Origin of the sequence: Paracoccus sp. SSJ, assembly GCF_030234105.1 — a bacterium.
GTDB lineage: Bacteria > Pseudomonadota > Alphaproteobacteria > Rhodobacterales > Rhodobacteraceae > Paracoccus > Paracoccus denitrificans.
On sequence record NZ_JASSPE010000020.1, the window covers coordinates 1 to 53,361 of the forward strand.

General features: G+C 64.9%; 68 protein-coding genes (1 of these 68 only partly in view). 28 read left to right on the plus strand and 40 right to left on the minus strand.

Annotation, left to right across the window (positions count from 1 at the left end):
• The first annotated feature begins 183 nt into the window (after window positions 1-183).
• From QPR87_RS18660 to QPR87_RS18745, 18 genes are all read left to right on the plus strand, one after another.
• A complete protein-coding gene (locus QPR87_RS18660; protein ID WP_285050766.1) occupies window positions 184-1,134 on the plus strand; it encodes a LysR family transcriptional regulator in 951 nt (316 codons plus the stop codon).
• Between the two features lie 182 nt (window positions 1,135-1,316).
• Entirely contained in the window at window positions 1,317-3,302 is a 1,986-nt protein-coding gene (locus QPR87_RS18665; protein ID WP_285050768.1) for a conjugal transfer protein TraG, read from the plus strand.
• A gap of 10 nt (window positions 3,303-3,312) precedes the next feature.
• A complete protein-coding gene (locus QPR87_RS18670) occupies window positions 3,313-3,774 on the plus strand; it encodes a ribbon-helix-helix domain-containing protein (RefSeq protein WP_285050769.1) in 462 nt (153 codons plus the stop codon).
• Window positions 3,775-3,969: 195 nt separating this feature from the next.
• Window positions 3,970-4,905, plus strand: coding sequence for a P-type conjugative transfer ATPase TrbB (gene trbB / locus QPR87_RS18675; protein ID WP_502921624.1), 936 nt, complete (start codon window positions 3,970-3,972; stop codon window positions 4,903-4,905).
• Window positions 4,902-5,234: a TrbC/VirB2 family type IV secretion system protein gene (locus tag QPR87_RS18680; protein ID WP_285050771.1), complete on the plus strand. Its 333-nt coding sequence runs from the start codon at window positions 4,902-4,904 to the stop codon at window positions 5,232-5,234. The genes trbB and QPR87_RS18680 overlap by 4 nt, the downstream gene beginning before the upstream one ends.
• A complete protein-coding gene (locus tag QPR87_RS18685) occupies window positions 5,234-5,515 on the plus strand; it encodes a VirB3 family type IV secretion system protein (RefSeq protein ID WP_285050772.1) in 282 nt (93 codons plus the stop codon). The genes QPR87_RS18680 and QPR87_RS18685 overlap by 1 nt, the downstream gene beginning before the upstream one ends.
• Before the next feature lie 10 nt (window positions 5,516-5,525).
• A complete protein-coding gene (trbE, locus tag QPR87_RS18690) occupies window positions 5,526-8,018 on the plus strand; it encodes a conjugal transfer protein TrbE (protein ID WP_285050773.1) in 2,493 nt (830 codons plus the stop codon).
• Window positions 8,015-8,776: a P-type conjugative transfer protein TrbJ gene (gene trbJ, locus QPR87_RS18695; RefSeq protein WP_285050775.1), complete on the plus strand. Its 762-nt coding sequence runs from the start codon at window positions 8,015-8,017 to the stop codon at window positions 8,774-8,776. The genes trbE and trbJ overlap by 4 nt, the downstream gene beginning before the upstream one ends.
• Window positions 8,777-8,790: 14 nt before the next feature.
• On the plus strand, window positions 8,791-9,078 hold the full coding sequence (gene trbK-alt / locus QPR87_RS18700) for a putative entry exclusion protein TrbK-alt (protein ID WP_285050776.1): 288 nt from the start codon (window positions 8,791-8,793) through the stop codon (window positions 9,076-9,078).
• Window positions 9,079-9,080: 2 nt separating this feature from the next.
• On the plus strand, window positions 9,081-10,442 hold the full coding sequence (trbL, locus tag QPR87_RS18705) for a P-type conjugative transfer protein TrbL (RefSeq protein WP_285050777.1): 1,362 nt from the start codon (window positions 9,081-9,083) through the stop codon (window positions 10,440-10,442).
• Window positions 10,439-11,128, plus strand: a complete 690-nt coding sequence (gene trbF / locus QPR87_RS18710) for a conjugal transfer protein TrbF (RefSeq protein ID WP_285050778.1) — start codon at window positions 10,439-10,441, stop codon at window positions 11,126-11,128. Before trbL ends, trbF begins: the two co-directional genes overlap by 4 nt.
• Window positions 11,125-12,117 carry a P-type conjugative transfer protein TrbG gene (gene trbG, locus QPR87_RS18715; protein ID WP_285050779.1) on the plus strand — a complete coding sequence of 331 codons (993 nt, stop codon included), beginning with the start codon at window positions 11,125-11,127 and terminating at the stop codon, window positions 12,115-12,117. The genes trbF and trbG overlap by 4 nt, the downstream gene beginning before the upstream one ends.
• Window positions 12,114-13,244, plus strand: a complete 1,131-nt coding sequence (locus QPR87_RS18720) for a TraB/TrbI/VirB10 family type IV secretion system protein (RefSeq protein ID WP_285050780.1) — start codon at window positions 12,114-12,116, stop codon at window positions 13,242-13,244. Before trbG ends, QPR87_RS18720 begins: the two co-directional genes overlap by 4 nt.
• A 2-nt stretch (window positions 13,245-13,246) precedes the next feature.
• Window positions 13,247-13,468, plus strand: coding sequence for a DUF2274 domain-containing protein (locus QPR87_RS18725; RefSeq protein ID WP_285050781.1), 222 nt, complete (start codon window positions 13,247-13,249; stop codon window positions 13,466-13,468).
• 134 nt (window positions 13,469-13,602) lie between these two features.
• Window positions 13,603-13,923 carry a hypothetical protein gene (locus QPR87_RS18730; RefSeq protein ID WP_285050782.1) on the plus strand — a complete coding sequence of 107 codons (321 nt, stop codon included), beginning with the start codon at window positions 13,603-13,605 and terminating at the stop codon, window positions 13,921-13,923.
• Window positions 13,920-14,273 carry a toxin-antitoxin system TumE family protein gene (locus QPR87_RS18735; protein WP_285050783.1) on the plus strand — a complete coding sequence of 118 codons (354 nt, stop codon included), beginning with the start codon at window positions 13,920-13,922 and terminating at the stop codon, window positions 14,271-14,273. Before QPR87_RS18730 ends, QPR87_RS18735 begins: the two co-directional genes overlap by 4 nt.
• A complete protein-coding gene (locus QPR87_RS18740) occupies window positions 14,270-14,659 on the plus strand; it encodes an HVO_A0114 family putative DNA-binding protein (RefSeq protein ID WP_285050784.1) in 390 nt (129 codons plus the stop codon). Before QPR87_RS18735 ends, QPR87_RS18740 begins: the two co-directional genes overlap by 4 nt.
• A complete protein-coding gene (locus QPR87_RS18745; RefSeq protein WP_285050785.1) occupies window positions 14,656-16,329 on the plus strand; it encodes a recombinase family protein in 1,674 nt (557 codons plus the stop codon). Before QPR87_RS18740 ends, QPR87_RS18745 begins: the two co-directional genes overlap by 4 nt.
• A gap of 211 nt (window positions 16,330-16,540) precedes the next feature.
• Here the strand turns inward: QPR87_RS18745 and QPR87_RS18750 are convergent, their stop codons facing one another.
• From QPR87_RS18750 to QPR87_RS18780, 7 genes are all read right to left on the minus strand, one after another.
• A complete protein-coding gene (locus QPR87_RS18750; protein WP_285050786.1) occupies window positions 16,541-16,801 on the minus strand; it encodes a hypothetical protein in 261 nt (86 codons plus the stop codon).
• 20 nt (window positions 16,802-16,821) lie between these two features.
• On the minus strand, window positions 16,822-17,061 hold the full coding sequence (locus QPR87_RS18755) for a hypothetical protein (protein WP_285050787.1): 240 nt from the start codon (window positions 17,059-17,061) through the stop codon (window positions 16,822-16,824).
• A gap of 185 nt (window positions 17,062-17,246) precedes the next feature.
• A complete protein-coding gene (locus tag QPR87_RS18760; RefSeq protein WP_028716869.1) occupies window positions 17,247-17,738 on the minus strand; it encodes a YciE/YciF ferroxidase family protein in 492 nt (163 codons plus the stop codon).
• A 191-nt stretch (window positions 17,739-17,929) separates the two neighbouring features.
• Window positions 17,930-18,091 carry a hypothetical protein gene (locus QPR87_RS18765; protein WP_285050788.1) on the minus strand — a complete coding sequence of 54 codons (162 nt, stop codon included), beginning with the start codon at window positions 18,089-18,091 and terminating at the stop codon, window positions 17,930-17,932.
• Window positions 18,092-18,224: 133 nt separating this feature from the next.
• Window positions 18,225-18,350, minus strand: a complete 126-nt coding sequence (locus QPR87_RS18770) for a hypothetical protein (protein ID WP_285050789.1) — start codon at window positions 18,348-18,350, stop codon at window positions 18,225-18,227.
• A complete protein-coding gene (locus QPR87_RS18775) occupies window positions 18,350-18,550 on the minus strand; it encodes a hypothetical protein (protein ID WP_116221898.1) in 201 nt (66 codons plus the stop codon). The genes QPR87_RS18770 and QPR87_RS18775 overlap by 1 nt, the downstream gene beginning before the upstream one ends.
• 3 nt (window positions 18,551-18,553) lie before the next feature.
• On the minus strand, window positions 18,554-19,378 hold the full coding sequence (locus QPR87_RS18780) for an N-acetylmuramidase domain-containing protein (protein WP_285050791.1): 825 nt from the start codon (window positions 19,376-19,378) through the stop codon (window positions 18,554-18,556).
• Between the two features lie 84 nt (window positions 19,379-19,462).
• Here QPR87_RS18780 and QPR87_RS18785 point away from each other — a divergent pair, with 84 nt between their 5' ends.
• Window positions 19,463-19,669 (plus strand): hypothetical protein, encoded by a 207-nt coding sequence (locus tag QPR87_RS18785; protein WP_285050792.1) that lies wholly within the window; start codon window positions 19,463-19,465, stop codon window positions 19,667-19,669.
• Here the strand turns inward: QPR87_RS18785 and QPR87_RS18790 are convergent.
• The 29 genes from QPR87_RS18790 to QPR87_RS18930 form a co-directional block, all read right to left on the minus strand.
• A complete protein-coding gene (locus QPR87_RS18790) occupies window positions 19,650-19,904 on the minus strand; it encodes a phage holin family protein (RefSeq protein WP_285050793.1) in 255 nt (84 codons plus the stop codon). The genes QPR87_RS18785 and QPR87_RS18790 overlap by 20 nt on opposite strands.
• A gap of 144 nt (window positions 19,905-20,048) precedes the next feature.
• On the minus strand, window positions 20,049-20,363 hold the full coding sequence (locus QPR87_RS18795) for a hypothetical protein (protein ID WP_285050794.1): 315 nt from the start codon (window positions 20,361-20,363) through the stop codon (window positions 20,049-20,051).
• 12 nt (window positions 20,364-20,375) lie between these two features.
• Window positions 20,376-21,116 (minus strand): hypothetical protein, encoded by a 741-nt coding sequence (locus tag QPR87_RS18800; RefSeq protein ID WP_285048143.1) that lies wholly within the window; start codon window positions 21,114-21,116, stop codon window positions 20,376-20,378.
• 9 nt (window positions 21,117-21,125) lie between these two features.
• Window positions 21,126-22,967, minus strand: a complete 1,842-nt coding sequence (locus tag QPR87_RS18805) for a hypothetical protein (protein ID WP_285050795.1) — start codon at window positions 22,965-22,967, stop codon at window positions 21,126-21,128.
• A 16-nt stretch (window positions 22,968-22,983) separates the two neighbouring features.
• Window positions 22,984-25,209 (minus strand): phage tail protein, encoded by a 2,226-nt coding sequence (locus QPR87_RS18810; protein ID WP_350310465.1) that lies wholly within the window; start codon window positions 25,207-25,209, stop codon window positions 22,984-22,986.
• The gene (locus QPR87_RS18815; RefSeq protein ID WP_285050797.1) at window positions 25,160-25,528 is read right to left on the minus strand and encodes a DUF6950 family protein; all 369 of its coding nucleotides are present in this window, start codon (window positions 25,526-25,528) and stop codon (window positions 25,160-25,162) included. The genes QPR87_RS18810 and QPR87_RS18815 overlap by 50 nt, the downstream gene beginning before the upstream one ends.
• 14 nt (window positions 25,529-25,542) lie before the next feature.
• Window positions 25,543-26,139 (minus strand): NRDE family protein, encoded by a 597-nt coding sequence (locus tag QPR87_RS18820; protein WP_285050798.1) that lies wholly within the window; start codon window positions 26,137-26,139, stop codon window positions 25,543-25,545.
• Window positions 26,130-26,912 (minus strand): hypothetical protein, encoded by a 783-nt coding sequence (locus tag QPR87_RS18825; RefSeq protein WP_285050799.1) that lies wholly within the window; start codon window positions 26,910-26,912, stop codon window positions 26,130-26,132. The genes QPR87_RS18820 and QPR87_RS18825 overlap by 10 nt, the downstream gene beginning before the upstream one ends.
• Window positions 26,913-26,915: 3 nt before the next feature.
• Window positions 26,916-29,282 (minus strand): phage tail length tape measure family protein, encoded by a 2,367-nt coding sequence (locus tag QPR87_RS18830; RefSeq protein WP_285050800.1) that lies wholly within the window; start codon window positions 29,280-29,282, stop codon window positions 26,916-26,918.
• Between the two features lie 3 nt (window positions 29,283-29,285).
• Window positions 29,286-29,480, minus strand: coding sequence for a hypothetical protein (locus QPR87_RS18835; RefSeq protein ID WP_285050801.1), 195 nt, complete (start codon window positions 29,478-29,480; stop codon window positions 29,286-29,288).
• Between the two features lie 122 nt (window positions 29,481-29,602).
• Window positions 29,603-29,971 (minus strand): hypothetical protein, encoded by a 369-nt coding sequence (locus QPR87_RS18840; protein WP_285050802.1) that lies wholly within the window; start codon window positions 29,969-29,971, stop codon window positions 29,603-29,605.
• A 9-nt stretch (window positions 29,972-29,980) separates the two neighbouring features.
• The gene (locus QPR87_RS18845) at window positions 29,981-30,406 is read right to left on the minus strand and encodes a phage tail tube protein (RefSeq protein ID WP_285050803.1); all 426 of its coding nucleotides are present in this window, start codon (window positions 30,404-30,406) and stop codon (window positions 29,981-29,983) included.
• A 59-nt stretch (window positions 30,407-30,465) separates the two neighbouring features.
• A complete protein-coding gene (locus tag QPR87_RS18850; protein WP_285050805.1) occupies window positions 30,466-30,897 on the minus strand; it encodes a hypothetical protein in 432 nt (143 codons plus the stop codon).
• A complete protein-coding gene (locus tag QPR87_RS18855; RefSeq protein WP_285050806.1) occupies window positions 30,894-31,223 on the minus strand; it encodes a head-tail joining protein in 330 nt (109 codons plus the stop codon). Before QPR87_RS18855 ends, QPR87_RS18850 begins: the two co-directional genes overlap by 4 nt.
• Window positions 31,223-31,558: a DUF2190 family protein gene (locus QPR87_RS18860; RefSeq protein WP_285050807.1), complete on the minus strand. Its 336-nt coding sequence runs from the start codon at window positions 31,556-31,558 to the stop codon at window positions 31,223-31,225. The genes QPR87_RS18855 and QPR87_RS18860 overlap by 1 nt, the downstream gene beginning before the upstream one ends.
• 75 nt (window positions 31,559-31,633) lie before the next feature.
• Entirely contained in the window at window positions 31,634-33,697 is a 2,064-nt protein-coding gene (locus tag QPR87_RS18865) for a head maturation protease, ClpP-related (RefSeq protein WP_285050808.1), read from the minus strand.
• Window positions 33,697-35,277: a phage portal protein gene (locus QPR87_RS18870; RefSeq protein WP_285050809.1), complete on the minus strand. Its 1,581-nt coding sequence runs from the start codon at window positions 35,275-35,277 to the stop codon at window positions 33,697-33,699. The genes QPR87_RS18865 and QPR87_RS18870 overlap by 1 nt, the downstream gene beginning before the upstream one ends.
• A complete protein-coding gene (locus tag QPR87_RS18875) occupies window positions 35,228-35,434 on the minus strand; it encodes a phage head-tail joining protein (protein WP_285050810.1) in 207 nt (68 codons plus the stop codon). Before QPR87_RS18875 ends, QPR87_RS18870 begins: the two co-directional genes overlap by 50 nt.
• Window positions 35,431-37,467, minus strand: a complete 2,037-nt coding sequence (locus QPR87_RS18880) for a phage terminase large subunit family protein (RefSeq protein WP_285050811.1) — start codon at window positions 37,465-37,467, stop codon at window positions 35,431-35,433. The genes QPR87_RS18875 and QPR87_RS18880 overlap by 4 nt, the downstream gene beginning before the upstream one ends.
• The gene (locus QPR87_RS18885) at window positions 37,467-38,087 is read right to left on the minus strand and encodes a hypothetical protein (protein WP_285050812.1); all 621 of its coding nucleotides are present in this window, start codon (window positions 38,085-38,087) and stop codon (window positions 37,467-37,469) included. Before QPR87_RS18885 ends, QPR87_RS18880 begins: the two co-directional genes overlap by 1 nt.
• A gap of 149 nt (window positions 38,088-38,236) precedes the next feature.
• A complete protein-coding gene (locus QPR87_RS18890; protein ID WP_285050813.1) occupies window positions 38,237-38,953 on the minus strand; it encodes a hypothetical protein in 717 nt (238 codons plus the stop codon).
• 98 nt (window positions 38,954-39,051) lie between these two features.
• The gene (locus tag QPR87_RS18895) at window positions 39,052-39,831 is read right to left on the minus strand and encodes a hypothetical protein (RefSeq protein WP_285050814.1); all 780 of its coding nucleotides are present in this window, start codon (window positions 39,829-39,831) and stop codon (window positions 39,052-39,054) included.
• Window positions 39,832-40,185: 354 nt separating this feature from the next.
• Window positions 40,186-42,024, minus strand: a complete 1,839-nt coding sequence (locus tag QPR87_RS18900; RefSeq protein ID WP_285050815.1) for a DNA primase family protein — start codon at window positions 42,022-42,024, stop codon at window positions 40,186-40,188.
• Complete coding sequence (locus QPR87_RS18905) at window positions 42,021-42,269, minus strand: hypothetical protein (protein WP_285050816.1); 249 nt, start codon at window positions 42,267-42,269, stop codon at window positions 42,021-42,023. Before QPR87_RS18905 ends, QPR87_RS18900 begins: the two co-directional genes overlap by 4 nt.
• On the minus strand, window positions 42,262-43,404 hold the full coding sequence (locus tag QPR87_RS18910; protein WP_285050817.1) for a DUF7146 domain-containing protein: 1,143 nt from the start codon (window positions 43,402-43,404) through the stop codon (window positions 42,262-42,264). Before QPR87_RS18910 ends, QPR87_RS18905 begins: the two co-directional genes overlap by 8 nt.
• Entirely contained in the window at window positions 43,401-43,598 is a 198-nt protein-coding gene (locus QPR87_RS18915) for a hypothetical protein (protein ID WP_285050818.1), read from the minus strand. Before QPR87_RS18915 ends, QPR87_RS18910 begins: the two co-directional genes overlap by 4 nt.
• 1 nt (window position 43,599) lies before the next feature.
• Window positions 43,600-44,226: a hypothetical protein gene (locus tag QPR87_RS18920; protein WP_285050819.1), complete on the minus strand. Its 627-nt coding sequence runs from the start codon at window positions 44,224-44,226 to the stop codon at window positions 43,600-43,602.
• On the minus strand, window positions 44,223-44,537 hold the full coding sequence (locus QPR87_RS18925) for a hypothetical protein (RefSeq protein ID WP_285050821.1): 315 nt from the start codon (window positions 44,535-44,537) through the stop codon (window positions 44,223-44,225). Before QPR87_RS18925 ends, QPR87_RS18920 begins: the two co-directional genes overlap by 4 nt.
• The gene (locus tag QPR87_RS18930) at window positions 44,530-44,862 is read right to left on the minus strand and encodes a hypothetical protein (RefSeq protein ID WP_285050822.1); all 333 of its coding nucleotides are present in this window, start codon (window positions 44,860-44,862) and stop codon (window positions 44,530-44,532) included. The genes QPR87_RS18925 and QPR87_RS18930 overlap by 8 nt, the downstream gene beginning before the upstream one ends.
• A 333-nt stretch (window positions 44,863-45,195) precedes the next feature.
• Between QPR87_RS18930 and QPR87_RS18935 the strand changes: the two genes are divergently transcribed.
• The gene (locus tag QPR87_RS18935; RefSeq protein ID WP_285050823.1) at window positions 45,196-45,408 is read left to right on the plus strand and encodes a hypothetical protein; all 213 of its coding nucleotides are present in this window, start codon (window positions 45,196-45,198) and stop codon (window positions 45,406-45,408) included.
• Here the strand turns inward: QPR87_RS18935 and QPR87_RS18940 are convergent.
• From QPR87_RS18940 to QPR87_RS18950, 3 genes are read right to left on the minus strand one after another with little or no spacing between them, the layout of a single operon-like run.
• Window positions 45,386-45,811, minus strand: a complete 426-nt coding sequence (locus QPR87_RS18940) for a hypothetical protein (RefSeq protein WP_285050824.1) — start codon at window positions 45,809-45,811, stop codon at window positions 45,386-45,388. The two genes, QPR87_RS18935 and QPR87_RS18940, sit on opposite strands and share 23 nt — an antisense overlap.
• Entirely contained in the window at window positions 45,811-46,089 is a 279-nt protein-coding gene (locus QPR87_RS18945) for a hypothetical protein (RefSeq protein WP_285050825.1), read from the minus strand. Before QPR87_RS18945 ends, QPR87_RS18940 begins: the two co-directional genes overlap by 1 nt.
• Before the next feature lie 31 nt (window positions 46,090-46,120).
• The gene (locus tag QPR87_RS18950; RefSeq protein WP_285050826.1) at window positions 46,121-46,387 is read right to left on the minus strand and encodes a helix-turn-helix domain-containing protein; all 267 of its coding nucleotides are present in this window, start codon (window positions 46,385-46,387) and stop codon (window positions 46,121-46,123) included.
• 111 nt (window positions 46,388-46,498) lie between these two features.
• On the opposite strand from QPR87_RS18950, the gene QPR87_RS18955 reads away from it, so the two are divergent.
• Both QPR87_RS18955 and QPR87_RS18960 read left to right on the plus strand, forming a co-directional pair.
• Complete coding sequence (locus QPR87_RS18955) at window positions 46,499-47,110, plus strand: XRE family transcriptional regulator (protein WP_285050827.1); 612 nt, start codon at window positions 46,499-46,501, stop codon at window positions 47,108-47,110.
• Between the two features lie 172 nt (window positions 47,111-47,282).
• Window positions 47,283-47,810 carry a hypothetical protein gene (locus tag QPR87_RS18960; RefSeq protein WP_285050828.1) on the plus strand — a complete coding sequence of 176 codons (528 nt, stop codon included), beginning with the start codon at window positions 47,283-47,285 and terminating at the stop codon, window positions 47,808-47,810.
• On the opposite strand, the gene QPR87_RS18965 is transcribed toward QPR87_RS18960, so the two are convergent.
• Complete coding sequence (locus QPR87_RS18965) at window positions 47,800-48,027, minus strand: hypothetical protein (RefSeq protein WP_285050829.1); 228 nt, start codon at window positions 48,025-48,027, stop codon at window positions 47,800-47,802. The two genes, QPR87_RS18960 and QPR87_RS18965, sit on opposite strands and share 11 nt — an antisense overlap.
• 316 nt (window positions 48,028-48,343) lie before the next feature.
• Between QPR87_RS18965 and QPR87_RS18970 the strand changes: the two genes are divergently transcribed.
• The 6 genes from QPR87_RS18970 to QPR87_RS18995 all read left to right on the plus strand — a co-directional run.
• Complete coding sequence (locus QPR87_RS18970) at window positions 48,344-48,601, plus strand: hypothetical protein (protein WP_285050830.1); 258 nt, start codon at window positions 48,344-48,346, stop codon at window positions 48,599-48,601.
• Window positions 48,601-48,747, plus strand: coding sequence for a hypothetical protein (locus tag QPR87_RS18975; RefSeq protein ID WP_285050831.1), 147 nt, complete (start codon window positions 48,601-48,603; stop codon window positions 48,745-48,747). Before QPR87_RS18970 ends, QPR87_RS18975 begins: the two co-directional genes overlap by 1 nt.
• Window positions 48,748-48,880: 133 nt before the next feature.
• Window positions 48,881-49,999 (plus strand): DNA polymerase III subunit beta, encoded by a 1,119-nt coding sequence (locus QPR87_RS18980; protein ID WP_285050832.1) that lies wholly within the window; start codon window positions 48,881-48,883, stop codon window positions 49,997-49,999.
• Between the two features lie 3 nt (window positions 50,000-50,002).
• Window positions 50,003-50,659 carry a hypothetical protein gene (locus QPR87_RS18985; RefSeq protein ID WP_285050833.1) on the plus strand — a complete coding sequence of 219 codons (657 nt, stop codon included), beginning with the start codon at window positions 50,003-50,005 and terminating at the stop codon, window positions 50,657-50,659.
• Entirely contained in the window at window positions 50,659-53,304 is a 2,646-nt protein-coding gene (locus QPR87_RS18990) for a DNA methyltransferase (protein ID WP_285050834.1), read from the plus strand. Before QPR87_RS18985 ends, QPR87_RS18990 begins: the two co-directional genes overlap by 1 nt.
• Window positions 53,301-53,361, plus strand: the 5' portion of a protein-coding gene (locus QPR87_RS18995) for a hypothetical protein (RefSeq protein WP_285050835.1). Its footprint extends 359 nt past the window's final position; the window shows 61 of its 420 coding nt (coding positions 1-61); it begins with the start codon at window positions 53,301-53,303; its stop codon lies beyond the right edge, outside the window. The genes QPR87_RS18990 and QPR87_RS18995 overlap by 4 nt, the downstream gene beginning before the upstream one ends.

A 53,361-nucleotide genomic window follows, 5' to 3' on the forward strand; every position in this document is an offset into this window, starting at 1 on the left:
GTCAGTATCGTCGGGACATTGGCGGTGACGCTGTTAAACGGCGATACAGCGTGGCCCGTGATTTGTTACGCCACGGCAATGGCAGTGCTGGTGTCGTTGGGGCTGGCGCTCCTTCGATCCCGTGATGGTGTCACCGAGAAGTCGCCAGTCGTCTAGCCGACGACTGGAAGCAGGCCCGCTCCGATGCGGCGCACTAATCATCGAAACCTTGTGAATGGCGGTATCCTGTCCGGCAGGATACCGCTCATTTCCCTTGTCCAATTTATTTCTGTCGCCGAATTTCTGAACTTCCGACATGCAGCCAAGGCGCTCGGCGTCAGCCAGTCAAGCGTGAGTGCGCGCGTGAAAGCGTTGGAAGAAAACCTTGGGGTTCTGCTATTCGAGCGTCATGCGCGCGGTGTTAGGCTGACAGACGCAGGCAGGCACTTCATGGAGCGGGTAACTGCTGGCGTCGATCAACTCGATCACGCGGTGAAGACCGCCAGCATGGCTGCGTCCGGGGAATGTGGACGCCTACGCATCGGCATCCATGCCCTGATCCCGCGCAGCTTCCTCGCAGAATTGCTTGCCAGATACCGGGAAGACTATCCCGGCATCGACATAGACATTACCGAAGGCACGGCCCGCGATGCCGTCATGCAGCTTCGCGCCGACCGGCTGGACATCGTGTTTGTTGCCGGGACACCCGAACCGCCTGACTGCCATTCCCGATGCATATGGGTTGAACCACTGGTCGCGGCGCTGCCGGAGTGCCATCAGCTTGCCGGCCAAACGACCTTGACGTGGGCCGATCTTGCAGGGGAGACGTTCCTTGCCCGGAACGGTGGCACCGGCCCACAGGTGTATGACCATATCGTGCTGCGCCTTGCCGGGCGTTGGCCCGCGTCCTCGATCCTGCGTTTCGACGTTGAACGGGGCACGTTGCTATCCATGGTCGGACAAGGCTTCGGCGTTACTATCGTCGGCGCAGCCACGTCGCTATTGCCCACGTCCGGCGTAATTTTCCTCCCATTCGCGGACGAGCCGGAGCCGGTTCCTTTCTCTGCCGTTTGGTCGCCGTTCAACCGCAGCGCGGCGCTCCGCAACTTGCTGACCCTCGCAAACGACATGGGGCGACGGGTCCGAGCAGACTGATTTCCCCCGCGATTCGGTCCGGCCAGTCGGCATAGATGCCAGCGCAGGCGGCGGCGCAGCCACGACCGTCCTATTTGCCGCCGTCAGTATCCGGCAGCCCTCCCGCATCCTCGTTCCTATTGCCTGCCCGGTTTTTGCCTACTCTCTGATCGGCTCCGTCCCTTTTGCAGACTGGAGCCTAGATGCGCGGAGGCCGAATCTTATGGGGCCAGATCGGGGTGGTTTTCACCATCATTCTGGTGATGACCTGGGCGGCGACGCAATGGACCGCGTTCCGCCTTGGCTTCCAGTCTCAGCTTGGAGCGCCATGGTTCGAGGTGGCGGGCCTGCCGGTCTATTATCCGCCGGCCTTCTTCTGGTGGTGGTTTTCCTTCGACGCCTATGCGCCCGCAATCTTCGTCGAGGGCGGCATCATCGCCGTGTCGGGCGGGTTCCTCGCCATCGCCGCCGCCATCCTCATGTCGATCATCCGGGCACGGGAAGCGCGCAACGTCGCCACCTACGGTTCGGCGCGATGGGCCGAGGACAGAGAAATCCGTGCCGCCGGTCTGCTCGGCCCCGATGGCGTCGTGCTTGGCAGGCATCCCCAGGACTATCTGCGCCATGATGGCCCCGAGCATGTCCTTTGCTTCGCCCCGACCCGCAGCGGCAAAGGCGTGGGGCTTGTGGTGCCGACCCTGTTGACTTGGCCCGGCTCGGCCATCGTTCACGACATCAAAGGGGAGAACTGGACCCTGACAGCGGGCTTCCGGGCGAAACATGGCCGCGTCCTCCTGTTCGATCCGACCAACGCCAGATCGTCCGCCTACAACCCGTTGCTCGAAGTCCGGCAAGGGGAATGGGAAGTGAGGGACGTTCAGAACATCGCCGATATTCTGGTCGATCCCGAAGGCTCGCTCGACAAGCGCAACCATTGGGAAAAGACCAGCCATAGCCTGCTTGTCGGCGCGATCCTGCATGTTCTCTATGCGGAGTCCGACAAGACGCTGGCGGGGGTTGCCAATTTCCTGTCCGATCCCCGCCGTCCCGTCGAGGCGACCTTGCGCGCCATGATGGACACGCCGCACCTTGGCGAAGCGGGCGTTCATCCCGTCATTGCGTCGTCGGCGCGGGAACTGCTCAACAAGTCAGAGAACGAACGGTCAGGCGTTCTTAGCACCGCCATGTCCTATTTGGGGCTATACCGCGACCCCGTGGTGGCGCGTGTCACGGCCCGCTGCGACTGGCGCATTGCCGATCTGGTCGGCAGCCGCCAGCCTGTCAGCCTCTATCTTGTCGTGCCGCCGTCCGACATCAACCGGACGAAGCCGCTTATCCGCCTGATCCTCAACCAGATCGGCAGGCGGTTGACCGAGGATTTGAACACGTCCGGCAGGCGCCATCGCCTGCTGTTGATGCTGGACGAATTTCCGGCGCTCGGCAGGCTGGATTTTTTTGAATCGGCCTTGGCGTTCATGGCCGGCTACGGGATGAAGTCGTTTCTGATCGCCCAATCGCTCAACCAGATTGAGCGCGCCTATGGGCCGAACAACGCGATCCTCGACAACTGCCATGTCCGCGTCGCCTTCGCCACGAACGACGAACGGACGGCCAAGAGGATCAGCGAAGCCCTCGGCACAGCGACCGAGATGCGCGATTCCACCAACTATGCCGGGCATAGACTGGCCCCGTGGCTCGGACATTTGATGGTGTCGCGGCAGGAGACAGCGCGGCCGCTGCTCACGCCGGGCGAGGTGATGCAGCTTCCGCCATCCGAGGAAATCGTCATGGTCGCCGGAACGCCGCCGATCCGCGCTGCCAAGGCGCGCTATTTCGAGGATGCGCGGTTCATGGAACGCATCCTGACCCCGCCCGATCCGGCGGCCGGTCCCGCCACGAAGCCTTCATCCGACGATTGGTCGAGCCGCGTGGTCGCGGCGGCAGGCCATCCCGTGACGGACGCCGCCGGCAGGGTCGAAGGCGACCCGGCCAATGCCGGCATCCGCCGCGAGCCGGAATTGCCCGAGCATGAGGAAATCGTCGCGCCGCCGCCGTCGCCCGCGCAGGAGTTCGACATTCTGGACGACGAACCGGACGTGGACGCTGCCAAGGCCCGCGCCATGCGCCAGCGCATGAGGATGGTCGCGCGGCAGGTCGCCATGAACCCCGATGATGGAATCGAGCTTTGAGGACACGCCCATGACCACGCGAACCCGCCTGAATCTCTATTTCGACCCCGCGCTCATGCCGCAGATCGAGACGCTGGCGCTGCGCCGGAAGGTGTCGAAATCCGCCATCGTGGAGGCGGCGGTCATGTCCTACCTGTCCGGCGATGCCGCCGACCAGCTCGAAGCAGCCATGTCGCGCCGCCTGGACAAGCTCGGCCGCCAGATTGACGCGCTGGACCTGGACCTTGCCGCCCTCGGCGAGACGGTTTCGCTGTTCATCCTGTTCTGGCTGACCTTCACGCCACCGCTTTCGGGGAGCGCGCAATCCGCCGCCCGTGCAAAGGGCGCGGAACGGTTCGAGGGCTTCATGCAGACCCTCGGCAAGCGCCTCGCCACCGGAGACAGGTTTCTCAAGGAGCTGTCGCGCGACATCGACTCACCCCGCGAAAGCCAGTCAACAGATGAGCCGGAGGCTAACGGCGATCCGGCTTGAGTATTCAAGTCCATCCTATTTGCCGCCGTTCGCCGCCGATGCCCGCCTACACTTAGATACTTGTTGAAGCGGCCGGATTTCGGCCTCTCTTAATCGACCCCGATCCGGGGATTGCCTGTCGCGTCCCTGCCGAAAGCCGGGGCCGACATGACTGCCAACCACCACAGACCAGAAGCGATCCAGCGCGGTGCGCGCATGTTGCGCACCGCGCTCGGGCCGGCAATCGCGCGTCTGCTCGAAGACCCGGCCGTGGTCGAGGTGATGCTGAATCCCGATGGCCGCCTTTGGGTGGACCGGCTTTCCGAAGGGCTGGCCGACACGGGCGAACGCCTGTCCGCCGCCGATGGCGAACGCATCGTGCGCCTGGTCGCCCATCATGTCGGCGCGGAGGTTCACGCCCGCAGCCCGCGCGTCTCGGCCGAGCTTCCCGAAACCGGCGAGCGGTTCGAGGGGCTGCTTCCGCCCGTGGTCGCCGCGCCAGCCTTCGCCATCCGCAAGCCCGCCGTCGCCGTGTTCACGCTCGACGACTATGTGGCGGCCGACATCATGACCGCCGATCAGGCGGATACGCTGCGCGCCGCTGTCCAGTCCCGCGCTAACATTCTGGTGGCGGGCGGCACGTCCACCGGCAAGACCACGCTGACCAATGCGCTGCTCGCCGAGGTGGCGAAGGGCGCGGATCGCGTCGTCATCATCGAGGACACGCGCGAGCTGCAATGCGCCGCGCCGAACCTTGTGGCGATGCGAACGAAGGATGGCGTCGCCAGCCTGTCGGACCTTGTGCGGTCCTCGCTGCGCCTGCGCCCCGACCGCATCCCCATCGGCGAGGTGCGCGGCCCCGAAGCCCTGGACCTGCTCAAAGCCTGGGGGACGGGACACCCCGGCGGCATCGGCACCATCCATGCCGGTTCCGGCATCGGCGCGCTGCGCCGCCTTGAACAGCTCATTCAAGAGGCTGTCGTCACCGTTCCCCGCGCCCTGATCGCGGAAACCATCGACCTTGTTGCCGTCCTCGCCGGGCGCGGTTCCGCGCGCCGGCTGGCCGAACTCGCCCGCGTCGAAGGGCTGGGGCCGGACGGCGATTACCGCATCACCCAAGCAATCCCCACCAGCACAGGAGAATCTTCATGATCCGCACGATTTCGCGCGGCTATCGCTTCCCCGCGACCGCCGCATCCACCCTTGTCATCAGCCTTATGCTCGCACCGGCCGCCCATGCGTCCGGTTCGTCGATGCCATGGGAAGCCCCCCTTCAAAGCATCCTCCAGTCCATCGAGGGGCCGGTCGCCAAGATCATCGCCGTCATCATCATTATCGCCACCGGCCTGACGCTGGCCTTTGGCGATACAGGCGGCGGTTTCCGCAAGCTGATCCAGATCGTGTTCGGCTTGTCGATTGCCTTCGCGGCGTCGAGCTTCTTTTTGTCCTTCTTCTCGTTCGGCGGCGGGGCGCTCGTTTGATGGCCGCCGCGTTCGAGCAACTGGAAGCCGTGCCGGGATTTTCCGTTCCGGTCCACCGGGCGTTGACCGAGCATATTTTGCTCGGCGGCGCACCGCGCTCCATCGCTATCATGAACGGGACGCTTGCCGGGGCCGTGGGCCTCGGCCTGCGCCTCTGGCTGGTTGGCCTCGCCCTATGGGCCATCGGGCATTTCGTGGCCGTGTGGGCGGCGAAGCGCGATCCCCAATTCGTCGAAGTCGGGCGCAGGCATCTGCGCATCCCGGCTTTTCTGGCGGTGTGAGGGCGCTGCCATGATGAATCTTGTAGAATACCGCCGCACCGCGTCCCGGCTCGCCGACTATCTGCCATGGGCGGCATTGGTCGGCTCGGGTGTCGTCTTGAACAAGGACGGCTCATTCCAGCGCACCGCGAAGTTTCGCGGTCCCGATCTGGATTCCGCCGTCGCCGCCGAGCTGGTCGCCGTAGCAGGCCGCATCAACAATGCCGTGCGCCGTCTCGGATCGGGGTGGAGCATCTTCGTCGAGGCGCAGCGCAGCGAAGCCGCTACCTATCCCGACAGCATGTTTCCCGATCCTGCGTCGGCGCTAGTCGATGCAGAGCGGAAAGCCGGTTTCGAGGAAGCCGGCGCGCATTTCGTCTCGGGTTATTTCCTCACCTTTCTCTGGCTACCCCCGGCCGAGGAAGCCGCGCGAGCGGAAAGCTGGCTCTACGAAGGCCGCGAGCAATCCGGGGTAAACCCGCACGAATTGCTGCGCGGCTTCGTGGACCGCACCGACCGCGTTCTGGCGCTGCTCGACGGCTTCATGCCGGAGTGCCGATGGCTCGATGACGCCGGCACACTCACCTATCTCCATTCGACGGTTTCCACGAACCGGCATCGCGTCCGAGTCCCGGAAGTGCCGATGTATCTGGACGCGCTGTTGGCCGACCAGCCGCTGACCGGCGGGCTGGAGCCTCGGCTTGGCAAGGCGCATCTGCGCGTCCTGACCATCGTGGGATTCCCGACTGCAACGACGCCCGGCCTGCTCGACGAGATGAACCGGCTGGCCTTCCCCTACAGGTGGAACACCCGCGCCATCCTGCTCGACAAAACCGACGCCACGCGGCTGCTCACCAGGATCAGGCGGCAATGGTTCGCCAAGCGCAAGAGCGTGGCGGCGATCTTGAAAGAGGTCATGACGAACGAGGCGTCCGCCCTGGTGGACACCGACGCCGCCAACAAGGCGCTCGACGCCGACATGGCCTTGCAGGAACTCGGGGCGGACGTGGCGGGCATGGCCTATGTCACCGCCACGGTGACGGTATGGGACGACGATCCCCGCCTTGCCGACGAGAAGTTGCGGCTGGTCGAGAAGATCGTTCAGGGCCGCGACTTCACCGTCATGGCCGAGAGCGTCAACGCGGTTGATGCGTGGCTCGGCAGCCTGCCGGGCCACGCCTACGCCAACGTGCGGCAGCCGCCCATCAGCACATTGAATCTCGCCCATATGGTGCCGTTGAGCGCCGTTTGGGCGGGGCCGGAACGGGACGAGCATGTCGGCGACGCTCCATTGCTATACGCCAGGACCGAAGGCTCCACCCCGTTCCGGCTAAGTCTCCATGTCGGCGATGTAGGCCACACCCTTGTCGTCGGCCCCACGGGCGCGGGCAAGAGCGTGCTGCTCGCCCTCATGGCGCTCCAGTTTCGCCGCTACGCCAGAAGCCAGGTGTTCGCGTTCGACTTCGGCGGCAGCATCCGCGCCGCTGCGCTCGCTATGTCCGGGGACTGGCACGACCTCGGCGGCGGCTTGACCGATGGGGCCGAATCTTCCGTCTCGCTCCAGCCGCTTGCCCGCATCCATGACACCTATGAACGCGCCTGGGCGGCGGACTGGATTGTGGCGATCCTCATGCGCGAAGGCATAACGATCACGCCGGAGGTGAAGGAGCATATCTGGACGGCGCTGACCTCGTTAGCGTCTGCGCCGGTCGAGGAACGCACCATCACCGGCCTCGCGGTCCTGCTGCAAAGCAATGACCTCAAACAAGCCCTTCGGCCGTATTGCGTCGGCGGGGCCTATGGGCGGCTGCTCGATGCCGAAGCGGAACACCTTGGCGCGGCGGACGTGCAAGCCTTCGAGATCGAGGGGCTTGTTGGAACCGGCGCGGCCCCGGCGGTTCTGGCCTATCTCTTTCATCGTATCGGCGACCGGCTCGACGGGCGGCCCACGCTGCTCATCATAGATGAAGGCTGGCTTGCGCTGGACGACGAGGCGTTCGCCAGCCAGCTCCGCGAATGGCTCAAGACGTTGAGAAAAAAGAACGCCTCGGTCGTCTTCGCCACGCAAAGCCTGTCCGACATCGACGGCAGCAACATCGCGCCGGCCATTATCGAGAGCTGCCCGACACGGCTCTTGCTGCCGAACGAGCGCGCCATCGAGCCGCAGATTACCGCGATCTATAGGCGGTTCGGATTGAATGACCGGCAGATCGAAATCCTCGCAAGGGCCACGCCCAAGCGGGATTATTACTGCCAAAGCCGCAGGGGCAATCGGCTGTTCGAGCTTGGCCTGTCGCAAGTCGGCCTCGCGCTCTGCGCCGCATCCGCCAAATCCGACCAGACACTCATTGCGCAGATCGTCGCCGAACACGGCCGCGACGGCTTCCTCGCCGCATGGCTGCGCGAGCGCGGCGTCGATTGGGCGGCCGACCTGATCCCGAACCTCACCAATCTCGCCGACCGGACGGAATCCGCCGTGCCGGCCCGGCTCGATAGCCACCCCACACAGGAGATTCTTCCATGACCTATCCCAAGATCGTCGGAGCCTCGGCCCTCGCGCTGGCGCTCGCCGTGCCGGTCGCGCTTTCGCCCATGCTGGCGACCCCGGCCTATGCGCAATGGGTCGTCTATGACCCGAGCAACTATGCGCAAAACCTGCTCACCGCCGCGCGGACGCTGGAACAGATCAACAACCAGATCACCAGCCTCCAGAACGAAGCGCAGATGCTTATCAACCAGGCTCGAAATCTGGCGAGCCTGCCATATAGCTCGCTCCAGCAGCTCCAGCAGAATGTGAGCCGCACACAGCAGCTTTTGGGACAGGCGCAGAACATCGCCTTCGAGGTCGGGCAGATCGACCAAGCGTTCCAGCGGCAATATGGCAACGTCTCGCTTTCGACGACCGATGCCCAACTTGTCGCCGACGCGCGCAGCCGATGGGGGAACACGGTCGGCGGCTTGCAGGACGCGATGCGCGTTCAGGCGGGTGCGGTCGGCAATATCGACAGCAACCGCGCCGAGATGGCCGCGCTGGTCGGTCAGAGCCAGGGCGCGACCGGGGCGCTGCAAGCGACGCAGGCGGGCAACCAGCTCCTTGCCCTCCAGTCGCAGCAGCTTTCCGACCTGATCGCGGTCATCTCGGCAAACGGCCGCGCCGACGCGCTGACCGAGGCGGAACGCGCCGCCGCCGCCGAACAGGGCCGCGAGCAGCGCCGCCGCTTCCTCACGCCGGGCAGCGGTTATCAGCCGGGCAACGCGCAGATGTTCAACAACGGCAACTGACCGGGAGGCTCGCCATGGACGGCAAGATGCTGGCCCGGCTCGGGGCCGTGGTGTTCGTCGCCATCGCCGTCACGGCGACCGCAATCGACATGGCGCGGAAGGATGAACCTTCCGCGCCGCCCCCTGCGCCGGCCTTCCAACCCCCGGCCGATCCGCTGCGCGAAACCCTGCGCCGCTGCCAGCAGCTCGGCGACGCGGCGGCAAGTGACGCCGACTGCCTCGCCGCGTGGGCGCAATCCCGTGACCGATTCCTCGGCCGCCCGTCCACGCCCGCCACGCCGCAAGCCAGCGAAGGGCGCTGACCATGGGAAACACCGGCGTCATCGACAATTTCCTCGGCGTGTTCACGTCCTACATCGACAGCGGATTCGGCCTGTTGTCGGGCGAAGTCGCCTTCGTAGCGACAACGCTGATCGTCATCGACGTGACGCTTGCCGCGCTGTTTTGGGCCTGGGGCGCGGATGAAGACATCATCGCCCGGCTGGTGAAAAAGACCCTGTTCGTCGGCGTCTTCGCCTACATCATCGGCAACTGGAACAACCTCGCCCGGATCGTGTTCGAGAGCTTCGCCGGCCTCGGCCTCATGGCGTCCGGCACCAGCTTTTCCGTCACCGATTTGATGCGACCCGGCCGCGTCGCACAGACCGGGCTCGACGCGGGGCGTCCGCTTCTGGAGTCGATCAGCGATTTGATGGGCTGGATCGCCTTCTTCGAGAACTTCATCCAGATCGCTTGCCTGCTGTTTGCGTGGGCGCTGGTGGTGCTGGCGTTTTTCATTCTGGCGATCCAGCTATTCGTCACCCTGATCGAGTTCAAATTGGTGACGCTCGCCGGCTTCGTTCTCATCCCCTTCGGGCTTTGGGGCAAAAGCGCCTTCATGGCCGAAAAGGTGCTTGGGAACGTGGTGTCGTCCGGCATCAAGGTTCTCGTTCTCGCCGTCATCATCGGCATCGGCAGCACCTTGTTTTCGCAGTTCACCGCCGGGTTCGGCGGGGCGACCCCGACCATCGACGACGCCATGGCAATCGTGCTGGCAGCCTTGTCGCTGCTCGGCCTCGGCATCTTCGGGCCGGGCATCGCCAATGGCATAGTAAGCGGCGGGCCGCAGCTCGGCGCAGGCGCGGCCGTGGGAACCGGCCTTGCGGTCGCGGGCGCAGCCGTCGCCGCAGGCGGCGGGGCCATGCTCGCCGCCAAGGGCGGAGCTGCTGCCCTGTCCGGCGGGGCCGCGGCCGTTCGCGGCGGTGCGGCTACCGCGGGCGCGGCGACCGCCGCCTATAGCGTCGGTGCGCTCGGCCAGTCCGGCGCGGCCGGCGTCGCTTCCGGCCTGGGCGGCGTTGCGCGCGCCGCAGGATCGGCAGCTATCTCGCCCCTTAAACGTGCTGCTGCGCGCGCTTCCGAGTCCGTCAAATCCAGCTTCTCCGCAGGGGCGAAGGCGGGATTCGGCGCTACGGGTGGCGGCTCCACCATGGGAACGGTCGGCGGCTCAAGCGCCGACACAGCCGCCGCAGCATCCGACACGGCCGGCAGCCCGCCGGCCTGGGCGCAGCGGATGCGGCGCTCGCAGGCCATGAACCACGGCACGACCATGGCCGCACACGCTGTCCGCTCCGGCGATGGCCACGGCGGCGGTTCTTCCATCAACCTTTCCGAAAGTGACCGCTCATGAGCATCTTCAAACGACCATCGACCCATTACGGCAAGACGCCGGAACCCGAGACGCCCTATCAGAAGGCCGCGCAGGTCTGGGACGAGCGCATTGGCTCGGCCCGTCTCCAGGCGCGCAACTGGCGCTATATGGCCTTCGGCTCGCTGATCCTGTCGGCCGGTTTCGCATCCGCCCTTGTCTGGCAATCAGCGCGCGGGACCGTGGTTCCCTGGATTGTTCAGGTGGACAATCTTGGTCAGGCGCAGACCGTGGCACCCGCTACGGCCGACTATCGGCCGACTGACCCACAAATCGCATGGCATCTCGGCCGCTTCATCGAGCAGGTCCGCGCGATCCCGGCAGACCCGATCATCGTTCGCCAGAACTGGCTTCGGGCCTATGAATGGACGACCGACCGGGGCGCGGCGGCGCTCAACGACTACGCCCGCGCCAATGACCCCTTCGCCAAGGTCGGCCGGAGCCAAGTCGCCGTCGAGGTTTCCAGCGTCATCAGGGCGTCCCCCGACAGCTTCCGCGTGGCCTGGACGGAAAGGCATTTCGAGAACGGCCAGCTTGCCACGACCGAGCGATGGACGGCCATCCTAACCATCGCCGTCCAGCCACCGCGCGACGCCGAGCGTCTGCGCGCCAATCCGCTCGGCATCTACGTCAATGCAATCAACTGGTCGAGGGAGATGGGCCAATGATTCGCGCCATCAGCAAATCGACCGTCTCCGCATTGCTCCTGTCGGCGACCATGCTGGCGGGCTGCGCCACCAACCGGACGCCGCAATTTAGCTATGACGCCAGCGTTCCGCCGCTGCCGACCGTGCAGGCCGCCGCGACCGACGACACGCCCCGGCCTCTGCATACGCCACCGGCCTGGACCGTGGCGCGTGGTGGCGAGGCAGCGGGAACGGCAACCGGCCGCGTCGAGAACGCCAATGCCGCCGCCCGCGTCGAGCCGCGCCGGGAAGGCTATTACAACGCCATCCAGATTTTCCCGTGGAGCGAAGGCGCGCTCTATCAGGTCTATGCTGCGGTCGGGCAGATCACCAGCATCGCCCTGGAACCAGGCGAGAGCCTAACCGGCGCGGGGCCGATTGCGGCGGGCGACACCGCCCGCTGGATCATCGGCGACACGGAATCCGGTTCAGGAGCAAATCGCCGCGTCCATATCCTCGTGAAGCCGACGCGCCCGGACATCGCCACAAACCTTGTCGTGACTACCGACCGGCGCACCTACATGATCGAGCTGCGCGCACGGGAATCGCTCTACATGCCCGCCGTCGCCTGGGCCTACCCCGCGACGCCCGGCCAGCGCCGAACCGTTCCGGCAGCCCCGATCATCCCGGCCGAGGCGGCGCGGAACTATCGCTACGGCCTGACCGGAGACAGCCCGCCGTGGCGGCCCATCTCCGTCTTCGACGATGGCCGCCGCGTCTATGTCGTCTTCCCGGCCGGGATCGTGCAGGGCGAGATGCCGCCGATCTTCGTTCTCGACGCGAACGGCGAACCGCAGATCGTCAATTCCCGCATCCACCAGAACGTCCTGATCGTGGACCGGCTGTTCGGCGCGGCCGAGCTGCGCCTTGGCAGCGGCAATCGCCAGCAGACGGTCAGGATCGTCCGCATCAACCCGACGCAGGCGGCAGACGCGCAGCACGCCAGCACGACCGGAGGCTCCCCCTCATGACAGACAACACCATCACCGACACCGCCGCGCCCATGCGGCTGCGCGCCGAACCGCCCCGTGTCACCCGCCTGTCCCGCAAGATGCTGGCAGGCGTCGGAGCCGTCGCGCTTCTCGGCATAGGCGGCGCGCTGATCTACGCGCTCCAGACACGCGATGGGGGACAGGGCAGCGAAGAACTCTATTCCACCGAGAACCGATCCACGGCGGACGGTCTTGCCGGTTTGCCGCGCGACTATACCGGGCCAGTGCTCGGTCCCGCTCTGCCGGGCGACCTCGGCCGCCCGATCCTCGACGCGCAGAACAGGGGACAGCCGGTCGCGCCGCCCGTCATGGCGACGCCCGCCGTCGATCCCGCAGAGGAACGCCGCCGCGCCGAGGAAGAAGCCGCGCGCTTGAGCAACGTGTTCTTTCAGTCAGGCCCGCGCACGGGAGCGCCGGCAGGAACGGCCATGCCCGGCCTTGCCGGCCTCGGCGGACAGCCTGCGACGCAGGACCGGCACGCGGCTTTCCTCAATGGACCCGTGAACCGCCAGACCGTCGCACCGGATCGCGTCACCCTGCCAGCTTCGCCCTTCATCCTTCAGGCTGGGGCCGTGATCCCGGCCGCGCTGATAACCGGCATCCGTTCCGACCTTCCGGGCCAGATCACGGCCCAAGTCACCGAGAACGTCTATGACAGCCCGACCGGCTCGCTGCTCCTGATCCCGCAGGGAACGCGCATCATCGGCCAATACGATGACGGCGTGACCTTCGGCCAGCGCCGCGTGTTGCTGGTGTGGAACCGCCTGATCCTGCCCGGCGGCCGTTCCATCGTCCTTGAGCGCCTGCCAGGCGCAGACGCCAGCGGCTATGCCGGCCTTGAGGATGGTGTCGATTATCACTGGTGGGATCTGATGAAGGCCGCAGGGCTGTCCACGCTGCTTGGCATGGGCACCGAACTTGCCACCAGCGACGAGGACCGGCTTATCCGCGCCATCCGCGACGGGGCGCAGGATACCGTCAATCAGGCGGGCCAGCGGATCGTCCAGCGCCAGTTGCAGGTTGCTCCCACACTGACCATCCGGCCCGGCTTCCCGGTCAGGATCATCGTCACCCGTGACCTTGTGTTCGAGCCGGCAGGAGGTTGACCATGACCAAGCTGAAACTCGGCCCGCTGCCCGACGACAAGCCCGTGAAGGTAACGGTGGAGCTACCCGCGCCGCTTCACCGCGATCTGAGCGCCTATGCCGAGGTGCTGGCCCGTGAAACCGGCCAGCCCGCCGCCGATCCCGTCAGGCTCATCGTGCCAATGCTGGAGAGGTTCATCGCCACAGATCGCGGTTTCGCCAAGGCACGACGCGCCGCAAGCTAAGTCCCATCCCGGCGGGGTGCCGCCAGCGCATCAACGCAAATGCGGCACGCTACAGCCCGCCGACTGCCCTCCATGGTTCGCTTAATTCCGGGGCCTTCATCGCCCCGGAATCCACCAGAACCAAGGAGGATTCCATGTGCGCAGAGCGCCGCCGCACCTGCAAAGGGCGGCCACGACAGCCGGTTCCCGAGACACTTCCCGACGATCTATTCGACTATGCCGACGAACCCACGCCGGACGGCCGGGAGCGTCGCAGGTCGCCGCTTCGCATCGTCGATGTGGAGTCGTTGCCGGTCTTCGACGACTGGCCCGAGAAGGTGCCGATCACCGAGGAAGAACTGCAAATCTTCGAGCGGTATTTCGGCGATGTTCTCGACCGGCTGTTCGGCCCAATCGACGATCCCGACAATCAGGGCTTGCAGTCGTTAACATCAGATGGTAACAGTAAGTCATGAGCGAGGATCGTGACCCGAGCCTCGACACGCTTCTGGACCTCGACGGCCAGGTGCTCGTTGTCGATCCCGAGGGCGGCCATTGGGTGAAGTTCGTCGTCACCCGCGTTCCGGCATCACCGGAGAAGCCGCACGGCCTCGATTACTCGCTCACGCTTCACGGGCCTTCGGGCGAACGACTGGTCGGCTTCGACAATGCCCATCCGGTCCGCCGGGGTAGGCGCGGCGAGCCGCTGGACCATCGGCACCGCCTCCAGACCGTGAAGCCTTACGCCTACGAGGATGCGGCCACGCTGCTGGCCGACTTCTGGCAGGCGGTGGACGCGGTGTTGAAGGAGCGAGGCGTAACATGACCACATTGAAAGTCGGGATTGCCGACTACGAAGAAATGAAGGCTCGCACCATGCGGATTGCCAAGGGCGAGGAAAAGCCCGCGCCCGACGATCCGAAGGTGTGGTTCACGTCCACGGAATCCTTTGCGCAAATCCTCTCCAGCGGGAACCGCGAGTTGCTGCGCGTCATCGACGAGCAGTCGCCCGGCTCGCTGGAAGAACTGTCGAAGATCACCGGGCGAACCAAGCCGAGCTTGTCCCGAACCCTCAAGACGATGGCGAACTATGGCCTTGTCCGCATGGACCCCGGCGAAGGCCAGAAGCTCGTGCCGAAGGTTCTTCATGATCGCGTGGCGCTGGAGTTGCCGCTGATCGAGCGCCGGGCCGCGAAAGGAAGCGCGCTATGAATATGCAAAGTCCCCATGTCGCGCTGCGCGCCGCGCTCTACCTGCGCGTCTCCACGACGCGGCAGGCCGAGCATGACGTGTCGATCCCCGACCAGCGCAAGCAGGGCGAGGCTTATTGCGCCTCGCGCGGCTACCAGCTTGTCGAAACTTTCGTGGAAGCTGGCGCTTCGGCCACCAATGACCGCCGCCCCGAGTTTCAACGGATGATCGAAGCCGGCACGTCCAAGCCCGCGCCCTTCGATGTTGTCGTGGTCCACTCATTCAGCCGGTTCTTCCGCGATCACTTCGAGCTGGAGTTCAACGTCAGGAAGCTCGCCAAGAACGGCGTGAAGCTGGTTTCGATCACGCAGGAAATGGGCGACGACCCCATGCACGTCATGATGCGGCAGATCATGGCTCTGTTCGACGAATACCAGTCGAAGGAGAACGGCAAGCACGTCATGCGGGCCTTGAAGGAGAACGCGCGGCAGGGCTTCTGGAACGGCTCGTTGCCGCCCATCGGCTACCGTGTCGTCGATGCCGAGCAGCGCGGCGCGAAGATGAAGAAGAAGCTGGAAATCGACCCGCTTCATGCCGACACCGTGCGGCTGATCTTCCGCCTTGCATCGGAAGGCGATGGCACGTCCGGCCCCATGGGCGTCAAGAACATCGTCAACCACCTGAACAAGCACCGCATGTTCACGCGCAACGGCGGACGTTGGGGTATCGGCCAGCTTCACCGTGTCCTGACCCGGCGCACCTATATCGGCGAGCATCGCTTCAATCGCCGCTCCAATAAGGGAGTGGTGAAGCCCGAGGAGGAAATCGTCACCGTCCCCGTGCCGCCGCTGATCGACCTTGAGATATTCGAGGCGGTCCAGAGGCGCTTGCAGGTCAACAATCCGAAGGTGACGCCGCCGCGCGTCGTCAGCGGCCCGAACCTGCTGACCGGCATTTGCCATTGTGGCAACTGCGGCGGGGCCATGACGCTGCGCACCGGCAAGAACGGCCGCTATCGCTATTATGCCTGCTCGATCCGGGCGCGGCAGGGCGAAACCGGCTGCAAGGGCCGGGCGATCCCCATGGACAAGCTCGACCGCATCGTGGTCAGCCATATCGAGGAAAGGCTACTCGACCCCGAGCGGATCGAAGACGTTCTCGCCTCGCTTCTGGATCGCCGTCAGGAGGGCGTCGAGCGGCGCAGCCAGCATATCGCAGAGTTGAACCACCGCGCGGCCGAGGCCGACAACCGCCTCAAGCGCCTCTACGACGCCATTGAAGCCGGTTCGCTCGACCCGGCCGAATCCTCCCTTGGCGAACGCATCGCGGGCCTCACGGCGCTCCGCGATCAGGCGCGGGCTGACGCCACGCGGATCGAAGCCATGCTCGCAAGCTCCACTCACCAGCGCCTCACAGGGACAGCCGTGCGGGAATTGGCGAGCGAAGCACGGATCCGGCTCCGTCTGGATAAGGGCGGCTATCGGCGGGAACACGTTCGGGCCTTTGCGCAGCGCGTCGAGGTCGCGGACGATGCCATCTATCTCAAAGGAAGCAAAAACGTCCTGTTGAGGACGCTGGTAGCTACGAAGGGAGGGAAAACGGCGGGAATCGGCGTTCCCGGTTTTATACCGAAGTGGCGGACGGTGAGGAACCGAACTAATCCTTATTTTTCAATCCGCAAGACGGGCTGATGATACAAAATCCAACCGCAAGAAATCAATGAGTTGCGCAGAGAAGTGTATCACCGCCCAGCACCACGCCCGACGTCAGGTGTGACAACCTGCCTCACTGTCAATAGAGACAACTTTCGCGCGGCGGTATCTCGCTATAGTTAACCGACCAGTTAGCCAGCTTATGTTAGCCAGTGAGAACCAGCCGGGCCTTCGGGTCCGGCTTTTAAAACTAGGGCGCCGCGGCTTGCCGCAGCCCGAGCGCGTTCCTGGCATCGTGCAGGGCCTCGGTCATGGTGCCGGCATCTCCATACTCTGGTGGATCGGTGAATATCCTCCAGCTCCAGTGACCACCCCATTCCCGCTGCACCCGGCCGACGACGACTCCGTTGCGCAGCATGTCGTAGGTGTTCTCGATCACATATCCGCCGATGGCGCGCACCGGCCGGAAGCTCCAGCGGCGTTTCCAGTCTCGGATAACCCGCAATTTCATGGCGTCACCGAGGCGGTCGCTCACGCCGCCATGTCGAGGATGTCGAACGCCAGATACAGATCATCCTCGATCAGATCGGCCTTGATCGTGACCACGGCGTCTCCGGCCTCGGCCGAGCGCAACCGCGCCGTCCAGATTTCGTCCCGGCCGCGCAGGTCCACCACGGCATGCCCGGCAAACCGGAATGCGAGATAGCGGCGCACATGCGCCTCCATGCTGTCCTCTGGCTCGACCGCCAGGACGTTGCTGATGATCATCATGACCGCCTCCTGATTCTCAACTTCCGAATGAGAACATAAAGAGAACAGTTGTGTCTAGATGCTCGGTGATCACGCTGCGGTAGGGACCCGTCCCGCCTCGTTCGGGCCGAGGCGAGACGGTGAACTGTTGCGCCGTATGCGTTAGCTTGCAGGCTTCAACAGCCTAAGTCATAAAAGAACAACGGTTATTTCTTGGAGGGTTGCTTGGCCTCATTCACGGCGGTTACCGCAAGCGCAGTCAGTTTTGCGTTCGCAGCTTTTTCCTCGTCCAGGATGGATGTAAGCAACGTGTGCGCTTCGTCATGGCCCAGAACCTTGGCCCATTCGCGCAACGTGCCATAACGCGCTATCTCGTAGTGTTCGACCGCTTGGGCCGCTCCGATCAGCGCCACATCCAAGGCATGGCCCGAAGCCTCTTCAATCAGGCCATCGGTCTCCTTCAGCAGACCGTCCATGGCGTCGCATTTTTCGCCTTTGGCTTCCTGCCCGATCGACTTGAAGACCGCCTCCAGGGTCTTAATGTGTCCTTTGGTTTCCTTGAGATGGCCGTCAATTGCCGTCTTTAGCTCGGCGTTGTTTGCGGATTTGGAGACCTTGGGCAGGGACTTGGACAGGGCGTTCTCTGCCCAGTAGATATCCTGCAAAGTATGCTCGAACGCGTCCTGCAACGTTTTCATCAGACAGTTCCTCCACAAAACTCACCGCTTGGCGCGGTACGGCTCGGTAACGTCGCAATGCATGGGAGGTTCCCGAAACGACGCACGGACAAGGCACGGTGATGATGGGCCGCCGACGTGGAGACCAGTGCGGTTTGAAGCGCCCTTACCACGAAAAAACCCCGCCCCGGCGAACCGAGGCGGGGCGCAGGTCAATTATTGTGGCGCTGATCAGAGCGCTCTTCAGCGTCGAGCCTCGCCACCATGGCATCAAACAAGCTCTTAGCTTCGTCGTCCGTCAGCTTCTCGAACTTCTGTCCCTCAGTCTGCCGGTATTCCGGGTCATGTAGTTCGGGAACGAATTTTTGCCCCATCTCTTCACCCTCCGCCTGACTGATGCGGGGAGGCTAGCATGGAGACAAATAGATGCCGAATCCTGACATGCACACCGGCAAATTTCTGCCGACCTTCTCCACGACGCACGAGTGTTGTGAGGCTATCGGCGATTTATGAAGCACAGAGCGGCACCCCCATCGCCTGCGCCGTGATCAGCACCGCAGCCGCGAAGGTGGCGCCGGCCGCGAGGCCAGCGACCAGGGATGCCGCCAGCGCGGCCTCATAGGGCGCGCGCACTACCTTACCCCCCATCTCGCGAAGATCGCACCCGACAGGCCGGCCGCGGCGACAGCGGCGGCGATCACCGCCTCGACGTTGATGGTCAGCATGTGCGAGGCGGCATCATAGCTGACGCCCCAGCCGCCCAGCAGGCCGGCCAGCATGGTGAGCAGCGGCGACAGGACATAGATCGCCATGCGGACGAAAACGGAATTCATGGCTCAGTTCTCCTTGAGAAGGGCGGGCCAGGTCTTGGGCCCGATGATGCCGTCCTGCTTGAGGCCGGCGGATTTCTGGAAAGCGATGGTGGCAGTGCGGGTGTTGGCGCCGAAGATCCCGTCCACCCCGCGCGGATCGAAGCCGAGCGCGGTCAGGCGCTGCTGGGCGTGGCGCACCGCGTCCCCACGGCTGCCAAGGCCGATCTTCGGACAGGCCGGCGCCAGCGTATCGGGGATGGCCTGCCAGCGCTTGAAGGCCGCCGCCAGCTTGGTGTGATAGCCGTGGGTGGCATAGCCCGGCCCGTTGTAGCCGCGGGCGAAGGCCGACCAGTCATGCCGGCGCAGTTCATCGTCCAGCCCCTCGGAGATGATGAAGCTGATCATCGCCTCCAGCTGCGCGGCCTCGCTGTGGCAGAAGGCCTCGACCATGTCGCCGGGCGTCGCAAAGCCTGCGGCCTTGTGGTTGCTGCCGAGGATCTGCCCCAGCCCCCAGCTGGCCGAGCGCAGCGCGGCATTGGCGTCGATCTTGATGGCCAGCGCCAGGCGCGGATAGCTGTCCTTGGGATAGGGCTTCGTGCCCCATTTCTGATAGGCCAGCCCCGAGGCCTCGGCCGCGGTGCGCTTCTGTCCCGGCCCCAGTTCGAGGTAGAAGCGATGCGGCTCGAAAAGCATCTTCGGCCGGCCCTGGCTATCGAAGCCGCCGCCCGAGGTCTCGACCTCGATCACGGCGCGAATCTCGTCCTCGCCGACGCCGATCAGGCGCCCGACCCGCGGCACGTCGATATCGGTGAGCCGCGTGGCGCGGCCCTTGAAGCCAGATGGATACATGGTCTCTCCAAAGGAAAAGCCCCGCGCGAGGCGGGGCGGTCAGATGGGGTTGCAGCCGGCGGCGGCGGGTCGCAAAACGCCGTCATGAAAGCGACACACGACGACAAGACCTTCACGCTGACCGGGGAAATCTGGTCGACCACCTATCCCCTGGACGAGCTGCCGAAATGGCTGCGCTGGTATCGCAGCCGGAAGGCGCGGTTCCCCAAGGCGGGGGATGCCTACGACCCGACGATTGCCGCGCTGGAGGCGCTGGCGGCCGAGCTGGGCGTCACGGTGCCTTCCGATTGACCCACCGCTCCAAGGCCGCGCAGATGCCGCGCGGCCCGAGGTAGGACAGCACCGCGATCAGCGCCACGGTCTGCGAATTGGTCAGATCCAGATACTCTCCGGCACCATCGCCGATCAGCGCCATGCCGATGGCCATCGGGATTTCCCAGATCATGAACAGGCCGAATGCAGGCCGGCGCCGAGATCGAACCTCGCCGGCATGCCACATGAGGCGGCCAGCGACGGCCGCGACCATGGCCGTCCCTGCCCCGCCGATAAACTTCTGCATGGCCTCGATAAGGCCGGGTTCAGGTGGCGCGTCCATCGTCTCTCCTGTCGGGCATTAAAAAACCCCGCGCGAGGCGGGGTGAATGGGCGATATCGGCAGAGCCGGTTCCCCTCAGATCACCAGGCCTCTTTCGAGCGCCTCGCGCCAAGTGCAAGAAAAATCCCGTGCCTGCATGGTCTGATCCGCATCTAGCTGGACAAAACGGGCAGGAATCCAGGTGATGGTGGTCAGCCACCCATCGCCCTTGATCCACAATTCAGGGGGCAGCGAGAACGCGAGTTCTCCGGCATAATCCCCAAAGTTCGCGTCCATCACGAAAGCCGGCGTGAACACGCCGCTTTTCCCCTCGATGACATGCAGCAGGTCTTTAACCTCTGGGGCGGAATGCGGCACCCGAACGGTGCCGCGAACTGGCGTGTAGTCCATCACCCTGCCCCCTCAGACCGTGACGCCCAGATCGGTGCAATAGCGCCGGATGTCGTCGACCATTGCAGCATTCTCGTCCGAGGTCAGGACCGCGCTGAACTTGGCCCAGAGCAGCACGTCGCACTCGCCGCCATTGGTGACATAGGCCGAGCCAAGGCGATAGCGCCGGCGGGCCGGAAATCTGGGCTTGGTGACACTGTTCAAGAAGGTCGCGCCGGTGGTGACATTGGTGATCCGGTTCTGCGCCGCAGCCTGGCACAGGTAGAGGCGGTAATTCTCGACACCCCCCGCGCTGACGCCGGCGATGGAAGGCTCGTCGTCATCAACCGTGGTGCCCCGCCCTGCCCCGTAATTGACCTGCCCGGCAGCGGAAATGTAAAGCCGCGTGCCGGCCGTCACGGTCGAGGTGTCCTGCTTGACCGGCGGCCCGGTATAGGTGCCGAAAAACGCCGGACGGTGGGCATCGTCGGCCAGAGTGTCGAACGTGCGGCAGACGATGAAGTGCGTCTCATCATCGACCTCCCAACTCGGGGTCTCGACAAAGTTTTCGAAGCCCTTGAACCGCCACGAGATGCCATCGGGCGCGCGGACGGGCGTGCCGTTGATCTCGCCGTCGGCCCGGTCAATGGCCCAGTTGCGGCCCGGATCGTCGGCATCGCCGAGGAAAAGGTAGTCGAGCCCGCGCATCACGGGCGGCAGGTATTTGCGGGCGCGGGAGCGTGCGGGCTGGGCCGTGCGGATGACAAGCGACATGGTATATCCTCAGAAGTTGCCGGTGGATGCGCAGGCGAGCGCCGCCGCCACTGCGCGGAAAAGCTCACGGCGGCTGGCGCCGGTGGAATGGATGGTGTCGCCGATGGTGCGGACGATATGCCCGGTGACCGGATCGGGGACCGCCGGTGACGGCGTCAGGTCATAACCCGCCTCGGGCGTGTGCATGGCCCAGGTCGGCGCCAGAAGCACCGGGCCGGTCGCCTCGGCCGCCGCCCGCAGCATGCCTCGGATCGCCGGGATATAGCCGTCGGTCCAGACGGCGTTGCGCGCCGCGTCCCATGCCGTGCCGGGCAGCGAGCGCACCACGGGCGCGGTGGGATAGGCCGCGTGCCAGCGGCGATACACGAGGCTGTCCATGTCATAGATCCGGTCCTCGATCTCGGCTGTCGGAATGTCGCGGATATCGTTGGTGCCATAGGCCTGCCAAAGCACGGTCGGGACCGTCAGGCTGTGGCGGGTGACATAGAAATCGAAGTCCAGGACATAGCCATTGCGGATATCGTCCGGATCATCCCCGCCCGTGGCGGCCCTCAACATGGTGTTGCGCAGCATCTTGTCGGCCGTGGACATGGCGTTGTAGAGCGCCTCGTCGCCCGGCGCGAGCGGGCTGACCCGCGTGGTCACGTCATAGGTCAGGTCCTGCAAACAATGGCCCGGCTTGCCCTCCCCCAGCTGCGCCGGGGCATCGCCACCCGGCTCCGACCAGAGCGTGCCGATGAAATCGGGCTCGTATCCCCATTCCTCCAGAAACGCAGCGGACAGCGCGGTGCCCGAGCGCCAGGTGCTGCTGGATCCGACGGACAGCATCACGGGGGCACCACCCACAGACGGCGCTTTCGGCGCGGCATGGACGGTCAGGGGCAACTCGACAAACGGCCCGCCCGTGTCGTCATGGCTCCGCAGCTGGAGCGCGGCCGATGCGCCGAGCGCCTCGGCATCGGCCTCGACCCGGGCATCGCCATAGCTGACGCCGCCAGCCACCCCGGCCAGCACCAGGCGCATCCCGCGCGCGTCCTCGCGGTTGGCGATCAGGCTCATGGCGTAGATCGGCAGCCGCTCGCCCTCCACGCCGTAGAGGTGCGTGCCGAAATAGGGCGTCAGGGCGGGCGGCGGTGCAGGCTCGTCATCATCGGCGCCAGACCACAGGACGAAATTGTCACTGCCCACCACCACGGGATAGTCGAGGCTGTCGATGCGCAGGAAGTCCAGCCCCGCCAGAGAGGCGCGATCCGGCGCCCAGCCAGCCAGAAAATCGCCGCGGGCATCTTTGATATGCGCGTCGAACGGGCTGCCTTCGACGGTGCCGAAGGTGAGTTTCTCCGCTTGTTCCTCCGCGTCGACGAACTGTTCCACATCGGCCGCCGCCGCCGTTCCGAGGTCGGCCACGTTCGCTTTGAGCGCAAGCTGCGCGTCAACCGCTACCTGATCGGGCCTGGCGTCCAGCGCAGCCGGCAGCCCGTCAACGGTATCGATAGGCTGGGTGCCGGTGTGATTGGCCCGCGCCCAAGCTGCCGTGGTGTTGGGAATAATGAACTGCACACCCCAGTAGGGGTAAGTCGGGAACAGCGGGTCCAGAGCCTGTGAGGACGGCCCCCGCAGATGGAGGTAGCTGCCCTCGGTTACGGCAATGCGCCCCAGCGCAGGGACCAGCGCCGACTGCCCGGCCTCTTCGGCGGCGGCACGGTTGGGATAGAACTTGCCGCCATCGGCAACCACGTCATTCCATAACGCCAGCAGCGCCGCATTGACGGCCCCCTCCAGCCAGTTCTCCGTCGAATATTGGTTCGGTGCCGACCCGGCGACGGGCAGGTTGAATTCAGGTGCCGGCATGGCAATTCCTCAATTGTCAGGGTGTTGTTGCTGTTGCGCTGGCCGAAAATTCGGACAGGTTGCCCCACTGGTCCCGCGCGCGGGTCCAGTAGAATCGGGTGGTTCCGGTGCTGAGCCCGGTTTCGGATACGGTGACCGTCACAGAGGCACCAGCATTCCGGCTGTCGAGTGCCGCCGCCGTCAGCGGGCTGTCGATGTCGTTGACATAGAACAGAAGCTCGTGGGCATTCAGGTCATTGGCCTGCTGCCCGGTGACATCGATCCGCGAGGCGCTGATGGCAGCCGCGCTCGGCTGCGGCGGCTGGTTCAGGCTGACGGAAGGACCGAGTGCGGCTATCGGGTCCGAAAGGATCCAATCCGACCGGCCATACATGCCGACCGTCCGCACCCTCACCTGATACAATGTCAGGGGAGCAGCGAGCGAGATCAGGCCGGAATAGACCCCGTTTTCATCTTCAGCACTTTGATCGAGGTATCCGCCCGCCCGCCAACTGGATGAGAGATAGAGGCGCCATTCCCACTCATAGCCAAGCGCAGACGGCGAGACTGATGCCGTCCATGCCGCCAGCACGCCAGCTGCAACGACACCGCCTGACACCTGCGTTGCAGCCGTGCCAGTGGTCAGCACCGGTTTCGGCGGCGGCAGCACCCGCGCGCCCGCAGCGGAAAACGCCCCGGGCAGCATGTCCTGCTCTTCGGCCTCGGCATCCCAGGCGGTGATTTCATCCGAGGTCTCGGTCAGCACCGCAGGCAGGCGGATGGTGATCGAATCGTCGTCATTGAGCCCGGCCGCCGGGGCAATGCTCTCGACCTCGTATTTGCCCTGCCAGGCGCTGTAGGGATAACCAAGGTCCACCTGGCAGACCGATCCCGAGACCAGATCGAAGCAATCGGGGAACAGCTCACCGCTGACCTGACGCTGCATGCGCGAGCGCCAGCCCATGATCTTGGCCACACGTTGCGCCTGACGGTGATCGGTCACGAAATCCAGATCGACCGTCAGACGCTTGCTGACTCCGCCATCCGCAGCCTGGGCGCCGGGAATGACATAGGCCGGCGTCTCGGCGCTTTCATACGCGCGATCCGGCGCCGGAAAGCGCGCGACCACCTCGGTGTGGAGATCGTCCGACGACTTCCAGCGCACCAGATTCAGCGGCTGGCCGTCGGTGACATCGGTGATGGTCTTGACGCTGGCGCGCTGCACCGCCGGCACGATGGCCAGCCTGCCGCCGATCCGGGTCAGCCGCGATGCGCCGGCATCCAGCAGCGGCCGCAACTGATCCTCGATCTCGGTGCCATCGGTGAAGGTCAGGATACCGTCGCAGCGATAGCGCGGGATGGTTCCCCCGCCCTTCACTCCCACCGCCTGCTGCGCGACATCCGCCGCCCAGGAGAACGTGTCGAGGCGCAGATATGTATCGGCATAAGGCCGCACCGGGTTGTTGCGCAGCGCATCAAGGACGATCAGGCCCTGGTTGCGGCTGAACTTCGTCTGGCCGTCGCGCGGATCCTCGACAAGCGACCAGTTGCCATCGACGTTCAGTTCGGGCGGGGTCGCGGGCCAGCGCTCCTGGCGCTCATCATCCGCACCGCATTCCAGCCGCGCCCACAAGACCGTGCGCCCACGCCATGTATCGGAGGCCGTGAAATAGCCGCTGGTCTCGCTGACGATCTGCGCCGGGCAGGCCGTCTGATCGCCCCGGCCGATCCAGTATCGCACATGGCCGTTGAAAGGCGTGTTGGTTGCCGTCGCACCGCCCGCGGCGAAATCGAATTCGTCGCCGGTCTTTTCGACCTCGCGCTTGTCGAACAGCACCTTGAACGGCCCGGCGCTCGGGCGGCTGTTGAGCAGGTAGCAGATATAAAGAGCGCGGCCTTTTACTGTCCACCCGACAGGCGTCCCCGGCGCCCAGGTCTTGCCATAGACGAAGCGATAGGCCGGCAACGAGGTCGGCCTGGTCAGTTCGGCGCGGACCTCATCCTGCCGGGGCTTCTTGGTCAGCAACTTGTTGGCGATCATCGACAGGCCGATGGAAGCGGCCATGGAAACGACACCCGCCACCACGGCATAAGCGAAGGTGCCGGCGGCCCCGGCACCGAAGATCGCGGTAGCCACCCAGGTTCCGACGGGTGCGGCGGCGGCCGGTTCCGCGGTCGCAAAACCGACCAGCGCCGTCGTAATCATCAGCAGCTTACGCAAGGTGCCATCCCCTGTCGGCGTTTCGCAATATCGCGAAGCCATCTTTCGATTTCCCGGCCCAGAGGCCGGGCATGATGCAGATGAGCAGGGCCTGTCGCCCGCGATGATCGGCCGAGAGAGCAAGCCCACCGGCCGCGTGACCGACGGCGAGGCCGCCTTGGGTGGCGAGCGTATGGGCCAGTGCCGCCAGACCGCCGGCGCGCCGGATCATCCGCGCCGCGGCGAGCGGCCCGCGATAGCCGCGCGCCGGCGCCATGGGATCGACACCCCAGAGCGCATCGAACACGTCGCAGGCCGCAGAACAGCAGTCGCACGGCCCCCACTCGAAGGGGCGCGACATGATGCGCTCGACCTCGGCCATGACCTGGTCGGGCGTTACGGTTCGGGCCACAGCGTCTTTTGCGCCTCGGCCTGTGCGAGGATCAGATGGCGCCCCGCCGTGTCCCCGGGAAAGTGCCGCTGCTGATCCTCGTGGCTGTGCGATATAGCCGCCATCGAGCGATAGGACGGCCCGGTGGTCATGGTGACGCTGAGGCCATACATGGTGACCAGGCTGCCGTCGCTGAGTTCGACCAGTTCGGGCGTCATGCCCATGGCATCGGCGACGCCCGACACGATCTCGACTGCGCCGATGAGTTGGTTACCGCCGCGCTCGGTCACCGCGCCGAGATAGACCCGTGCTTCGGCGCCCTTGATCGCGGTGTCGGTATAGTCTTCCAGCTCGGGAAAATCCGTCACGATGGCCATCGTGAATTCGGTCGGCACCCCGCCGAAGGCTTCCTCGGGAATATCGATCCGGCCGAACTTCCCCACACCCAGCCAGGTTTGCCCGGCCCAATCTATATCCCCTCCGTTGCTATGCGCGTGGAGCGGCGCGCCGGGCCAGTTCAGATAGGCCAGCACCACCGGGTGGAAATACGGCCCGCTGATCGCCGCCAGCAGCGCAGGCGGAACATTGCGGATCAGGTCCATGTGCCTGGCCTCTCGGTAAAACCGCCGACCTCATCGGCGAAGACCTCGCGGAAGTTCCAGGTGTAGGCCCAGTCGCCGCTCACCGGCTGGACGGCGCGCGGCAGGCCTCCATCGACCCGGAAAACCGCCTCGTCCTGCCCCGCGAGATTGACGCGCCCGCCGCTGATCGTCGGCACGCGGTCGAGCTTGAGCGTCACGTTACCGTTGCCGTTCGTCCTTGCCGGCCGCACGATCCGGGCAACCTCCCAGGACGAGGCATCGCCCAGATCGTAGATGCGGATGAAATCGCCTGGACGGGCCACCAGCGTATTTGCCGGCGCACCGGATATCGGCAGGTATCCCCAGAGGCCGGCAGAGGTCGGTGCGCCGCCGGTGATGACCGTCCCGACATAGATGGTCAGCGGCTGCCCGCCAGCGGTTTGCCAGGCAAGCGGATCCGGGCCGGACCCGGCACGCCAGGCAAGGCCGCTGCTGTTGTAGGCCCCACCCCGCCGCTCCAACTCATCGAGCCACCAGTTGATGGGCGAGGATTGCAGGCGCACGGCATGAATACCGCCGTCGAGCAGCTGCTTGAGCATTTCGCAATAACCTGCCCCCATGCGGCCTGCGGCCAGGGCCGAGACCTGCACCGTGGCGACCCGGCGCCGCCGCTGCGAGGCCTGTATCTGATCGCGGCCGGTCAGCATGGACCGCAAGCGCGCCGTGGGCGCATCCAGCGTCCATTCGGCACCAACCGCCCCGACAGGCGGCCAGGGAAAGACGTTGATCGGCATGCGCTACCCCAGGAAAGATTTGGTCTTCTTGTTCATGGCCCCGACCGAGCGGACGGAATCCCGGACGATGTTCTGCCGTTCGCTGGCGACGACATTGCCGGCGATGTCGTACATCGTGGCGGTCAGGTCGCCGACCGATCGGTCAAAGCCGATGGACATATGTCCGCCACGCGCGGACTGCCCCTTGGAGCCATCGATCACCGTTTCGTTCGGATGGAGCATCGCCAGGAAGCCACCCTTGCCATCCAGACCACCCGCGCGTGGGCCGGAAGGGGTATCGCCACCACCGTCGAAGGACAGCAGGCCGCCGATCGTAGAAATCATTCCGGAGCCCCAGGAGGTGCTGCCCAACAGCCCCATGGCGCCCTTGGTGAACTGCACCTTGGCAATTTCCATGGCCAGGTTGGCGATGGCCTCTCTGGCGGCGTCGGCACCATCCAGGACACTGCCGAACAGGTTTCTGAACGCATCCTGCCCTTTTTCCGTGGCGCTGCGCATGCGCTCCAGCGTCTTCTCGGCGGTTACATGAGCCTCGGCCATGTCCCGGATTTTCTGGGTCAAGTCCGGGGTGATCGCGACCCCGGCTTTCTGTGCCGCATTGAGCAGCTTCTGCTCCTCCTCGATCACCGCAAGCGCATGTTCCCAGTCGCCGCCGGCAGCGACCACCTTGGCGATAGCATCGGCTTGGCGCAGGTAAGCCTCGGTCTGGGACTGGATATCCGCCACCGAGCGCTCGAACCCGTTGAGCCGGTTGCGCTTGTCGGCACCGCCACGACCTTTCCGCGGCTTCTTCCGCGCGGCACGATCCCTTTCGCGGGCGGCATTCATCCGCACCTCGTACTCGTCCAGCGCCGCCCACTGGCGCTCCATCTCGGCCAATTCCGCGTCGATCATCTCCGGCGAGCGATAACCGTCCGCCGTATTGGCCTCGTTGAGAAACTGCTGCCTCTGTTCGGCCCTGCGGCGCGCCTTCTCGGCCTCAATGGCCGATCCGCCCGCGTCGAGAACAGCACTCGCCGCGCGGATTCCGGCGCGCTGGATCATGCCGCCGCCGATGGCCGAGATCAGCGAATAGGCACCCTGAAGCTCGGCATTGACCTGCGCCATGGCATGAGCCCAGGCCAGGGTCTGGCTTTCGGTGTCATGAAGTGCCGCCAGCGCATCGTAGAGTGCATCTTTCTGCTCATCGGTGATGTTCAGCGCCTCGATGGCGGCGACCCTCTTGGCGTGTTCCGCATCAAGTTCGGCCTGACGGACTTCCAGGGACTCCTTGCCGTACTCCGCGATCAGCTGGCTCATATGAAGCTGGCTCTCCATGGTAGCCAGCAATTCATTGGCCTTGGCCTCATCCGCCGCCCTGATTTCGGCCCGCTTCGCCTCGCCCTCCAGCAAGGCGCGCTGAAGCGGGATCATCTTCTCGTTGATGGCGTTCAGCGATTCCTCATCCGCCCCAGCGTCCTTCAGCGCATTGAGCTGGTCCGTGTAATCGTCGAGGTGCTGGCGCAGGGTAGTCAGGTAATCGTCCATGCCGCCTGGGGGCACGGGCTGGCTGACATAAGTGTAGATGTCGCGCATCGTGTTGCCGAGCTTTTCGGCCAGCGCAAGATTCTCCTGGCTGATCCCGCCAATGCCAAAGAAAGTGTCGCTCCAGCTCGACTTGAAGCCAAGCTTGCTGGCCGCCTCGGCGAGGTTGGCCGATGCGATGCGGCCGGCTGCGTCGATGCCGCGATCCCCAAACGCGTCAAAGCCCATATCGGAATAGGCTTTCGACAGGATGCTCGAAATCGAGGATCGGGTTTTCTCGGCCTCGATCATCATGATGCGGCGGGCAATCTCGGCACCGCGCTGCGCTTCCGCACCGAACTTCTTTTCCGCTTCACCCGTATAGAGCAACGACACGCTCAACGCGTCGTTATAGGTCGACATGCTTTCCTTGAGCGATTCGAAGGCGTCTTTGGTCTTTTTCGCCTCGTCCTTCGCGGGCATGAGCCATTGCACCGCCGCAGCACCGAAGCCGATCACACCGATGGTGGCCAGCGAGATCGGATTGAGCATCCCGACAAAGGCCGAGCCGAGTGCACGCAACGCCCCGACCCCACCGCCCATCTGCGTCAGCACCTGGCTGATCTGGGTGCCCTGCTGCAGCGCCAGTTGGAGCGGGTTCTGGCCAGCGGCCAGCATCACACCGATATCGTTGAACTGCGACACCAGGTTGGCGTTGGCGCCGGCGGCCGAGCGCAGATCACGCTCTGCCGCAGAAGCGGTATTCTTGAGACCGGAAATCTCGGTCTTGGCCTTGCCGATGCCGGCCGAAAAGCCGGCAGTGTCAAGGCCGAGCGTGGCCTTCAGGACCCCGACATTGGTCGCCATGCCTCATTGCTCCTGTTCGACTGCGCCCCAGGCGGCGACCAGCACGCGCAAGGCCGCTTCCTGCTGTTCCGGGCTCTGCGGCCCGCGGGTTTCCCGCTCATCGATGCGGAAAAATTCTTCGTATCGGGGCAACTTCCCCGCCATAGCCGCCCCGACCAGCGCCGCCGTGTTCCAGGCTGTACGGTTGCGCATGGTCATTTCGACCTGAAGCCGAGTGAGCGCACCATGCATCTGCATCGCATAGAGGCGCGGCGTCAGCGCCCAGAATCCGTCGGGCGGATAGCCTGACGAAACATAGTTCCGGTAAAGCTGCGCAAGGGTTATTTCGCCCGCCTCTTCCGCGGGCGGCGCCGATTTCCCGGCTTCGCCCCCGATGGCGGCAGATCGCCCTCTTGCAGGCTGGCCGCCCGAACAGCGGCGGCCAGGATTTCCGCGTTGCTGTCGAGGATCTGGCCTGCCAGTTCCAACGTCATGTCGGGGTCGTGCGATTTGAGACCACCGTAAATCAGGGCGCGGAGATCCCGCGCCCCGACCAGCCCTGCCGCGACACCACCACGCTCGAGCAGTCGCAGCATGGCAAAGCCGTTCTTGCCGGTCACGTCCTCGAAGACGCAAAGCGCCGACATATCGATGGTCAGATTATAGGCCCGCCCCTGATGATCGAGCGCGATCTTGCCCTGCAGGTTCATGCTTCCTCCTTACGGCCCGGGTACGGCCACAATCTGCGGCCGACCGGAAGGCTTGATGGTGATCGAAGCCGACAGCTTGCCCTCGGGCGAAATCTCTCCGGACTTGAACTCGGTCACGATGCCGGAAAAATTGAGTGCCACCGTTCCACCGGGGAAAAGCAGCTGGAATTCGCCCTTCCCGGCTTCGAAGGCGGCAAGCAACGGATCGGTAGCGCTCGGGACCCAGTTAACATCGAACGTGCAGTCCGAGGCCGTCTTCAGGCCGGCGATAAACTCGGCATAGGCGTCCGGGCTTTCGAGGTGGGTTGCATCGACGGTGTTACGCGACCAGCCCGCGGGCGTGATGCGCGTGACCTCGGCCACCGGCGTATAGCTGGCGCCGTCCTTGATGCCGAACCGGCTGCCAAGGCCGATCTGGGCGTTTGTCTCAGGCATGATCAGCCCTCCATGTGGAAAATGAAAAGAACCGCGCGCTGCGCGGTCCGGGGTTCGTGTCAGGGGCCGGCAGGCAGTGTGGCCTCTGGCCTGACCGTGGTGATTTCGAACGTCATCACCAGTGTGCCGACGTTCTGGATGCCATCGGTATTGCTGACGACCGAGGTCTCCCGCAGGAAGCAGAAGCGGTTCTGCGCCCGGATCGCCCCCAGCACGATGGCCTCGATCAGCTCGCTGTCATCGTCAAGGATATCCTCGACATCATCGCCGCCCTTGCGTCGCACCGCGACCTGCATGAGGGGCTTGCGCTCCGTGCTGGTCATTGTCTCCATGCGACTGCTGTCTTGTGGCGTCAGCACTCCGATTACCGGCAGGCTGTCGGCATCGACCGTGCCCGGCCAGACCTTGGGCGCGGTGAAGGCGGCAAAGCGCGGGTGCGCGGTAAGTGCCGCCCGCGCCAGCGCGCGGATCTCCGAACGATAATGGGTCATGGCGCCTCCTGAAGCTGGCATTCGCAGATCAGGAAGGCATCCGCAGCCGGCGAGCCGGTCGGGTGTACGACCATCACCGCAAACGTGCGGCCGTCCGGCACCGTGATACGGTCCCCGCGCCGGACCTCGGGCGCCAGGTCGCGCGGGACGCGCCAGGTCGGCGCGTCGATGCGCACGATCTGTCCGTCTGCCCCGTCAACCTCGAGCGGCGTTTCGCGAAACAGCGACATAATCGGCCGGGCACTGCCCGACCGCGGCAGGAAAATGACGGGATCGCCGAACGCGTCGGACAAGATCCCTGCCATCCCGTCGAAGATGCTGGGCATCAGCGGATCACGCCGTCCAGCAGCACGATGCCCTCGACCGCGCCCGCGATGGCAGCCTCCGCAACCGCGCCCACCAGGGTGTTGCCCGAGGCGGTAGTGGTGATGACCCCGTTGGTCGCGTCCCAGTAGATCTTTGCGCCGACCGCCCAGGCCTGCCCGGTCGCTTTCGGAAGCGCAAAGACACCCTTGCGCGCGATGGTGAGCGGTTCACCGATTGCCGCATCGTGCTCGGCCACGCCGAACAGCGCGCCGACCAGGACCGGAGCGCCGCTGGTGGTGTCAGCCGCAGCCGGGATCGTGAGATGATCGCCGACCTGGATATAGTTCTTTGCCATGAGTGTCGCCTTTCATGAGGGTGCAGAACGACGAAGGGCGCCCGGAGGCGCCCTTTCGTCAGAGGTCAGCGGCGATCAGGCGCCGTTGTTCTTGTAGCCGCCGCGATAATCCGCGGCGCCCAGGCCGAAATCGTGTTCCAGCGTCATCGAGAAGCCCTGGCGGCCGAACGGCTCGTCGGTGCGCAGCCGCGGCGCTTCCGCGCCTTCAAGGTAGCCATGGATCCAGCAGGGGTTGGCCGAGGACAGCAAATACCAGGCATTGCCGCTGATCTCGGCGGAGACGACCGGGGCCAGACGCCCGGAGAACGGGTTCACGTCGGTCGTGGCCGTCGGCGTGATCTGGGCCACGAACATCTCCGCCTCGGTTTCCTTGTCAGGCCCCACCAGCAGGATGTTCGGCACGATGTTCAGCGTGTTGCCATCGATCGACTTCTGCTTTCGCATGGCCGCACGGCCCGCGGAAACGGCAGTCGTGTTGATGGCCGAGGCCGCGCCGCCCGAGGCAAGGTTGCCGTGCGAGGCGTGGAAGATCGTGTTGCCGTCCGCCATGACAGCCGTAAGGGCGAAGGCATAGAAGGTCCGCTCCTCGAACAGCGCGACGGTCATGCCGTAGTTCGAAAGAACTTCGTCGATGGCGCCCAGTTCGTCGTTGATCATCATCTGCCGACTGATGGTGACACCGACGCCATAGGAGCTGATCAGCGCCTGCTCGCGACCCTCGCCGAAGGTGCCCCACTTGATCTCACCAGCCTCGCTGATCGGCTTGAGCGTGGGGAAATCACCCGTGCGCACCAGCGGCATGGGTCGGAAGTCCTTGAAGTTTCGCTTGCGCGAGATCTGGCGATAGGTCGGCGCAGCAAGCTGGTATTTTTCCTGCAGCTGCTTATTCAGCGCATTCTCGAAGATGGCGGGGAAATCGCTGGTGGTGTGCATCGCCTGCATCAGCACCTGCTCTTTCTCGCCCCAACTGCGGATCGTGCCGCGATGCCCGACCGAGGCGGCCGCCATCTCGATGATCGACATGCCCATATAGGCTGCGGCGGGCCCGGTCACCTCGCGCTTGCCCTGCATCTGGGCGACCAGCGCATCCGTCATGCCGCTGCGGCGGGTAGCGCGCTCATCACGCTGGATGGTGGCGCGCGGCGCGCGATTCTTGATGGCCATTTGCGTGGATGCTCCTTGCAGTTCGGCGGTCGCCTGGGCGCAGGTCAGCCCGCGCTCGATCATGTCCAGGGCGCGCTCGGTCGGAACGCCCTTGCGCGCGCAGATGTGCAGGATGGCGACAGCATCCGCACTCAGCGGCTCGGCCGCATCCTCATCGGCTTCGCCGGCATCGTCGCCCGCGCCGTCCTGATCGTCCTCGGCGGCCTCCGCCTCGGTCTCATTCTCGGCCGCGGCTTGCGCTTCCTCCCCGGCATCCGGATTGTCCTCTTCGGCGGCGGTCACCGCCGTCACCTTGGGTTTCGCCATGGTCTTTCCTCCTTTGGCGGTGGGCATTGCGGCGCCGGCCATCATGGCCACCACCGCCGAAACAGGCCGCTGGCGTGGGATCGCGCCGGCGGCGGCAAGCAGGGTCTCGGGCGCGTGCCCGTATATGCGATAGTCGAAGGCGGCAGGCTCCAGGGCCTCGCCATCGTCCTCGGCGGACGTGGCAAACCCCGCCTCGACCGCCGCCGGACCGTCGAAATAGGTCTCGGCCTTCATGATCGCCCGGGCGTCATCGACCGGGATGCCTGCGCGCTTGGCGTAGATGCCAGCATAGGCCTTGGCGATAACCCCGAGACCCTGGGCAGCATGAAGATGATCGTCCTCGGTGCCGCGACCATCGACCCGCCACGAGGCGGGATCGTGGATCATCATGATGGCGCCGAGCGTCATGGTGATGCTGTCGCCGGCCATCGCGATCAGGCTGGCAGCGGATGCCGCCACACCCTCGATGACAACATGCACCTCGCCCTCGTAGGCGCGCAGCGCCGTATAGATCGCCTGCCCTTCGGTCGCGATACCGCCGCCGGAGTTGATCCGCACGGTCAGCGGACCGGACATGCCATCAAGTTGCTCGCGCACCTGCCGCGCCGTGAAATACTCCTCGTCCCAGAAGGACGATCCCACCGTGCCGTAAAGACGCAGCTCGTTCATCACATACCCTTTCGATAATGCGCCTTGGCGCGACCGTTCTCCACGATCTCTTCGGCCTCAGACTTTGCCGCGCCGGCGACGGAACCGGAGCCCGGATCGCTGTCGAAGGACAGGTTCAGCCGGGCGGCATCGGCGCGATCCTGTTCGATTTCATCGAGCAGCCGCTCGGGATCGACGCCAAGCTGTCGCACAACCTGCTGCCGCGATGCGAAACCATTGCGCACCGCATCCGCCAAGGCGGCAATCTCGCGCGTCGGATCGACGATGACCTTGCGCGGCGGTTGCCATTCAAGACGAAGGTGCCGCCAGATATCGGCCGGAAGGCCGGCCTTGATCATCGCGGCGCCGTCATGGCCATTCCATGCGGTGATGAAGGCCTGCGCCAGCGGCTGCATCATCTGGGGGATCAGCATCAACCACTGCCAAGCGCTGATGTTCTGATCCATCTCCAGCCGCCCCATCCGGGCTGAACTGAAATTGACCTGGCCCAGGTCCCCGGTCAGCGCCTCATAGGTGATGCCCATGCCTGCCGCGACTGATCGAAGCACCGAGCGGGTGAATTCGTCGTAACCATCGACACCGGGCGGTTCGGCGAATTTGACGTCCTCGTCCTCGCCGAGGTCGTAGATCATCCCGGGCGCCAGTTCGGCGATCTCGCCCCCCTTGCCGCCCTCGGAGCGGACTCGGAAGGCCGCAAAGCAGGCGGCAATCTTCTGTCGCATCAGCTGCGCATCTTCATGGTCGGCGAGATCCTGGAGCCGCATCATCACCGGCGCGAACCATGTTACGCCGCGCATCTGCCCCGGGCGGTCCTGCCGATAGATGTGCAGCACCTCCTCAGCCGGAACCCGCTCGGAAACACCCCGGCGGGAGCCCGGTGTCCAATCTCCACCCGGATGCTCTGGGAACAGCCAATAGGCAACGCGCCGCCCCGTGCCATCATACTCGATGCCGTCGCGGATCTCGTTGCCCGTGGCCATCCAGCCGAACTTGCCATCGTCGAGGTAATCCGGCTCCAGCACGTCCAATTGCAATGGCAACGCATCGGGGTCGGGATGGCTGTGATAGATGCGGACGAGACATTCGCCCGCGTCCACCACGGTATTGGCCACCAGCCTTTGCAGACCGTAGAGGTTCTGGCGTCCCTGCCGGTCGATGGCGCAGGTGTCTAAATGCGCCTCGATCAGCTCCAGCCCGCGATCCCGGACCCGCTTGCGGGCGGTTTCCTTAAGGCCCGGATAGGACAGGACCACCTTGGGCAGGATGCCGTCTCCGACTATGCCGCCACAGATCACCGACTGCGCGCGGGTGGCGAAAGGCGTGTTGCGCACCATGTCGCGCGCATACCACGCCATGCGCTGGCGCTGACGGGCGGCCGCATCGGCATCGGTGCGGGCAGCCTTCATCGAGGAGGTCCGACGTCCACTCCCGGCAGCGTCGTAATGCGCGGTCACCGCCCGGGCGCGAGCGCGCCGCATCCCCCACTGCGGCGAGACCGCGGCGATGGCCCGATCAAGCAGGTTCATCGGATCACTCCTTGCGGTAGACGGGATACTGTTGCCGCGTCCGGCCGGCAGCACCGGCCAGCCCGAGATCTGCCTCCATCAAGGCCTTGATGCGCAGCATTTCGCTCAGGCTGCGATAGGTCACCCGCTCGCCGTTCACCTCGAGGCTGGTGACGCCCTTGGCGATCATCATGCAAAGGGTCCGGTACTCCTCGATCGTATAGATGCTCACAGCCATTTCCCTTTGCGTTCCCCGAGCCATCCGCCTCCGGAAGGCGGGCCGGGCTCTGGCCGTTTCTGTTCTGGTCTCTCCGTCGGCGCCTTGGCCATTGCCCGGACAGACAGCGGCACCACCGGCATGGCGGCATCGAACAAGTCGGCCTGCTCTTCCGGTGCCGGAACCCCTCTTTCGGCCTCGAGCAGATCCCACTGGTCGTCGGTCATGGCGGTCCAGCCCTTCTTGCGCGCCGCAGCCTCGGAATAGTTCATGGTGTCCAGGCACTCGTTGCGCCGGCTGGGTTCGACCAGTTCCCATTTCGAAACCATGGTGCCAGAGGTCGCGCGCTTCAGCACCCGAACCTCGGAGGTGATCTGCCGGTAATACTCGTCGCCCAGGCCCTTGGCGAAGGCGATGTAACCACGTTCCTCCGGGTCCTCCTTGGCAAGCCAGCCGTAGAAATCAGCCTTCAGCTGGCTGACGTTCAATATCCAGCCGCGCTTCTGCCGCTTGATCTGCCGCCCGTTCGCCTTGCGATCCGACTGTGGCCGCAGGATCGGACCGTTCGCCGAAGAGGAGCCCTTCACCAAGATGACCCGCGTCCACGGATGGCGCTTCGCCCAGTCGCGCACGTCCTCGGTAAAGCCGCCCTCGTCCACCGCCATCATGTCCAGCGGCAGGCGCAAGCCCAGCTCGGTCCGCCATGTCGCCTTGAGCAGCGAATCCAGCGCATTTCGGCCGTCGTCATCCCCGAGGTGGTGCGGAATAACGATGTGATCGACCACCCATCGGCGATAGTTCCGGGCATAGGCGCAAACGGTCACCTCGGTCCGGTCGGCCTGGCAGTCCACCCCAGCGGTCAGCAGCACGCCGCGTGCCGGAACGACCCCCCGAGGGAGAACGGCACCCGGCTCGGCATTTTCGGTCCGGTCGCGCAGCGCTTCCCAATCCGGTCCCTTCGACGCCTGCTCGAAGGGCAATCCGAGCACGTCGTTCCAGAAGGTCTGTTCCGTCTCGGCCTCAACCTTGCCGCGGATCGCCTCTTCGGTCGCCTCGGTCACCGTCATGCCTGTCCAGCCCATGACCTGGGCGTATTCCACCGCGATCGACGCCCAGTCACGCTGGGGGACATAGGCTCGCCACAGATGGAAGCCGGGATGATCGCCGCGGGGGTTGCGCGGCACCCATTTGCCTGCAGAAACCATCGCCAACTTGTGGCTGTGCAAGATCGAACCGTTGCAAGCCTCGCAGGTAAAATGCGCGGCGTGCAGGCGCTCGGGGTCAATGGTCTTGCGGAAGTTCTCCCAGGTCAGGGGTGCCATGTTGCCGCAATGCGGACATGGCACGTGGTAGAATCGCTGGTCGCTCCGGTCGAAGGCCCGGGTGATCCGGCAGGTGCCGAGGATCTGCGGCGTCGAAATCCGTACGATCTTGGCATCCTCGAACCCCGCTGCCCGGCTGGCGGCCAGCTGCTCGGGATCGCCCTTCGGCGTCATTTCGAACTTGGCCGCGTCATCCATGATCACCAGGCGACGGGTCGTTCCAGCGAGGTCATCCGGCGAACCGGCGCTGACGACCTTCAACGAACCGTCGCGCCGCATGGTCTCCTGGTTGAACAGCGTATCCGTCTGTTCGCCGCGACCGTCTCCGAATATCTCGCGCAGGCTCGGCGCCTGCCGCCGCATCGGCATCCACTTGTTACGCACCCATTCGGTCGCAGACGACGTGGTCGGATGCACCACCAGGCTGTCCAAAGGCCCATATTCGTGCCAGGCGGCAACGGTAGGATTGAGAAGCGAAACCGTCTTGCCCCATTGCGCGCTACCGCGAACCGAAACCTCGCGCGCCGGATGCTCGGGGCTCAACACCTCGTGGATTTCGCGCAGGAAGGGGAAGCGCTCGATCCGGAACGGGCCAGGAATCGGGGACCGTTCGTCGAAAACGATATTCTCCTCGCACCAGCGGGTAATGTCCGGCGGCGGCGGCGGAACCATGGCAAAGGCCAGGCCGCGCAGGACGGCCGCCTCTGCCGAAGCCAAAAAGCCCATCAGACATCTGCCTCTTGTTCATCCGGTGTCATGGCCGTTGTCTGCGCCTGGTCCCCGAGTTGGGAGGACCGTGCAGCCCGGTAGCGCCGCCATTCATCCATCAGCACCTTGCGCACGGACCGAAAATCCAGCCCGAACTGATCCGCGACAGCGCGGGCGGCATCGCGGAGCATGGTCTCGAACTGCGCGATCTCCTGCGTCATCGCACGCGCGGTATGGCGCTCGACCTCCTCGGCAAGAACCCATGTCCGCTCCTCGGCCATATTCTGGCGGCGAAGCCGGCGGGCCTCTTCTTCCGCCTTCAGGGTGCGCGCCATCTCGTAGCGGTCGGGATCGCCTACCGGCAGCGCCGCATCCGTCCTCGGCCGCGGGGCGGCGGGTTGCAGATCGTCATTGCCGAGGTCGCGCAGAGCATCTCGGGTGGCAGCGCCGTTCCCGAGCATCTGGCCAGGATGCAGCTTTCGGCCAAGGGCATGAGCCACCTTCTCCAGGTCGAAGCGGCGCCCGCGCCCGTCACCGGTATAGCAGCCCTCCAGCTTTCCCTCGCTGACATACTGGCTGATACGCGCCTTCGACACGGCCAGCCGTGCCGCAAGCTCCGTTGTGTTCAGACCAGTCATCCTCTTACCGTTTGATTGTTAAGCCAGTTTAGGCTTTTCCAGATGTTAAGGGACCCGAAACCATCGGGGCGCGAATGACCCCCGTGCGGTTCGATGGGGGGAAGGACCCGGGGTGCCCTTTTTTTGGGCAATGGGGGGGGCGGGAGGGGTCAGCCGCCCGACCGAGCCGCCATCTTCGCGATTGTGCGGCGCAGGTGGTCGGGCAACCTCGCCCGATAGACATCAGCAGCACCGTCGAGGAAGCCGAGGCGCGGATCATAGGTCGGCATGGCCCGCGTGAAGTGCAGCACCTTGCTGATGGTCCCATCGGCCTCGCGCTTCCAGATCCCGGCCGAAAGCCGGCTCTCGGCCCGGGGCACGAAGAAGCCCGCCCGCTTGCGGTTGCGCTTGCGGGAGGTCTTAGTGGTGTTCGCGGTCGTGTCGCGCTGAGCCTGCACCGCAGACAGAACACGGTTACGCTCACCCGTGTCCCAGTTGCCATAGGCATTGAGCTTGGCGCCGCCCGCCGGCGTGACCGCGGTGATGATCCCGTCATATGCGAGCCGCGCATCCAGCAGACCCTCAAGGCCCGTCCGGCCGCGCGCGCCGCCGCTTTCCTGCACCTTAAGGAAATGCCGACGCCCCACCGATGGCCGCTCCGTGACCTCCGCCGTCAGGTTATCAGGGCGGGCGCCCTTCACCGTGAAAGCGTTCTTCGTGAACGATGTCGGCCGATCAAAGACCTCGTCCATCCTGCCCTGCACGTGCGCCAGCACATCACGGGCCGTATCGTTCAGTGCCCACGTGCCGGCGATCCGCACCTGGCGATCCGAGAGCCGGGAAAGGTGCGCCTGCACTTCCCGGTCATCAAGCAGCAACTTGAGCATGGCAATGTCCGGAAATGACAACGCCCGCTCGGGATATGATCCCTGCGGGCGCAATTCGTGATACTAGTGAATTCTGTCTCACAGAGTGACGTAAGCGGTCAAGAAGTTTTTTTGACCCGATATCCAATCATGCGGTCCAGCGCCGCGCTCAGCGCCTCTGTGACAGCCTTGTAGGTCCGGGCGTTCTTCTTCCATCCATGGCTGATCAGCACCTCGTCCAGCGTGCGGCCCTTGAGGCAGACCATGTCCACCAGCACGCGATCCATGATCGGACCGCGCTGCGTCTCGCCCCGCTTGGACGGCCGGATGCGCCGCACGGTCATGGCTGCGCTGAACCCGATGCGGTTGCGCAGGATCGTCAGTTCCTGGGCAATGTCGAGATGCCGATCCATCCAGCCCATGCTGTCGCCGCCCGCCCGCGACGCATCGAGGCGCGAAACCTTGGTGCCATCGGCCGCCGCCAGTTCCACGAGCATCGCATAGTGCCGGCCCATGGCGATCTGTCCATGGGTCAGCGGGCAAGGCCGCTTGCGCCGCAGGGCCGAAGCAATCATGCGGTCGAAGACATCGGCCGCGCGCACGCTGGCCCGGTGACCGTAGCCCGTGGCCGCCGCCGCCCACTTGTCCAGGCCGTGCTCATCAACCCCGTTCGGCACCATGGTAAACTGCGGCTCCACGACGAACGGGCCGCGCGCCGGCGCCGCGATGGTATCCGGGCCGCATTGATCGGGGATCGCGCTGGCGTCCCGGATGGCGGCAAGCCGGGCGGCTTCCTGGGCTTTCCGGGCATCCCGAGCCTCCCTTGCGGCCATGATCAGCGACTTCCCCGCTTCGGCCCTCTGCGCCGCTCTCAACATATTGTGGTCCCTCTTGCTCATCATACTGCCTATTGTTTCGGTCGCTGTTTCTTCAGGGAGGATAGGGAGGATCGGATTATCTTGAGGGATGATTGAGGGAGATATTTCAGAGAGGATTATCTTTAGATTACAGACAGTTGATGCCATCAGGGAGGATAGGGAGGCAAAACCGGGTCCACGCATATGGGGCCTTCATCACCCCAGACCCCTTCCCTTCTCGCGCATACGCGTATGCGGGAATTTTCCTCCCTATCCTCCCTGACGCCCCGAACCCCTTGTAATGTCGTCGGAAAACACGGGGAGGCAGACCCTCCCTTTCCTCCCTGGAGGGAGGCAAATTCCTCCCTCATGCCAGTCGGAACAGGGGTGCGGGGATCACAGACCGCCATCTTGGCCTCCGCTGCGACCAGCGATGGGACGGCCGTTCGCGTCGCGCGGCGCGGTTCGGAAGCGGTGCCCGAACTCCATCGAGAAGCGAATGCCGTCATATCGCATGATGCCGTTCGACTTGCGTTCGGAGAACTTCTTTCCGGTGCTCGGACTGACCCATCGGCGCATCTTGTCCTTGATCTGGCGCTGGATCGTGCCCTGCTGCCAGACGTTTCCACCTTGCTCGTCCTGCCAAAGCTGGAAGGCTAGCGCGAGGTCTTTTGCCGTCTCGCTGTCCTCGGGCTGCCCCGAGACAACGCAACAGGTCTCAAGGAAGAAGCCGAGTGGGTCGCTCTCCTCGCGGTATTCGTTGGTTGCGCTGAGGACAGCCTGCGGCTCCTGCAACCCGCCTTCCAGGTAGTCTATCAACCCCTCGATAAGCCAGTTGAGGATGCCGGATCGCTCCTCCCACAGCTTGGCGCCTAGGTCTGGATCCCGTTCCTTCGGCGGAATGGTCACGTCAAACGGCACGATCAGCAGCCGGCGCCAGATCCCGTCGTCGCGGCCGCGAACCTCGGGGCGATAGTTGCCCTGTATGGTGATCTTGAACTTGGGCGTGACCTCGATCTGCTCGCCGAAGTTCGGCCGCACGTTGATCGGCTCGCCGCCGGTCAGCTGCTTGATCAGCCCCTCGCGCAGCTTCTCGCCCTCCTCGGGCTCGGATGTGCGCACCATGCGGGCGAGCATCAGCGGCACCAGGTCCGGCGTCGCGGCCGATCCGTCCTTCTTCGTCGATCCGGTCAGGGTCTCGATCCGCGCCGTGGCGGCGTAATCGCCGAACATGCGGGCAATCAGGTCGACCAGCACGGACTTGCCGTTGGCGCCGAGGCCGTAGAAGAAGACCAGCTTCTGCTCGCCGGTCAATGCCGTGGTATTCAGGGCGAACCAGCGCTGCACGAAGCGCCTGACCTCTGGATCGGGCAGAATGCGGGTGATGAACCTGTCGAAGATCGGCCGCTTTGCCTCCGGGTCGTATCGCACCGGCATCATCTTGGTGATCAGCTGATCCCGGGCATGCGGCACGAACTGCATGTCCGCCATAGGGCTCATGCCGCTTTCGGGATCGCCCGGAATGACCGAAAACCGCATGACGCCGTTCTCGCAGCAGACATCCAGCGGGGCGGCATTCAACTGATCGAACGCCACCGCCAGGCCGACGCCGGCTTCCTTGATCAGCGCGTCGATCCGCGTCGTATTCCCCGAGGTCTTCGCCCAGCCGTGATGATCCTTGCGAACCGAGCCCATCACCTTCTCTATTCCGGCCAGCCGGGCAAGCTTGGGTGCCATGCTGTCCAGCTCCTGCTGCGCGGCCTTCGCCTCCTCGCCCTCGGCATTGATGAGCCGGCTAAGCTCGCGTTCACGGCGGCGCAGTTGCACGCCGTCCTCGAGGATCTGCATCTGCCAGTCCTCAAGCCGAAGGTGAGGGATTTCCCGCGATATCAGATCGCCCAGCATCTGGGCACGGCGTCGAACCTCTATGCCGTCCTCGTCCTTCTGCCAGCGCTGGCCGGTCCAGACGTGCCAGCCATATCGGGGCACATTGATCAGCTCTTCCCGGTAGTGGCGGGCATAGCGCTGGCCGTTGCCGTGGTCGTTGAGCGGATATTGCGCGCAATCCGGGAACGGATCGTCAGGCTGGCCCTCGGAAGGGGTTCCAGGGGAATTGCTGTCGCCATCCCCGGCCGAGGCCTCCGGCTCCATCCCCTCGGGCAGATCGACCTCTTCGGCATTGCTCATCACAGCCCGGACCTGACCGAGCGCGTCATCATTACAGGTATCGGTCATTGCAGCCGCTCCGGATCGATCCGGGTGTCTCCCACCGCGCGCAACCGCTCGATCTTCGCCCGGATCAGGTCAAGGAACGGGTCGGTCTCGTCGCTGCAGCTGACCACGATTTCCGCAATGAGGTCCGAAAGTGCGATGAACAGGCCGCGCGTTTCGGAAATCGACAGATCGTCGAGGCCCGCGAAACCGCGAAACATCACCTCGAATCGGTTTACGGCGTTCACAATCTCCTGCTCGTCACTCATCTCGCTGTCCCATCAGGATGTCGTTGAGATCGCGGCCGTCGCCCGCGTGGACGATGTAGCCCCGCAGGCCCGGCCGCTTGATCTTGGCGCGCCGCAATCCCGCGAGGAGCTTGGCGCGCGTCAGTTTCGGATCGCTGTCCCCGTCCTGGACGAAGATCAGCGTCTTGACCCAGACCGGCGGAAGCCAGGCCTCGGAATCGTCCATGTCGGGCCGGCCGGCATATTTCAGGCCGGGGCCGCGCTGCATGCGCCCGGCCATGTTGCCCAGGTCAACGCCGCACCAATAGGCGCAGCGCCGGGGCATGGCCTCCGCGATCAGGGCGGAAAGGGTCGTCTCGACCCCCTCGGCCACGATCATGGTGTCGCAACCCTGCGGGGTCAGGAACCGGATCGCCCCGCCCTTCTTCGATCCCAGCACCTTCTTGCTGGGCAGCGTCTCGCCCGGCTTGCGCGGATCGGGCAGCACCAGCTTGCCCTTGGGCTGACCCAGGTCGAGCCAAGTGCGATGCACTGCGGTGACCCGGTTCCCGGCATCTAGAACGCCAGCGACCATGGCCGGCCCGACATGCAGGGTCTGCCATTCATTGGCCTTGCCCTCGACAGGAACTGTGTAGCGCGCATCGGGATCAAAGCGCAGGGCGTCCGGCATATCTCGAAAAAGGGCGGGATCGATTCCACGTAGCGCCAAGTAGTCCCGCACCAAAGTCCCTTCGGCCGGACGGGCACCGGACCAGATCTGGAGCGCGGCCCGAATCGAGTTCTCGCGCGCGCGGCGGGCGATGTCGGCCTGCTTGCGCCGATTCGCTTCGGCCTTGCGCCGCCGCTCGGCGCGCTCGGCATCGGACAGGCCCTGGACCGGCCCGCAGAGCCATTCCAGCGCGGCGCGGAAATCCAGCCCCAGCACATGCTGCACCAGCGCGATCTGGTCGCCCCGGGCGTGCGGACCGCATTCCTTCCGGCAGGTGAACACCCCGTCCTTCAGGTTGACGCCGAAGCGATCCCGGCCACCGCATTGCGGGCACGGCCCGACCAGTTCGCCGCCGGTGCGGACCAGGCCGGATAGCTCCAGCCGCGCCACCACATCGGCGATGGGCATGGCCTTGGCTTCGTCGAGGCGGTGATCGTCCTGCGTCATGGCCGGCCCGCCTCGGCGTTGCGATGCTCGATCCGCCGATATTTCGGCCGGGCCAGCACGTTGCGGGCCAGCCTTTTCAGGTCGTCATGGGTCGATGGCGGCGTCAGCGCCAACAGATCGGCAAGGAAATCCCCGACACTGTCGCGCGCACCGGCGCGATACGCATTGCCGTGCCGATCCCGGTGCGTTCTCATGTCACACCTTCCCGGCGCGCGGACCCACGGCCGCACATACCGCATCCAGGCGCTTGGTCAGTGCCGATATCCGGCCGAGCATCTCGCTGCGAATACCTTCGAGGCCATCGGACAGCGCGCCTTCGATTGCCGCGACCTCGTTCCGGATCGCGTCCATTTCCTCGTTTCCGCCGGCCGGCCCGAACAGCTCCTCCCGTTTTTCAGCCACCCAGCCCGCACGGATGCCGTTTCCGAGTTCGGTGGCGAGGGTCGCATCCGTCTGGCCGCCGCGATACCGCTGCGCGGAGACGTCATAAGCCTCCTCCAGCGCCATGATGATCAGACGCTTCTGCTCGCGCGACGCTTCCGGCGGCTCGCAGGCCTCGGCGCTTACTTTGGTCACGGTCACCTCCTGACCCTCCTGTTGTGCAAAGGCGCGGCGGTGAGCGGCGCAGCTGGGGCAATGCAGCTTCCCCTTCCGAACGTCCCAGCCTTGCCGGGTGAGCTTTTTGTGGATCTGGCCGGCATGCGGTTCGGAAACTCCGTTCGACCTCGTTTGATAGTCGCAGGTCACCACGTCCTCTCGCCCGCACTCGTCGCAAATGACGCGCGCCCGGTTCGTGCCCTTTCCCTGGATGGCCCTGATCATTTCGCACCCCGCGCTCGGTCCCATGCCTCGGCCAGTCTGCGGCGGTCCCAGTTGTTCATGACCTTCCACGCCCGGTCATGCAGGCCGCCATAGCAGCCCGGAACCGCGACGCGGCAGGTTGCGAACTGATCGGCCGTCTGGATCAGGCCCATCAACTGCGGGTTTTCGCGGGTCACCCCCGGCATCAGGTCGCGCATGACGCCAACGACCATGTCGAGACCGGCCCGATCCGTGATCGGCGGTCGGGACAGCACGCCCAGGGCGTGGATCATCGCCTGATCGGCGAGTGAGAGGCGCATCTGGTCAGCCATGGATATCGGCCCTCCCGTCGGCATCGGGCCAGGTGGTGCGCTCGACCGCCCGGATCAGCCGGTCACCGGCCGATGCCAGATCGGGAACATGCCGCCGCAGCTCGGGCAGGTTATCGACGAAGCCGCGCATCTCGCGCGACAGGTCGTGATCCTCGCCGAACACTGCGACGACCGCGGATGCCGTCGCACGGACATCATTCATGTTCACCGCACCGATGCGGGCCGCATAGGCCACCGCAAGCATGGACAACCGGGCGCGGATCGCGGCAACCGACATGAGCCGCGCCGCAGTGTTGCTTTTCAGATCCCGGGGGTGAGCAATCATGGTCAAATCCTCTTGGCGCGTAGATCGGCGGGGCGACCCGAGGGAGGAGAATTGGCCGCCCCGCCTGACACGCCCTGACCCGCTGCCTCGATCCGGCGTGTGTTTTTGCCCTGCCGCCTCGGGGCGGCTCTCGGCCGGGCCAGCCGCAGGTTCCACGATCCCGGTCAATCCCGCCCGAGGCGGCCGGAATCGTGACGGGTGGACCAGGTGCTGCGCCCCGGCTTACTCCCCCGCCCCGGGCAACCTGAAAGCCCGTGTTGGTCATGGTTTTTCGGATTGCGAATCCCTCGGCCGGTGGCGGAAACTCTCCCCGTCCATCCAGAGGAGCCCGCCATGACAGAAATCGCCCGACTGACCGCCCGCGTCGAGGCGCTTGAGGTCGCGATCATCGAGTTGATGACCGCCATCGCCGCAGAATCTCCCTCGATCCGAACCGCCATATCTGAACGTCTTGAAGACGCTGCGGATGATGCAGCAGGCCGTGGCGTTCCCCTCGTTGCTGAAGCCATTTCGAGCATATCGGTCAGCTTCCAAAACCACGAGTGAACCCTCGCCAGCGCTCAACCGCGGCAGCCTCTTCGGCGGCGGCTTCAGCGGCAGACTCGGCGGCATTTTCACGGTCGCGACGCTCGACATTGCTCGCGGCCAGGCGGGCGCCCAGTTCATGGCGATGAAGCCCGAGCGCATAGTTGATCGCATTGATCATCCGTTCGCAGGTCAACCGCTCTTCGGGCGTTTCCGCCGCCCGAAGCCGATCCCACCAGACGGGCACCATCTCGGTGAACTGGCGGCCAAACCGCCCAATCCCCACACTCGCCCGGCAAGCGGCCTCCGCCGCGCCTCGCGAAATCGGATGCTCGGTGAACAGCATCGGATCCATGGGAGAAATGCGCCGCCCATGCTCGTCCACGAGTTTCACCTTCACACGGTTCAGATCGGGATCGCTCATCACTGCCCCCACATGATTTCGGCGTAGCGGGGCAGCGTCTGCATGGCGAAATCCACCGCATCGCCGCAGGGACGGTGCGTGCCCTCGCGCCAGTTGCAGCCGGTCTGCTTGGTCACGCCGAAATGCTGGCCGCAGGCCTCGGCGGTGGAAAAGCTGACGATCATCAGCATCGACCAGCGCCGCAGGAAATCGTCGGTATCGCGCTGCGCGTGGACATGCGCCCTGCGACGCGCAGCAGCCGAGCGGCCGCGACCCCCGACCGGGGGCGTGAAGGACATTTGCCGCGAAGGCAGGCCAGATCGGGGACGATCAGGGACTTTGCAGATCAGGGACATGAGGATGCTCTTGGGGTTGTGCCGCCGTGGCGGCGGGTTGAGGGATGGCGCTGACCTCTGGATCAACCCAGCTTTCCACCGGGACCGCGCCGCCGGTGAGGCGGGCAATCTTGACGGCCAGTTCGAGGGAAGGCTTTTTCTTCCCGCTTTCGAGGCCAGAGAGATATGCACGGCCGATACCGAGGTTCTCGGCGACGACTGCACGTTTCAGGCCCATGGATTTGATCGCTTCGGTCAGCATGCCAAAAGTTCTCTAACAGGAAAGTTCTGTCGTCAACACAAAACTTCTCTGTGGGCGAATTTATCTCCAGCAGCTCATTCCAACGCCCAGACCGCCAGAGGATAAGGGCGCATGAAATTGAAGATCGGGAAAATCCTGGCCGAGCGAGGCCTCAAGCAGCGGTGGCTGGTTGAGCAATTGGACGTTTCACCTGGCTACGTGAGTAACCTGGTGGCAGGCACCAAGCGCCCATCCGCCCAAATGCTGGAGCGCATCGCCGAAGTCTTTGAGCTACCAGCCTCCGCTATTCTGGAGGATCAAAGACCAGTTGCTGTCGCGGGCAAGGTTGGCGCCGGAAACACCGTGGTCGAACTGGTTGACGCTTACGCCAAGGGCGGTGGACTATACCACGTAGCCGCACCTGACGATCTGCCGTCCTCTGGCATTGTTGCTGTAGAAGTGGCCGGGGACTCCATGTCGCCACTGATCGAGCCGGGCGATATTGTCTTCTTCACTCGGCACTTCGTGGGGATTGATCCTGCCGCGATTGGCCACGTTAGCATCTGTCAGACCGACGATGGGCGCGCCCTGATCAAGCAGATTCGGAGGGGTCGGGAGGAAGGGACATTCGATCTCTACTCCGTCAACTCGGCGCACCCGCCAGAATACGGCGTCCGCTTAGTTTGGGCGGCGCCATGGCGGCGTGCCATCCGGCGGCAAGACGTGGAGTTTGTCGACCCTTAAGGGATGTCGAGCGCCTCAACTTACACCAGCAAAGCCCGCATTATGCGGGCTTTTTTTCATGCCTAAGCGTGATGGCGTTCCAGAGTGTTTCCCCACAGAGAATTTTTTGATTGACTGATGGTTCTCTGTCAGGCAACTAATGACCATCCGCAACCCTTGGATGGAGCCTCCCATGTCCCACAACACGTCCAACGTCGCCCTGCCGATGAACGACTACAGCAGCGCCGACGACGCTCAGGCACGCCTTCAGGAGATGAAGAAAGACGTTATCGTCTTTGCCGCGCACACGGTCCTCGGCTCCGCTCCGAACAGCTTCACCGCATATGCGGCGATCAGGGTGTTGGATTGGGCCGTGAAGGACATCCCCCTGCGACCGGCCGATGATGGAGAGATGCCGCGCGATCTCGCGAAACTAGCAGACATGCTGCGCGAGATTGTCGTGGCGGACCCCGATGGGGCTGCAAGATGGGTCGGCGCTTTGCGCGCGGCAAACGGCGGCATCACTCGGCTGCATTCGCCTGAGAAATGGACGCCGAGCAAGGCGCAGATCGCGGCCGCCATGCGCGCCCTGGGCATCGACGACCAAGAGAAGATCCACGTGACGTTTGACACGGACGGGCGTCTCGTCGCGAGCCCGGTGGGCGTCCGTGACAGCGCCTACCGGGTCGTGGCCGCGCGCGAAGGCGAGGTCACTTCATGATCCCGGCCTTTTTCAGCGCGAGCTCAATGGCAACGATATCCTGCGTGCGCAGGGAGATGTCATCCTGCACTTTTCTCAGCGCCGCTCGCAAATCCTCGATCAGCCGCATGACGCCCGGGATTTCCGCGGTCTGGGCTTCAAGTTCCCTCAGCTTCTCTCCGACCTCCTCCAGATCCGGCGGCTCCAACTCGGCCGCCAGCTTCTGCTCTTCATCCATTCCATGCATTTCCCGCGTTCTCCTTTGCTGGGCGTGGGGATTCGCGGGCCGCGTCCTGACAGCGCGGCCCGCAGCCAGACTGACTGCCGACCACAACTTTCTCAACCTGTGAAAGGAGGCATCATATGCGGTCCCTGCCCGTTCAGAATTGCTCGCGGGCGGTCGAGCGTGCCCGCGCCCTGATCGCCGACCCGGAGCGTGCGGCACAACAGCCCGCGTTCATCCGCACGATGGCATGGCGCATCCTTGTGAACGCCCGTTCCCGCCCGGCAAGCCGCGAGCCCCGGCGCGCGTCGTATCTTCCGGAGGGCGCATGATGGCTGCCATCGACAACATCGACTTCCCGCTCCGGGATTTCGGCCGCCGGGTGCCAGCCGCGCGAGACCGGCGCGCCTGTGCCGCCTGCTGGTTCATCAGCGCCCTGTTTGCAGCCGGCCTGCTGTTCTGGCTGGTCGTGGCCTGCTGGATGCTTTGGGATTACCTGCCCGATACGGGCGCGGTGTTGGACTTCCTCGCGCCGACGGCAACCCAGGCGCGCGACGGTGGCTGGGTTGCGCTGTCGGAGGGGCTGTGATGCAGCAGCATTACGCGATCCGACATCGCGGCAGCCATCGCGTCCGCCTGCTGAGCGCGGCGATGCTGGCTCGTTTCTTCGACAACCGCGATCCGCGCGAATGGACCGTTCCGATACCGGTCTGCGCGACCGAATGGGTCTCCTGACCACGCTCTCCTAAGTTTCCTGCCCGCCGGACGCTCGCCTGTCCCGCCGGGCTTCACTGGCCCCCGGCTTCTGCTCGGGCCGGGGGCTTTTTTCTGCAATCCGGCCTGCTCGGCCAAAGTTTTTGAGGCCACCATGACCCTGATGGAGCCCATCAAGCCCGCCGCCACGGCCGGGATCACCTGCACCGTCGCGGATCTGCGCCGCGCGGTGAACGCGGCGGCCTTCGTGGTCGAACGGCGCAACACCATTCCGGTCCTGGGCTGCCTGCGCATCGAGCCGCTGAACGACAAGCTGCGGATCGAAAGCACCAACCTCGATAGCTGGCTGATGGTGGACTGCCCGGCCACCTGCACCGAGGGCGAGCCCTTCGTGATCGACGCGCGCCTGCTGCTCGCGCTGCTGAACGGTGCCGAGCGCGACGACAGCGTCGGCATCACCATGGACGGGAATGTCGCGACGCTGCGGATCGGCCCGGCGGTTGCCTGCGTCCAACTGCTTTGCCCCGCCTCGGATTGGCCGTCGGCACCCAGCACCAAGGGCATGTCGTGGGTCAGCATACCGGAGGCAGCGCTTGCCAAGATGATCGGCCGCGTGCGGTGGGCCATCTCGACCGAGGAGACGCGCTATTATCTGAACGGCATCTATATGCATCGTCGCGAGGGACGCCTTGCGGGCGCCGCCACGGACGGCCATCGGCTGGCGCTGTATCAGACCGATGCCGAATGGCCCCTGCCCGACCTGATCTTCCCCCGCTACTCGGTGGCCGCGCTGCACAACCTGATGACCCACGGCGGCAATCAGTCGCTGCGGATCGGCGGCTCGGCCAACCCCGTGCGGATGCAGATTTCCGGCGACGGCTGGACGCTGACGGTCAAATGCATCGACGGCGCCTATCCCGATTACACGCGGGTCATACCAGACCGCAGCACGATGCGCGGCTATGCCGTGATCAATCGCGCCTTGCTGCGGCGATTCCCGAACACCAGGAGAATGCACCTCCTGCGTGACGCCCTGAAGTTCGACCTGGGCAAGCGCGTCGCCAACCTGAACAGCCTCGGACTCGGGATTGATGTCGAGATACCGATCGAAGCCGACGGGGATTTCGCCATCGGCTTCAACGAAGGCTATGTCCGCGAGATCGCGCGGATCTTCGACACCGTGCGCATCGAGGCGAGCACCGCGAGCGATGCCGCCCTGATCCTGACCGAGGATCCCGACCTGACGGTCGTTCTCATGCCGATGAGGACGTGAGCGATGGCCAGCCAATCCCGCTTCCTGTCCGACGTGCGCGATCACCAGATGACCATCGAACTGGATCAGGGCGTCCACCGCTCGATCCTGTTCAAGCGGCCGCGCTCCTCGGCGTATTATTTCCGGCTGGTCACCTGGCCCGGCCGCCTCACGATCAGCGGCGACATGGGCGACTACACGTTCGCCCGCCTGATCGACATGTTCGAGTTCTTCCGCCACGCCGGCCCGGCCTATGACCGAGGCGACCGGATCAACGTCGACTACTGGGACGAGAAGCTTACAGCCATCTGCAAGGGCGGCGAACGCTACGACCTCGACGAAGGGGGTTACATCGATGCGGTGCGCTCCATGCTGGGCAGCCACATCCGCGACATGCCGCTGCGGGATGCTATTACGGTCGTCCGCGAGGCAAAGTGGGACGATCTGTTCACCGCCCCGTCGACCACGCGAGAAGCCGAGCACCGTCTCTATGCCTGGCGCTGCCCGGTCACCGGCAACGCGCCGTTTTCCAATCTTTGGGACCGGCGCATCACCACCGCGTCTTTCCACCTGGTCTGGTGCATGCGCGCCATCCAGTGGGGCATCAAGCGCTACGACCTGCACCGGCAGGGGCGCACCCAGGCCGACCATGACCGGCGCGTGCTGGCGGGGGCGATCTGATGGGACAGCAGCCCTCCTATGACGACTTCCTGCGCGCGAAAGCAGCCATCGCGCCGCGCTTTGGCGGTATGCAGGTCGATGAGGCGACGCTGAACCCCGCCCTGAAACCGCACACCCGCCGCATGGTGAGCTGGGGTCTGCAAGGCGGCCGGCGCGCCTGGTTCGCGAGCTTCGGCCTGCACAAGACCGCGACGCAGCTGGAGACGATGCGCGTCCTGACCGAGACGACGGGCCAGCCGACGCTGATCACTGCGCCGCTGGGCGTCCGGCGCGAGTTCATGCGCGAGGCGCAGGAGCGGTTCCGGGGCAGCTACGCCGTGGACCTGAAATTCATCCGCGACAGCGATCAGGTGGACGGGCCGGGCATCTACCTGACCAATTACGAATCGGTGCGCGAGGGCAAGGTGGCGCCCGATCCGTTCATCGGCGTCAGCCTCGACGAAGCGGCGATCCTGCGCGGGTTCGGCGGCACCAAGACTTTCCGCGAGTTCATGGCGCTGTTCGCCGGCGACGACCGGCGCGACCAGTCGAACCGGATCAAGACCGCCGGCGTGCCCTATCGCTTCGTCGCCACCGCCACGCCCAGCCCGAACGACTATATCGAGCTGCTGTCCTATGCCGGCTTCCTCGACGTGATGGATATCGGCCAGGCCAAGACCCGGTTTTTCAAGCGCAACAGCGAGAAGGCCGACCAGCTCACGCTGATGCAGCACAAGGAGCGGGAGTTCTGGCTGTGGGTCGCGTCCTGGGCGCTGTTCGTCACCAAGCCTTCCGATCTGGACCCCAGTTTTTCGGATGATGGCTACGACCTGCCGCCGCTCGATGTGCGCTGGCACGAATTGCCGGTCGATCACCTCGCCGGCGCCGCCATCGAGAAGAGCGGCCAGAAGCGCATGTTCAAGGACGCGACGGCCGATCTCTCGGCCGCGGCGCGCGAGAAGCGCGAGAGCCTGCCGGCGCGGATCGAGAAGCTGATGGAGATCCGCGCCGAGGGCCCGGCCGCGCACCGGATCATCTGGCACGATCTGGAGGCCGAACGCGCCGCGCTGGAAAAGACGGTGCCGGGCATCGCCACGGTCTACGGTTCCCAGGACCTCGACCAGCGCGAGGAGCTGATCGGCGATTTCGCCGATGGCCGGGTGCAGGAGCTGGGCGCCAAGCCGGTGATGCTCGGCTCGGGCACCAACCTGCAACGGCACTGCGCCTGGCACGTCTTTCTCGGCATCGGCCACAAGTTCAACGATTTCATCCAGGCGATCCACCGCCTGCTGCGGTTCGGCCAGCCCGCCGACAGCGTGCGGCTCGACCTGATCTACACCGAGGCTGAACGCGAAATCCGCCGCTCGCTGGAGCGGAAGTGGCGTCAGCACAACGAGATGGTTCAGAAAATGATCAACATCATCAAGGAATTCGGCCTGTCCGAGGTCGCGATGCAGCAGGCGCTGGTGCGCGCCCTCGGTGTCGAGCGGGTCGAGGCCTCGGGACCGGATTACCGCTGCGTCCACAACGATTGCGTGGCCGAGACCCGCAGCATGGCCGACGCCTCGGTGCAGCTGATCGTCACCTCGATCCCGTTCAGCACCCAATACGAATACAGCCCGAACTATGCGGATTTCGGCCATACCGACGACGATCCGCATTTCTGGCAGCAGATGGGCTTCCTGATCCCCGAGCTTCTGCGGGTGCTGGAGCCGGGCCGGATCTGCGCCATCCACGTCAAGGACCGGATCATCCCCGGGGGCATCAACGGCTTCGGTTTCCAGACCCTCTCGACCCTGCACATGGATTGCGTGCGCGAATTCCAGCGCCATGGTTTTGCCTACCTCGGCATGAAGACGATCACGACCGATGTCGTGCGTGAGAACAACCAGACCTATCGCCTTGGCTGGTCGGAACAGTGCAAGGATGGCAGCCGCATGGGCTGCGGCGTGCCGGAATACCTGCTGATCTTCCGCCGGCCGCCCAGCGACACCAGCAACGGCTACGCCGACAGGCCGGTGAAGAAGGCCAAGAAGGAATGGGACCCCGAGGCCAAGGACTGGCGCAACGAGGGCGGCTATAGCCGCGCCCGCTGGCAAATCGATGCGCATGGCTACATGCGGTCGAACGGCGACCGGACCCTGCAGCCCGAAGAACTGGAGGGGCTGGACGCCGACCAGGTCTACAAGGTCTGGAAAGCCTACAACCTCCAGCAGGTCTACGATTTCGAACATCACGTCCGGATCGGCGAGGGGCTGGAGAAGAAGGGCCGGCTGCCGCCGACCTTCATGCTCCTGCCCCCGCATAGCGCGCATCCCGACGTGTGGACCGATGTCGCGCGAATGATGACCATCAATGCCGAGCAGGCGCGCAAGGGCAACGAGATGCACCTGTGCCCGCTGCAATACGACATCGTCGACCGGGCCATCGCCCAGTTCACCGAGCGCGGCGAGTGGGTCTACGACCCGTTCGGCGGACTCATGACCGTGCCTTTCCGCGCCGTGAAGCTCGGCCGCAAGGGCATCGGGGTCGAACTGAACAAGGGCTATTGGCTCGACGGCTGCAAATACGTCGAGGCCGCATCGCGCGAGGCCGGCATGCCCAGCCTCTTCGACCTGCTCGACGCCGATCAACCCGAAAACCAGAAGCTGCGGAGGACCGCATGAAAACCATCGAACAACTGACGGCCAGCGACACCGCCTGGTATTCCTCGAATGACGAGG

Coding starts and splice junctions, on each gene's coding strand:
- QPR87_RS18660 (WP_285050766.1), top strand. CDS start 184: ATGCGGCGCACTAATCATCGAAACCTTGTGAATGGCGGTATCCTGTCC.
- QPR87_RS18665 (WP_285050768.1), top strand. CDS start 1,317: ATGCGCGGAGGCCGAATCTTATGGGGCCAGATCGGGGTGGTTTTCACC.
- QPR87_RS18670 (WP_285050769.1), top strand. CDS start 3,313: ATGACCACGCGAACCCGCCTGAATCTCTATTTCGACCCCGCGCTCATG.
- trbB (WP_502921624.1), top strand. CDS start 3,970: ATGTTGCGCACCGCGCTCGGGCCGGCAATCGCGCGTCTGCTCGAAGAC.
- QPR87_RS18680 (WP_285050771.1), top strand. CDS start 4,902: ATGATCCGCACGATTTCGCGCGGCTATCGCTTCCCCGCGACCGCCGCA.
- QPR87_RS18685 (WP_285050772.1), top strand. CDS start 5,234: ATGGCCGCCGCGTTCGAGCAACTGGAAGCCGTGCCGGGATTTTCCGTT.
- trbE (WP_285050773.1), top strand. CDS start 5,526: ATGATGAATCTTGTAGAATACCGCCGCACCGCGTCCCGGCTCGCCGAC.
- trbJ (WP_285050775.1), top strand. CDS start 8,015: ATGACCTATCCCAAGATCGTCGGAGCCTCGGCCCTCGCGCTGGCGCTC.
- trbK-alt (WP_285050776.1), top strand. CDS start 8,791: ATGGACGGCAAGATGCTGGCCCGGCTCGGGGCCGTGGTGTTCGTCGCC.
- trbL (WP_285050777.1), top strand. CDS start 9,081: ATGGGAAACACCGGCGTCATCGACAATTTCCTCGGCGTGTTCACGTCC.
- trbF (WP_285050778.1), top strand. CDS start 10,439: ATGAGCATCTTCAAACGACCATCGACCCATTACGGCAAGACGCCGGAA.
- trbG (WP_285050779.1), top strand. CDS start 11,125: ATGATTCGCGCCATCAGCAAATCGACCGTCTCCGCATTGCTCCTGTCG.
- QPR87_RS18720 (WP_285050780.1), top strand. CDS start 12,114: ATGACAGACAACACCATCACCGACACCGCCGCGCCCATGCGGCTGCGC.
- QPR87_RS18725 (WP_285050781.1), top strand. CDS start 13,247: ATGACCAAGCTGAAACTCGGCCCGCTGCCCGACGACAAGCCCGTGAAG.
- QPR87_RS18730 (WP_285050782.1), top strand. CDS start 13,603: ATGTGCGCAGAGCGCCGCCGCACCTGCAAAGGGCGGCCACGACAGCCG.
- QPR87_RS18735 (WP_285050783.1), top strand. CDS start 13,920: ATGAGCGAGGATCGTGACCCGAGCCTCGACACGCTTCTGGACCTCGAC.
- QPR87_RS18740 (WP_285050784.1), top strand. CDS start 14,270: ATGACCACATTGAAAGTCGGGATTGCCGACTACGAAGAAATGAAGGCT.
- QPR87_RS18745 (WP_285050785.1), top strand. CDS start 14,656: ATGAATATGCAAAGTCCCCATGTCGCGCTGCGCGCCGCGCTCTACCTG.
- QPR87_RS18750 (WP_285050786.1), bottom strand. CDS start 16,801: ATGAAATTGCGGGTTATCCGAGACTGGAAACGCCGCTGGAGCTTCCGG.
- QPR87_RS18755 (WP_285050787.1), bottom strand. CDS start 17,061: ATGATGATCATCAGCAACGTCCTGGCGGTCGAGCCAGAGGACAGCATG.
- QPR87_RS18760 (WP_028716869.1), bottom strand. CDS start 17,738: ATGAAAACGTTGCAGGACGCGTTCGAGCATACTTTGCAGGATATCTAC.
- QPR87_RS18765 (WP_285050788.1), bottom strand. CDS start 18,091: ATGGGGCAAAAATTCGTTCCCGAACTACATGACCCGGAATACCGGCAG.
- QPR87_RS18775 (WP_116221898.1), bottom strand. CDS start 18,550: ATGAATTCCGTTTTCGTCCGCATGGCGATCTATGTCCTGTCGCCGCTG.
- QPR87_RS18780 (WP_285050791.1), bottom strand. CDS start 19,378: ATGTATCCATCTGGCTTCAAGGGCCGCGCCACGCGGCTCACCGATATC.
- QPR87_RS18785 (WP_285050792.1), top strand. CDS start 19,463: ATGAAAGCGACACACGACGACAAGACCTTCACGCTGACCGGGGAAATC.
- QPR87_RS18790 (WP_285050793.1), bottom strand. CDS start 19,904: ATGGTCGCGGCCGTCGCTGGCCGCCTCATGTGGCATGCCGGCGAGGTT.
- QPR87_RS18795 (WP_285050794.1), bottom strand. CDS start 20,363: ATGGACTACACGCCAGTTCGCGGCACCGTTCGGGTGCCGCATTCCGCC.
- QPR87_RS18800 (WP_285048143.1), bottom strand. CDS start 21,116: ATGTCGCTTGTCATCCGCACGGCCCAGCCCGCACGCTCCCGCGCCCGC.
- QPR87_RS18805 (WP_285050795.1), bottom strand. CDS start 22,967: ATGCCGGCACCTGAATTCAACCTGCCCGTCGCCGGGTCGGCACCGAAC.
- QPR87_RS18810 (WP_350310465.1), bottom strand. CDS start 25,209: ATGGCTTCGCGATATTGCGAAACGCCGACAGGGGATGGCACCTTGCGT.
- QPR87_RS18815 (WP_285050797.1), bottom strand. CDS start 25,528: ATGGCCGAGGTCGAGCGCATCATGTCGCGCCCCTTCGAGTGGGGGCCG.
- QPR87_RS18820 (WP_285050798.1), bottom strand. CDS start 26,139: ATGGACCTGATCCGCAATGTTCCGCCTGCGCTGCTGGCGGCGATCAGC.
- QPR87_RS18825 (WP_285050799.1), bottom strand. CDS start 26,912: ATGCCGATCAACGTCTTTCCCTGGCCGCCTGTCGGGGCGGTTGGTGCC.
- QPR87_RS18830 (WP_285050800.1), bottom strand. CDS start 29,282: ATGGCGACCAATGTCGGGGTCCTGAAGGCCACGCTCGGCCTTGACACT.
- QPR87_RS18835 (WP_285050801.1), bottom strand. CDS start 29,480: ATGACCATGCGCAACCGTACAGCCTGGAACACGGCGGCGCTGGTCGGG.
- QPR87_RS18840 (WP_285050802.1), bottom strand. CDS start 29,971: ATGAACCTGCAGGGCAAGATCGCGCTCGATCATCAGGGGCGGGCCTAT.
- QPR87_RS18845 (WP_285050803.1), bottom strand. CDS start 30,406: ATGCCTGAGACAAACGCCCAGATCGGCCTTGGCAGCCGGTTCGGCATC.
- QPR87_RS18850 (WP_285050805.1), bottom strand. CDS start 30,897: ATGACCCATTATCGTTCGGAGATCCGCGCGCTGGCGCGGGCGGCACTT.
- QPR87_RS18855 (WP_285050806.1), bottom strand. CDS start 31,223: ATGCCCAGCATCTTCGACGGGATGGCAGGGATCTTGTCCGACGCGTTC.
- QPR87_RS18860 (WP_285050807.1), bottom strand. CDS start 31,558: ATGGCAAAGAACTATATCCAGGTCGGCGATCATCTCACGATCCCGGCT.
- QPR87_RS18865 (WP_285050808.1), bottom strand. CDS start 33,697: ATGAACGAGCTGCGTCTTTACGGCACGGTGGGATCGTCCTTCTGGGAC.
- QPR87_RS18880 (WP_285050811.1), bottom strand. CDS start 37,467: ATGGGCTTTTTGGCTTCGGCAGAGGCGGCCGTCCTGCGCGGCCTGGCC.
- QPR87_RS18885 (WP_285050812.1), bottom strand. CDS start 38,087: ATGACTGGTCTGAACACAACGGAGCTTGCGGCACGGCTGGCCGTGTCG.
- QPR87_RS18890 (WP_285050813.1), bottom strand. CDS start 38,953: ATGCTCAAGTTGCTGCTTGATGACCGGGAAGTGCAGGCGCACCTTTCC.
- QPR87_RS18895 (WP_285050814.1), bottom strand. CDS start 39,831: ATGAGCAAGAGGGACCACAATATGTTGAGAGCGGCGCAGAGGGCCGAA.
- QPR87_RS18900 (WP_285050815.1), bottom strand. CDS start 42,024: ATGACCGATACCTGTAATGATGACGCGCTCGGTCAGGTCCGGGCTGTG.
- QPR87_RS18905 (WP_285050816.1), bottom strand. CDS start 42,269: ATGAGTGACGAGCAGGAGATTGTGAACGCCGTAAACCGATTCGAGGTG.
- QPR87_RS18910 (WP_285050817.1), bottom strand. CDS start 43,404: ATGACGCAGGACGATCACCGCCTCGACGAAGCCAAGGCCATGCCCATC.
- QPR87_RS18915 (WP_285050818.1), bottom strand. CDS start 43,598: ATGAGAACGCACCGGGATCGGCACGGCAATGCGTATCGCGCCGGTGCG.
- QPR87_RS18920 (WP_285050819.1), bottom strand. CDS start 44,226: ATGATCAGGGCCATCCAGGGAAAGGGCACGAACCGGGCGCGCGTCATT.
- QPR87_RS18925 (WP_285050821.1), bottom strand. CDS start 44,537: ATGGCTGACCAGATGCGCCTCTCACTCGCCGATCAGGCGATGATCCAC.
- QPR87_RS18930 (WP_285050822.1), bottom strand. CDS start 44,862: ATGATTGCTCACCCCCGGGATCTGAAAAGCAACACTGCGGCGCGGCTC.
- QPR87_RS18935 (WP_285050823.1), top strand. CDS start 45,196: ATGACAGAAATCGCCCGACTGACCGCCCGCGTCGAGGCGCTTGAGGTC.
- QPR87_RS18940 (WP_285050824.1), bottom strand. CDS start 45,811: ATGAGCGATCCCGATCTGAACCGTGTGAAGGTGAAACTCGTGGACGAG.
- QPR87_RS18945 (WP_285050825.1), bottom strand. CDS start 46,089: ATGTCCTTCACGCCCCCGGTCGGGGGTCGCGGCCGCTCGGCTGCTGCG.
- QPR87_RS18950 (WP_285050826.1), bottom strand. CDS start 46,387: ATGCTGACCGAAGCGATCAAATCCATGGGCCTGAAACGTGCAGTCGTC.
- QPR87_RS18955 (WP_285050827.1), top strand. CDS start 46,499: ATGAAATTGAAGATCGGGAAAATCCTGGCCGAGCGAGGCCTCAAGCAG.
- QPR87_RS18960 (WP_285050828.1), top strand. CDS start 47,283: ATGTCCCACAACACGTCCAACGTCGCCCTGCCGATGAACGACTACAGC.
- QPR87_RS18965 (WP_285050829.1), bottom strand. CDS start 48,027: ATGGATGAAGAGCAGAAGCTGGCGGCCGAGTTGGAGCCGCCGGATCTG.
- QPR87_RS18970 (WP_285050830.1), top strand. CDS start 48,344: ATGGCTGCCATCGACAACATCGACTTCCCGCTCCGGGATTTCGGCCGC.
- QPR87_RS18975 (WP_285050831.1), top strand. CDS start 48,601: ATGCAGCAGCATTACGCGATCCGACATCGCGGCAGCCATCGCGTCCGC.
- QPR87_RS18980 (WP_285050832.1), top strand. CDS start 48,881: ATGACCCTGATGGAGCCCATCAAGCCCGCCGCCACGGCCGGGATCACC.
- QPR87_RS18985 (WP_285050833.1), top strand. CDS start 50,003: ATGGCCAGCCAATCCCGCTTCCTGTCCGACGTGCGCGATCACCAGATG.
- QPR87_RS18990 (WP_285050834.1), top strand. CDS start 50,659: ATGGGACAGCAGCCCTCCTATGACGACTTCCTGCGCGCGAAAGCAGCC.